This is a genomic window from Sphingobacteriales bacterium (assembly GCA_016706405.1).
Taxonomy (GTDB): domain Bacteria; phylum Bacteroidota; class Bacteroidia; order Chitinophagales; family UBA2359; genus BJ6.
Genome location: JADJJT010000003.1, coordinates 346,029 through 403,699, shown reverse-complemented (window position 1 = coordinate 403,699; position 57,671 = coordinate 346,029). Strand labels below are relative to the sequence as shown.

Below are 57,671 nucleotides of genomic sequence, written 5' to 3'. Positions count from 1 at the left end.
GGGATTAGCCTTTGAGATGATGAAATTATTGTCGGGCGATTTGAAAAAGGCTGAACAAATGATTACCACCTTGGCTCAAAAACCAGTTCGCGAACGAATGGCCGAAACTCTTTTATTTTTAAAGGAGACCTATGGATTTGAAGAAGACGGCATCACACTAAATGTAACCCTGACCCGCGAAGAACTGGCAAATTTGGTAGGTACGGCAACAGAAACCGGAATTAGGCTTTTGTCGGAGTTTAAAATTGAAAAAATAATTGAACTAGTTGGCAAACGCATTAAAATAATAAATATGCCAAATTTAATTAAAACAGCAAATTTAGAAGATTAAATGATATTACTTTTTTCGATAACTGATATTTGTCAGGTTTTGAATTGACGGAAATCATTGTTGAAATAAAAAAATAACCCAAATTTTGCACCAAATATATAAAGCCGTGCAAAACTTACGTCTTACCAATTTTAATGAAATTTCGCTTCATGAATTGCTTAGTATTTTGACCAATAATATATATCCACAAATAGAATTGCAGGCCAATCTCGTGTTTAGCAACCTCGAAAATATAGCTACAATAGACAAACCACATGACGAGTTGCCTTCATTTGAATTTTTAAATTCGCTGTTTGCTAAGGTTAATGAGGTAGTAAAACAAGTGCTAAAATATAAACAGCAATTAGTTTTGCCCTTCATTGAAACAAATTTATATGAAATAAAAACACCCGACAATATTAGCAAGGTAGAGGAGCAGTTTAAAAATATAATTTTGCACCTAAACGCTAAAAATAAATTAATACAGCAATTATTGCATAAATTACGCGCAGTAGCAAACAATTATAGTCCAATTGCGGGGCTAAATACTTATTACCAAGCATGTTATTGTGCCTTAAGCGATTATGAACAATTGATAAATGATTTGATTTATACCGAAGAATTAGTATTATTTCCTAAGTTTTTGCGTTATATAGGGGCTAATCAATAATCCCTGCAAATTTTCCGGATAAAGCAATACAAATCAAGTACCGCCTGTACCACAAAGAGATGTTTTACTCAAATATCTATTGCCAAAAAAAATCATATCACCGTAATTTTTAAAGCAAATGATTGCCAATAAGAAAATTGGCCTAAACTAATAGTAAATTTACTATTTGCCTTGTGTACACATGATTTTTTCGATCTATAAAACAAATATCGAGCAGAAAAAAGAAACTAATTGCTATCATTGCGGCGACAAATGCACTTCAAATAATATAATTTTTGATGATAAAAATTTTTGTTGTCAAGGTTGCAAAAGTGTGTACACTATTTTACAAAAAAACAACCTCTGCCAATATTACCAGTTTAGCGATACTCCGGGGGCATCACAGCAGAACAAAAAAATAACCCCTCAATACAGCCAATTTGCTTTTTTAGACGATAGCACGTTTGAAGCCTCTTTTATTCGGTTTAAAGGAGATGGACAGGCACATGCCGTTTTTTTTCTCCCACAGATGCACTGTAGTTCGTGTATTTGGTTGCTCGAAAATTTACCCCGGATTAACCATTCTATTATAAAAAGTATTATTAATTTTCCGGAAAAACAAATAAGTATAAGATACAAAACCGATGAAATAAGCTTACGGCAACTGGCTGAACTTTTAACCAATATAGGCTACGAACCTTATACAAGTTTTCAGCAATTTGAATCGAATAACGGAAATGAAACGATTTTACATCCGGAAGTAAACACTAAACAGCGAATTTACAATTTAGGTATTGCCGGATTTTGTTTTTCAAACATCATGATACTTAGTTTTCCTGAGTATTTAGGTTTAGGTGATGAGGTTACAGATAATTTGTTGATGCCGCTTTTTCGCTATATTTCACTCTTTTTGGCCTGTGTAGTTATGCTTTTTCCGGCGCGCACCTTTTTTAGTGCAGCCTGGGCAGGACTAAAGCAAAAATTTTTAAATATAGATGCGCCAATAGCCTTAGCCATTGCCATTACGTTTATACGAAGTGTTTACGAAATAAGTTTCGGCGTAGGGTCGGGCTACCTCGATGCCATGAGTGGAATTGTATTTTTTATGTTGATTGGGCGGTTCTTTCAAAATAAAACTTATCATTCCTTGTCGTTCAATAGCAACTACAAGTCCTATTTCCCGATGGCAATAACACTTGTTCAAAAAGATGCTGAAAAAATAGTGCCCCTCTCAGAAATAAAATATGGCGATTTGATGCGCGTTCACGACCAAGAAATTATACCCGTTGACGGTTTGTTAGTGGCCGGTAATGCCGCAATTGATTATAGTTTTGTAACAGGCGAAACACAGCAAATTGTTAAAAGTGTGGGCGAGCTTGTTTATGCCGGAGGCCGACAAATTGGCACCACCATAGAAGTGATGGCTGTAAAACCCTTAGATAGCAGCTATTTGACTGAACTTTGGAACAGAGAAGTGTTTAAGCACAAGAAGCCAGAAGGTAAATCGTTTGTCCATCAAATTTCAAAATATTTTACCGTTGTACTGTTTATTATTGCCTCACTTTCTGCCTTGTATTGGTATTTACATGACTCAAATAAAATTTGGCTTTCGGTAACCGCTGTTTTAATTGTAGCCTGCCCTTGCACTTTATTGCTGTCAAGCACTTTTACTTACGGAAATATGATGCGGTTGTTTGCTAAAAACGGCCTTTATTTGCGCCATGCCTCCGTTATTGAAGCCCTGTCGGCTATAAAGTATATTGTATTTGATAAAACTGGTACTTTAACCCAAAACACTGCAACGGTAATGTTCGAAGGTGCTGCGCTTCAAAATACCGAAATGCAATATATTGCTTTGTTGGCAAAACAATCTAAGCACGTTTTAAGTAAAAACATATATGATTATCTGAAAAAAAATATCACCGAATTAAACGACAATATTGAAAACTTTAAAACTTATACTGGATTAGGCATTGAAGGTGTTGTGCAGGGCAATTATATTAAAATAGGAAGCTATGAATTTGTTTGTAACGGCAAATATCCGGAGGATGGAAACTTGCTGACATCGGTAGCTCATATCAGTATTAATAATCAATACAAAGGCTATTTTGCCATCAAACAAAATTACCGGATTGGCATTAAAACAATGTTTGATGCATTACAAAAGCAGTTTAAAATTTCATTGCTTTCGGGCGACAATAACGCCGAAGAAGAAAACTTAAAAACGATTATGGGTAGTAATGCCGATTTGCATTTTTACCAGCAACCTGTTGATAAATTAGAATTTATTGCCAATAAAAGTTCGCTAACTTCTACCTTGATGCTCGGCGACGGGTTAAATGATGCCGGAGCACTAAAACAAGCACAGGTAGGTATAGCCGTAACCGATAATATAAATAGTTTTTCGCCCGCTTGCGATGCCTTGCTAAAAGGCAATTATTTAATAAAACTACCGCAAATTTTAAAATTTGCTCAAGGGGGTAAAAATATAATTTGGTGTAGTTTTATCGTTTCTATCTTATACAACGTTATTGGGTTGTATTATGCTGTTCAAGGGGTTTTAACCCCGCTCATTGCCGCAATTTTAATGCCTGCAAGCTCAATTACTATAATATTAATTACAACTGGAATTAGCAGTTTCTTGGGAAAACAATTGCGTTTAACTGCCGATAAATAATTGAGAAAATTTGCCCGACCTCCAAATTTTTAAGATATAGACACCTATCTATGCAGTAGGCTTTTATCCGGAGATTTAAACTTGCAGAGGCAACTTTCTGTATTTAATGGCATTTAGGTTTTGCAATCACCTGTCCATTTTCGGTTATCTTGGGACTTAAATATGGAATTCCCAAATTTAAGCCGCGGAATATTAAAATTATAGCCATTAGGCCCAAAGCAACCGGCATAAAACTGCGCAATTTAGCTTTAAAATTGCTTTTTAACGAACTGCCAATTAACGACAAACTTATTAAGGCGGGCATGGTGCCAAAACCAAAGGCAGCCATAAACAAAGCGCCGTTTAAAGCACTGCCGGCTACAATAGCTCCGGCAATACCAATATACACTAATCCACAAGGCAATAGGCCGTTTAAAAAACCCAAAATCGGCAAGGTTTGCCATCGTTTGGTTGCTAATAAATGGCTCATATTTGCAACAATTTTTGCACTTATGCCGTCAAAAAATTTTGGCATGTGCAAAGCATATTTAAATCGGGTAGCTATAAGTGTTGCCAACAATAGCACCCCAATTACAACCGATAGTATTTGCTGGTAACCTGCAATGGCTATTTGATGCCCCAGCAACCCAACGGCAGCCCCCATAAGTGCATAAGCCAACGTGCGCCCTGAATGATAAACTAATACGGCTAATATTCTTTGACTGTTTGAGGCAGGTAGCGGCAAATTAATAACCAAAGGGCCACACATACCCAAACAATGAAAACTACCCATAAAACCTAATAATAACGCCGAGCCAATAGCCGATAACATGATTAAATTAACTTAAAGGTAATAATAGTAGATTCTTTGCTTAGGTAGTTAGTTTTTAAACTGTTGTTCGTAGTAGTAAGGTACGTCATCGGCAACAAATTGCAATTTAATAATGCCGTTTCCTTTTGCAATTTGTTGCCTGTTAATAGAAATAGTATTATTTGAAAGTGCGGCTAAATCGAATTTTTTATCGAGTTTGGCATTTGTGGGGTAGTAAAACCATGCTTCGCCTTTTATATTTTTTCCGGTAAACTCGTTTGGTAATTGCAGTTCAAAGGCAGTTTCATTTTCAACTATTTTTACGGGAGTAGGTAAACTTGCCAAATTATTTTTGCCGTCTATTACGTTCTGAAATTTAAGTTCCTGAGCATAATAATCGGTTGATACTAAATCTATTTCCTGATTAAAAGCAACATAAATGGCAGTAAAAACTCCGGAAATAAACAGTATATAAACAAGTATTATTCGATAGCCCCAATTCATAAAATATTTTATTCTAAAATTATCATCTTATTTGTGAGCAATAAAAACGGGTATTTTGTGTTGCGATATGATATTGCTGGCTAAACTTTCTTTAAAAAGCTGCGATATCATACTGCGCGAAAACGAGCCCATCACTATAATGGGGTTTGTTATGGAAGCCACCCATTCTACAAGGGTTTTTTCAATGTTTTTGCCATGTAGTTGGTTAATGTTTAAGTTTGAAAAATGCTTAACAGCCCATTCGGTTAATCGGTCTTGCTCGGGTAAATTTGTATCGCTATTGCTGTTTGTAACATTTACCAAATGGGCGGGTAAATTGGTAAGCGCGGGCATCACATAGCTAAATTGTTTAATGGCGTAAACAGATGAAGGGTGATTTTGGTAAGTTAAAACGATATTGTCGAAAGGGGTCATTGTTTCCGGAACTACTAATACCGGACATTCGGCTCGTTCGAGGGTTGTTTTTAAAGCATCATTCAGTATGTCTTCAAAAAAATTAATATAAAAACGTTCGCTGCTAATTATAAGTAAATCGGCAAAACGGGTTTCTTCGATAAGCGATTGCAGCACATTATCTTGCAAATCGTTATGAATCCGGAAACTTACGCCTGCCTGTTCGCATATACTTGCAAACTGCTGTTCAATTTTTTGATGTTCGGCAGTAAATTCCTCATCTTCTTTAGCCCAAATGGGCACATCCGGAAACATAAGGCCGGGTTGGGGCAAATAGTATAATTCGTTCAAAAAAACACCAACAAGCACCGAGGGTTGTTTTTCGCTTAAATAAATAGCATATTGCAATGCCGTTTCTGAAAAATTTAGCCCATCAAAGGCAACAATAATTTTACGCATGACGATAGTTTTTATAATTGAAAAAAAAGTTGGTATGTTTTAAGCACTACTTATCGAAAGTGCTTATAAAGGTAGTGTTTATAGTTGATATTTCCTCGTTATTACTAAATGCTTTTATTGCTATATTTGTTTTATACCCCGACAGTTTATTTTTATCTATGGTTACAAAGAATGTACCCTGCGTTATACCTTCTTTTGGTATGGTTAAATTTTGATTGTTTACCCACTTAATTTCGCCTAATGGCTCGGTAAGCGAGAGAGAAAAAGGCAGTTCATTAAAAGTTTTATTGGCAATTTTTATATTGTAAAGGTTGCTTATTTTGTTGTTTTCTAACTCTTGGTAAGTGGTGCCGGGCGCACGTGTTACTCTTATGTCGAGGTCTGATCGGGTAGCCAATAAAACAGTTAAAATGCCTACTAAAATAGCCAAAGCGGCAGAGTAGGCAGCCATTCGATAGGTAAACTTTACTTTTTGCTTGTTTTTTATGTTGTTTTCGGAGGCATATTTTATCAGGTTTTTTGGGCGATTAACCTTGCTCATTATGCTGTTGCAAGCATCAATACAAGCAGTACAGTTAATACACTCTAATTGCGTTCCGTTGCGGATATCTATATTGGTAGGGCAAACTCTTACACAAAGCCCACAATCAACACAGTCGCCCATATTGTTTTCGGTGCTGGCTTCATTTTTTTTTATTTTACCGCGAGGTTCGCCTCTTATATAGTCGTAGGCTACCACTACCGAGTTTTTATCGAGCATTACACCTTGCAGCCTGCCGTAAGGGCAAATAACAATACAAACTATTTCGCGCACAAAGGCATATACAACGTAAAATATAATGGCAAAAGCTAACAATGATATAAATAAGGTGATATGGTTTTGCAGCGGTTCGGTGATAATTTTTTTAAGGCTGTCAACGCCCACAATATAGGCTAAAAAAATATTTGAGATGCCAAATGCCAAGGCAAAAAATACAACGTGTTTTAGTGTTTTCTTAAATATTTTTTTGCCCGTCCAAGGTTGTTTGTTTAATAATTTTTGCTCGTTGGCGTTGCCTTCTATAAGGTATTCAATTTTTCTGAAAACCATTTCCATAAAAATGGTCTGTGGGCAAACCCAGCCGCAAAAAACTCGCCCAAAAACTATGGTAAAAAGTATAACAATAAGCAAAAATACCAACATGCCTACCGCAAATACAAAAAAGTCTTGAGGCCAAAAAACTTTGCCAAAAAATATAAATTTACTCTCTAAAATATTAAATAAAAAAACAGGGCGGTCGTTGATTTTGATGAAAGGTAGGGCAATAAATACAGCCAAATAAACCCAGCTTAAAACAGTTCGGGCATTATATAGCTTGCCAAAAGGTTTGGTTGGATAGACCCAAACCCGGCCTCCTTGTTCGTTTACTGTCGAAATTTTATCGCGAAATTGCTTTGTCGCTTCCTTTGGTGGAACTGCCATAATTCTAAACTATATTTAGGTAAACTTGCAATTTAAAGCAATAAATTGAAACTGTATGTAGAGGTAAAAATCCGGATATAAAAAAAACAAATGATAAGATATTGCTTTCAGTCATCCGGATTTAATACTATTTCCTTATTAGATATATAAAATAAACACATTGATAGTGTTTATTTGGCAGTAGCAGTATCTTTCTTTGCCGGCGTGTTTACTGCCGCACTATCGGCGTTTTCTTTAAAAAGTTCGCCTTGTTTTTCTTTTGCATTAGATGGATTTGTTCCGTGCAAAGTTTTTACGAAGCTCGAAACCTGTTGCATTTGCGTACCGCTTAGGGTTGTTTGCCAAGGCACCATGCCTTTGTCAGGAACCCCATATTTAACTGTTTTAAATATATCTTTTAGGCTGCCCCCATGAATCCAATAATCATCAGTAAGGTTAGGCCCTACGCCGCCCTCGCCTTTTTGCCCGTGGCAGGCCGCACAAGTGTTTATGTAAAGCGTTTTTCCATTCTCAACACTTGGGTTATCTGTTAAAAGGGTTACGGTGTTTTCGTCAATGGCAGCTGTACCTTTTTGGGAGTGAAGTTTTGCAATTTCTGCTTCCGCAGCCTTATATTCTAATGCCAGTTCTTCTAATTGCAAAGGTGCTGTTTGTACTACATGATAGCGGTACAAATAAAAAATACCAAACAAAATAGTGAAATAGAACCCGTAGCGCATCCATGGCGGAACACTATTATCTAATTCTCTGATGCCGTCAAAATCATGGTCAAACATTATGTCCTTTTCTCGTTCCATGGGCTTTAAATCGCTAAACCAAACCCACCATTTTTGCCAAATAGAAGGTTCTTTTTGGCTTTCTTCTATATTTTGATTTGCTGCGGAGGGCACTTTTAAAAATTTATTTAAAAGTGTCAACAAATAAAATATAACGCCAAACTCTATGGCAAGAACAAGTATCGAGAGCCAAAAGACTCCACCCGGAAGATCTCCATAGTTTTGATTGAATAAACCAATGCCTTGATCTACGGCGGTAGTTGCAGCCGTGGTAGTTGTTTGTGCAAAGGCTGTATTTGCAAAGAAAACAGAAAATATAAACGGCAGCAACACCATCAATGTTTTTTGCCCTTTGTTTGTATTTTTACTAATGTCTGAATTTGCAATTTTAATTATCAAATCGCTAAGAACGTAAATTACTGCAGCCAAAAAAATCATTAAAAAACATAAAAAGATCAATAACAACTCTCCGGATGCTGTGTCTGTATTTGAAGCAGGGGTAGTGGTTTGTAAAGCCCAAGCCTGATTGCTGGTGAATAAGCTTAGCAATACTGAAAAAATAGTTGTAGGTAAATACAATTTTGTCATTTTATTTAAGTATGTCATTGCTTTGCGTTGTAGGTTTTTTAAGGTTCAGGTCTGTTTGGTCAAGAGGTAATTTGCTCATTTCAGCTAAATAATTTTTATCGGCAAACATTACCCATACAAGTACTGCTGAAAAAATTACAAAAAACATTAGTAGAGACATCAAAGGGAAAATACTGATGCCCGAAATCCCCTCTAAATAGTTTATGAATTTCATAATTGATATTTCATGTTATTAATTTCCGGATTTAGAAGTAGTTTCTTTTGCTTGCAGTTGTTTTTCATTTTCGGCTTTAATATCTTTACCCAAACGCTGCAAATAGGCAATTATGGCTACTATTTCGGTATTGGGCGCAATAGTAATATTGTCTTTCTTTAAACGAGCGGCAATTTCGTTGGCTTGTTTATTTAAATCTTCGTTGGCAACTGCATCGTAATCTTTAGGATATGGCACACCTAAACTTGCCATCGCCCTAATTTTTCCGGGCGTTGATGCTTCGTCTATTTGGCAGTCAAAAAGCCAAGGGTAGGGGGGCATAATTGAACCAGGTGTAAAATCTTGTGGGTTAAGCATGTGGTTAAAATGCCATGAGTCGGGGTATTTGCCGCCTATACGTGCCAAATCGGGCCCTGTGCGTTTGCTGCCCCATTGAAATGGGCGGTCGTAAATAAACTCGCCAGCCTTAGAGTATTCGCCATATCTTTCAATTTCTGACCTAAACGGGCGCACCATTTGAGTGTGGCAAGTGTAACATCCTTCGCGTACATAAATATCGCGCCCCTGAAGTTCAAGTGGGGTATATGGTTTTACAGCTGCAATATTAGGCACGTTCGATTTAATTAAAAAAGTAGGTACTAACTCAACTAAACCGCCAATGGCTACCACAATTAAACTGACTACCAACATGGTAACGGGGCGACTTTCTATCCATCTATGCCAATGTCCTCCCGAGTGGTGGTCTTCGCTAACTGCCAAGGGGTAGGCCGAGGCAGGCTCGTTTGCCAAAAAATTTCCGGAAGCTATGGTTTTGTACAGGTTGTATATCATAATAAATACCCCTACAATATATAACGAACCGCCAAAAGAGCGCAACGCATAAAACGGTTTCATATAAGTTACAGTTTCTAAAAACTGATATTGCAGTTGCCCTTCGGGGGTAAATTGTTTCCACATCATACTTTGCATAAAACCTGCCCAATACAGCGGAATGGCATAAAACAAAATACCAATAGTGCCTATTATAAAATGCCAGTTAGCTAATTTTTTAGAGTATAAATTGGTTTGAAATATTCGAGGAACCAACCAGTATAAAATTCCGAAGGTTAAGAACCCATTCCAAGCTAAAGCACCTATATGAACGTGCCCTATAATCCAGTCGGTAAAATGCGCTATGGCATTAAAGTTTTTAAGCGAAAGCATGGGGCCTTCAAACGTTGCCATTCCATATCCGGTAACAGCTACAACCATAAATTTTAAGATGGCATCTTCGCGCACTTTATCCCAGGCACCTCTTAACGTAAGCAGCCCGTTTAGCATACCGCCCCAAGAGGGTACAATAAGCATGAATGAGAAAACAACGCCTAAAGATTGCGCCCAGTCGGGCAGGGCAGTATAAAGCAGGTGGTGCGGGCCTGCCCAAATATATAAAAATATAAGCGTCCAAAAGTGCAGTATCGACAGGCGATACGAGTAAACGGGTCTTTCGGCGGCTTTGGGTAAAAAATAATACATCAAGCCCAAATAGGGCGTAGTTAAAAAGAACGCTACGGCATTATGCCCGTACCACCATTGAACGAGGGCATCTTGAACACCGGCAAAAAGCGAATAACTTTTAAACAGTGAAACTGGAATTGCCAAAGAGTTTACAATATGCAAAAGGGCAACGGTTACCCAGGTTGCAATATAAAACCAAATACCTACATAAATATGTTTTTCGCGGCGCTGTATTATAGTACCAAACAAGTTGATACCAAACAAAACCCATATCAGTGTTATTGCTATGTCTATGGGCCATTCTAATTCGGCGTATTCTTTGCTTGATGTAAAGCCTAAAAGTAAGGTAATTGCGCCTATAACAATAATGCTTTGCCACCCCCAAAAATGTATTTTGCTTAACAGGTCGCTATACATTCGCGCCTTGCAAAGACGTTGTAAGGAGTAGTAAACACCCATAAATATGGTATTCCCTACAAAGGCAAAAATAACAGCATTGGTATGAACGGGCCTAACCCTACCGAAGGTAGTATAAGGTAAGTCTAAGTTCATGGCCGGAAAAACGAGTGCTAATGCTATCCAAAGGCCTGCTAACATGCCTACCACACCCCAAAAAACGGTTGCTCCGGCAAAGAGCTTTACAATGGAGTTGTCGTAATTAAAATTTTCAATTTGTTGTGGATTTTTGTTTTGATTGGTATCCATAAATAGTACAATGCTTAAAAAATAGGTATTGTTCTTAGCGGTGTTATCGTATTAATTAAAAAAAATTAAATTGTATCCTCATCATTTAAAATTCGGACACTTGGCGAGTCTGTATCATCTAACTGCCCATTGCCAACTGCCCACAAAAAGGCTGCTAAAAAACCTCCGGCTAAACTCATGCTTGCTAAAAGCAAAATAACAAGAACGCTCATTTTTTTTTAAATAGACAGTATTAGTTACAAATATAAGTGCAAAGATGCTGTAATTAATGGGTGTGCAAAATGATGTTTCTCAGGGGGGATAATGATAAATGTCATGTTTTGGCCGGAACGATTAGACTTAAACATGGCAAGGAAACTTTCTTTTCTAATCACACACCAAGTCGCACGGCTTTAAGCTTATTTGCGCAAAGGTATATATTTTTTTGAAAGTAGAATGGCTCAAAAATTTGCCGCCTGTAAATAATTTTAAGCCCGTTCCTTGTCTTGTCTATTTTTGTAAAAAAACCAAAAAAATCATTTAAAAATAAATAAAAAGTGCTAATATTGCCATTTATTAATAATTATCATCAAACTTTAATTGCATGGAGCACTTAGATAAACTAATGGCGGCGTATAACTCTGCCCCTGCCGAATACCAAACTACAAGATACTGGGAGAAATACCACCAATTATTAGTAAATGAAATTAAAAAAGCAGACCTAACCCAATTTAGAAACGGCAGCTACCCACTTTTTGGCACTTTTGGCTTTACCGAAACAATATACCATTACCATCATTCTGTACCCAAATATAAAAAATGGCTTTTATCCTTAATAAGAAAACTATTTATCACAAACCGTTCAATTTTACCCTATTCGATTAATATAAATAATATTCGCGATATAGCATACCGAAATTGCTTGTTTTTAGGCGAACTTAACAACGCTGTTTCTATTGAAAACTTAGAAGTTTGCACTTACGGCAAGCCAAATGACTTGTTTACAATAAACGGCAAAGCTTATACCATGCAGTTTTTGGGATTTTATATACGGTATTGCTTTGCACAAAAGCATATCAAATTTTCCGGAAATGAAATATTGATTGAGTTGGGTTCCGGATCCGGACACCAAGTTGAAATATTAAAAAAAGCATACCCAAATTTAACTGTTCTTTGTTTTGATTTGCCTGCTCCCCTTTATCTCTGCGAGCATTATTTAACACAAGCACTCGGCGCAGCAAATATAGTATCATCAGAAAAAACCTTGGAAATGAAAAACCTCGATAATTTAGAAAAAGGTAAAGTTTATATGTTTAGTAGTTGGCAATTTCCTTTACTAAAAAACTTTAAAGCCGATGTTTTTTGGAACGCCGCAAGTTTTGGCGAAATGGAACCCGAAATTGTAAAAAATTATCTCAGTAGTGTATTAGGTAATGTAAACTGGATTTATTTGTTGCAAGCTCAAAAAGGAAAAGAAAGCCACAACACATCGGGTGTAGTAAAACCAACCACCTTTTACGACTATGACAATATGCTTAAAGGGTATACCTTAAAAGAAACCCACGATGCCTACCAAGCCCACAGGCGAATGGCAGAAACCGGTGGGTATTTTGAGGCAATATGGCAAAAGGAATAGCAATTGTTCATTAATAAAAATACCTCTATATGAAAAAATTATTTCTTATCTTACTATTGACTTTTAATGTTTTAACTATTACTAAAAGTCAAACCTTTGATTTAGGAGGCAGCCAAAATGATGCCGGAAGAGGACTTCTACTCCTTGGCTCAAACACTTATTTGCTAAATGCAAGTACAAAAAGTTTTGGCGAAGGCCAAGAAGATATATTACTTGTAAAAATGTTTTGGGGGAACACAATTTTTGCCAAAACCTATGGTACGGCTAACAAAAACGAATTCCTTCGCAACATAATAAAAACTGCAGACGGAGGCTACGCCGGAGTAGGCACTAGCGGATCCGGAAGCACCGAGGAGGATTTACTATTTGTTAAATGGAAACCCAATTTAGACCTTGATTTTGCCAAACTATACGGTACTAACACCACTCTTGAGAGAGGTTTTGACTTGCTCGAAAAACCCGACGGCAGTATTATTTTAGGTGGCTCAACAACGCATGGTATGGGCGCAAGGGATGTTTATTTATTAAATATAGATGCAACGGGTACAGTACTATGGAGTAATGTTTTTGGTACTACCCTCGATAATAGCTGTTTTGATATGGAATTTGCCGCCAACGGCAATATTATGATAACTGGAACTTATTATAACACTAAGCCCAAAAAGCCTGAGATATTATTTGCTGAAATAGATGCAACTAACGGTAATCTTATAACCGCAAAACTAATTGTCGGCAACGAGGAAGACCACGCCCGTACTCTGGTAAAAACACCAACTAATGAGTGGTATGTAGTAGGGCATACTACATCTTTCGGAGCGGGTGGGTTTGATGTATTTATTGCTAAGCTTAATAGTAGTGGCTATATTATTTGAGCAAGAGCTATTGGCGGTAATCATGACGATTTTGTTGAATCTATAACACTCGATAAAGAAAATAATTTATTGCTTAGTGGCAGAACTGCAACCTGTACCTCCGGAAGCTATTCAGACTTTTTTGATTTGTTCCTTCTTAGGGTAGCTTCTTATGGCACAATAATAAACAGTAGGCATTTGGGTAGTAATGGAGATGATAATTTGCCCTTTAGTTCAAAAAATAGCATTCTGGCCATAAGCTCAACAGGATTTATTTACACAGGTAGCTTGGGAAATGGGAATTTTGGGAACTCCGATATTTTATATGCGCACGAAAACTGGATATCGCCCTCGTGTATAAGTGCCCCTTGCGATTTCCTTGTTTCTGATGTAATAATACCAACTTCCAACATTAAGCCAACAACTACTACGCTTAATATCTCTTCTGATGTTTCTTTAATTGCAAATGACCTAGTTCTTCAAAAAAAGGATTTATGCGCGTTACCTATACCAGCAGAAAAAAATACCAATAAAACCTGGCACTTAACAAATCAAATAGTTAACAATGTTTTAGAAGTATCCGGAAAATATGATACACCTGCCATAAACTATACCATCATAAATGCCTATGGTGCCACAGTTCAGCAGGCGATTAATGCCAGCTTCAACATTAATATAACCCAATTGGCAAATGGCTATTATTGGATTGAATTACTCGATACAAATGGTAAAACCGTATTGCCATTCATAAAACAATAGAAAACTTGTTTGAAAATAAGCCTCGCTACAAGGCCATGCCAATAGCTTGCGCTACCCGTTGCCCATCCATTGCCGCCGATAAAATACCACCTGCATAACCCGCTCCTTCGCCGCAGGGGTAAAGCCCTGCAATTTGTGGGTGCTGCAAGGTTTGCGCCAGCCTTGGTAGGCGCACCGGCGAACTTGTGCGCGACTCGGGCGCCACAATTTGCCCCGCCTCGCTAAAATAACCGGGCATTTGTTTGCCAAAATGAACAAAAGCGGCTTGTAATCTTTTTACTATAAAATTAGGCATCAATTGATGTAATGGCGCTGCAAACACGTCTGGAATATACGAAGTATGGTTTAAAGTTGCCGATAAACGCCCCATAACAAAATCGGGGAGGCGTTGGCAAGGGGCTTGCTGGCTGCCGTTTCCAGAGGTAAACATTTTTTGCTCAACTGCCGCCTGAAAAGCTAAGGCCGCTAAGGCCCCGTGCTGCTGGTAATTTGCTAAATCGGCCAATTGTACCTCAACAGCAATACCCGAATTGGCATACGCCGAGTCGCGCCGCGACATGCTCATACCGTTCACTACTAATTCGCCGGGGGCAGTTGCGGCGGGCACTATTAAGCCTCCGGGGCACATACAAAACGAAAAAACACCTCGCCCCAAACTTTGACAGGTTAAATTATACGAGGCAGCGGGCAAATAATCGCCGCGCTGGGCTTGGTGGTACTGCAGCTCGTCAATTAATGCCTGCGGATGCTCTACGCGCACGCCCAAGGCAAAGGGTTTGGCTTCTAAGGCCACACTTAATGCCTGCAAGCGGTAAAACACATCTCGCGCCGAATGTCCGGTAGCTAAAATTACGGCATCGGCAAAAACCTCATCTTGGCCATTTACCACCACTCCTTTTATTTTGCCGTTTTGTATAATATAATCGTTCACCCAACTGTTAAAATGGACTTCGCCACCAAACACCTCAATAGTTGCCCGCATATTAGCTACAATTTTTGGCAATTTGTTTGAGCCGATATGAGGGTGCGCTTCTACCAAAATATCCGGATTTGCCCCATGCTCGACTAAAATTTTCAAACTTTTTTCAATACTGCCGCGCTTGGTCGAGCGGGTGTAAAGTTTCCCATCGCTGTAAGCACCTGCGCCGCCCTCGCCAAAACAATAATTTGAGTTTGGATTTACTATTGAAAACTGCTGAATAGCCCGTAAATCGCGGCGGCGCGCCTGAACATCTTTGCCGCGGTCAAAAATAATGGGCTTAAAACCCAGCGACAAAAGTTCGAGGGCAGCAAAATATCCGGCCGGGCCTGCGCCTACAATAATCACTTTTTTTGATTGCGCTGTTGCCATTTTGTAGGTGCTGCCAACAGCGGGCTGAATAACAAAAGGCTCGTTGATATAAACATCGGCCTGAAAAATATATTTTGCCCGATGCCTGCTGCGAGCGTCTAAACTTTTCCGGATAAAATGAACGTGCTTTACTTCCTCGTTTTTATATCCGGAGGCCTTAATGGCTAATTCTTTACATTCCATTTTATTGGCTGCCTGCGGGGGAGTAGCCTCAAAAATAACCCTTTTTATCATGGTTAATTTGCAAAAAGAGGTGCTAAAAATTGATATTGAACACCCAACTGCACATAGCGTTGAGGCATGGGTTTGGTGGCACTCAACTCGTAATATTGGTTTAACAGGTTATACAGTGCCAATTCGAAGGTAAAACTACGGTTTTTTACTGGCAACACATAACCGCTATACAAATGCAGTAAAAAAAACCGGCAAATGGTTGCTATGGTCGCTTGAAATATAACGTTTTGAGGTGTAGGGTACTTCAATTTGTATATACCAGTTTGGGGTTTGGTAGCGAATCCTTGCCTCTGTTTGAAAAACAGGCACGTAAATTTGTTGTTTGTACAACGAGGCATCGTTGGCAATACTACTTTTGGTCGTAAAGGTTTTTGTTGCCGAAAGGCTAAAAAATCCGGAAAAAACCCACCCTTTGCCCTGCTCGAAGCTGGATTCTAACCAAGCCATGCCCCCGTAATTGGCAACGCTTTTCACGTTTCGGGGCGACCATACGCCCTGTGGATTAGGTATCCATTGAATCCAATTATTAATTTGTCGGTAATAGGTTTTTGCCGAAACCTGCAAATGCAGTTTTGAGTTAATATTTAGCCTTTTATTTTGCCCTCTAAGTGCTAAACCCCAGCTTTTTTCGGGTTGCAACTGCGTGTTGCCGCCCGGTTGCCAGTATAAATCGTTAAAAGTGGGTCGTCTGTGGTTGGCATCGAACTGAAGATACAATTTGCCCAGCGTTGATAGTTTATACTAAAGGCAGGCAAAATTATTTGGTTTAGTTATATAAACCCCGCGCATAGCTACTCGGTTTCAGCTACACCACCCAATTGTCTTGTCAATTCAACAAATTACAATACTACTCAAAGGAAATTGATAATTTTCAATTTTTAATTCTTAATAAGTTACTAAAAAAGCCAAAACCTTCGTACCTTTGCCCACTATTTTAAACGCTTGCCATATTTTTAAATAAGTAGCATGGACCAATCGCCACCCTTCAATACAGATTTATACCCCCGCGAAACCTATTTGCGATGGTATGAGTCGATGTATTTGCAACGCGCCTTTGAAGACGTAACCCTTAAACTCTACAAAAACGAACAAAAAATCAGAGGATTTTGCCACGTTTATAATGGTCAAGAGGCTGTATCGAGTGGCATAATTTCGGCAACGCATAGCGACGACCCGATTATTACGGCCTATCGCGACCACGGATTAGCCTTGGCTAGGGGTGTTAGTGCTAAGTCTTGTATGGCCGAGTTGTTTGGCAAAACAACAGGCTGCGCCAAAGGGAAAGGTGGCTCAATGCACTTTTTTAGCAGTGAACACCATTTTTATGGCGGGCATGGCATTGTAGGTGCTCAAATTCCAATGGGTACAGGTTTAGGCTTTGCCCAAAAGTATAAAAATACAGGTAAAGTTTGCATCACTTTATTTGGAGACGGCGCTATACGACAAGGTGCTTTATACGAGTCGTGGAATATGGCCATGCTTTGGAAAATTCCGGTAGTATATGTTTGCGAAAATAATGGCTATGCTATGGGTACATCAGTGCAAAGGTCATCGAATGTTCGCGAACTATATACCATTGGTCAGGCCTTTGATATGCCCAGTTTTCAGGTAAACGGTATGCGCTGCGAAGATGTGCATGAAGCTATTTTAGAGGCTACCGAGCGCGCACGCGAAGGCCAAGGCCCTACTTTTTTAGAAATTAAAACTTACCGTTACCAAGGCCACTCGGTTAGCGACGCCGGAAAATACCGAACCCGCGAAGAGTTAGAAGCCTACCGCGAACTTGACCCCATTGAAACAACAGCTTCAACAATGTTGCAAAATAATTTAGCTACCGAAGACGAGTTGAAAGCCATCCGGAAAAAAATAAATGAGGAAATTGCAGCGGCGGTTGTCTTTGCCGAGGAATCACCATTCCCCAATCCGGAAGATATTTATGAAGACATGTACGAAGATAATTCGTATCCGTTTCTTAAAGACTAATCTTAACTAATCTGTCTTGTTCTTAATTCAAATATTAATAATTCAAAAATTACAAACAAAAAAACTTAATTAACCATAAGTATAAACATTAATTAAATTAATTATGGCTCGTACAATACCTAACAATAAATTAAAAAATAAAAATAACGATTCTACCCAAGAAGAATTGCAAAGCCAAAAACGGGAAAAAACTTTTTTAGACCAGGAATTCGATATTTCAACTCAATATTCGCGTGCAGAAAAGTTTTTTGAATTGTACAAAAAGCAAATCTTGATAGTTTTGGGCGTAGGTTTGACAATTTTAGCCTTGTATTTGGCGGTTAAAAACATTTACTTACCAAGCCAAGAACAGGCAGCAATGGAAGAGATGTACCCTGCACAGATTTATTTTGAAAAAGACAGTTTTAAACTTGCTTTGGAAGGCGACGGCGAAAATCCCGGATTTTTAGGTGTAATTGAGTCGAATAATGGTTGGACTAAAGCAGTCAATTTGGCCGAATATTATGCCGGAATTTGTTATCTCAATATGGGTCAATACGAAGATGCCATAAAATATTTAGGCAAGTTTAGCGGTAACGATGAAGTTGTTAGCTCAATGGCTTTGGGCGCTACCGGCGATGCTTATTTAGAGTTAGACAACCCCGCGAAAGCATTGCAATATTACAAAAGTGCAGCTAATAATAGCCGAAACGACTTCTCGACCCCCATGTATTTGCTAAAATCGGGCATTTTAATGGAGCGTCAAGGGGATAAATCGGGTGCTGCCTCTGCTTACAAACAAATTCGCGACCAATACCCCGACAGCCCCCAAGCCCGCGATGCCGATAAATACCTTTCGCGTGCCGAAGCTGGGCAATAATAATAAAAAAAATAAATAGGCAAATAGCTGCTCCTTTACAAAACGCAACAACTTCATTTGTTATGTTGTTGCGTTTTTTTATTGCCTGTTATTTTTCGTTTAAGGCTATGGGCACGCAATATAAATAACAACTTTGTTGCATTAAAAAATGCTTTTTTTAAACACAACCTATTAATTTTATAAGGTGCTACATCAACAAACAAATTACCTTTGTGTTTAGATAATATAATTTGCAAACAGTAATAAGATGGCAATAAATTTAACAACGCTTTAAGTGGGGCAAAATGACAGGTTCAAATAGTAAAATCTTCTCGCGTTGTTTTATTGATTTATATTGCCTTAAATCAAACCCAATACAAGCAATATGTTAAATGCACTCATAAGGTTTGCCCTTCAAAATAGGCTGTTGGTTTTAGCAATGGCTTGCTTGTTATTGGTGTATGGCGTGGTTACCATTATAAGCCTGCCCGTAGATGTATTACCCGACCTTAATCGTCCGCGTGTTACCATTTTTTTAGAAGCCAACGGCATGGCGCCCGAAGAGATTGAAACTCAAATAATAACGCCGGTTGAAGTAGCATTAAATGGCGCAACAGGCGTTGAAGATGTGCGCAGCAATGCTAGCATAGGTATAGGAATGGTATTTGTAGAATTTGACTGGGGAACCGATATTTACACCGCCCGACAATTAGTAAACGAAAAGCTGCAAACAGTACAACTGCCCTCCGGAATTACGCCTGTTATGGGGCCAATATCGTCTATCATGGGGCAAATAATGATGGTAGGCCTTTGGTCAGATACAATTAGCTCAACCGAGTTGCGCACTTTAGCCGATTTTACCATCCGGAGGAGACTTATGGCCATTAAAGGCGTATCGCAGGTTATACCTATTGGGGGCGAGCGTTTGCAATACCAGGTGCTCGTTTCGTCGGCAAGGCTTAAACAATTTAATATTACCGTTGATGATGTGGAAGCAGCCATCGGCTTAACCAACCAAAACACGACTGGTGGTTTTTACGATAGCTACGGCAGCGAGGTGCTAATACGCAATATTGCCCGCGCTACTAATATTGAAGATTTGCAAAATACCGTAGTTGCGAATAAAGATGGGCTTCCAGTACTATTGTCGCAAGTTGCCGATGTGGTTTTTGGTGGCGCAGTAAAACGCGGCGATGCCAGTATAAATACACATAAAGCAGTAATTTTAACTATCGAAAAACAGCCAAGTGCCAATACCGTTGAGCTTACCAACCAAATTGAAACCGCATTGGCCGAGTTAGAGCCCTCATTGCCGCAGGGGGTAAAACTTAACCCGTATATTTTTCAACAAAAATACTTCATTGAACACGCCATACACAATGTTGTCGAAGCCCTTCGCGATGGATTTATATTGGTAATTATTATTTTATTTTTATTTTTACTTAATCTTCGCACTACCGCTATTACGCTTACGGCCATTCCCTTGTCGTTAGTTATTACTGCTTTGGTTTTTAAATGGTTTAATATTTCAATCAATACCCTAACCTTGGGCGGTTTAGCCATTGCCATTGGCGAATTGGTTGACGATGCCATTGTTGACGTTGAAAATGTTTTCAGGCGATTGCGCGAAAATTACCAAGCGCCAAATCCCAAACCAGTATTGCAAGTGGTTTATCAGGCCAGTAGCGAGGTGCGCAACTCCATAGTTTACGCCACCATCATTGTAATATTAGTATTTATACCTTTATTTTATATGCAAGGCATCGAGGGGCGTATATTTATGCCTTTAGGTATTGCCTATATCACAGCTATTTTGGCCTCGTTAATAGTATCGTTAACAGTTACACCTGCTTTATGCTCGTATTTGTTGAACAAAAATATTATTAAAAGTCATACCTCTGATGGCTTTTTGGTAAGATGGCTTAAACGGCAAAATACTAAACTATTAAATTGGAGTTTAAACAGACCCAAGTTTATTTTAATTTTATCCGGATGTTTAATAGCGGCTGCCCTTGCAGTCATACCATTTTTTGGCTCCGAGTTTTTACCACCCTTCAACGAAGGCTCATTTACCATCAATGTAACTACACCATCGGGCACCTCTTTAGAAGAAAGCGACAAAATTGGCACTATGGCCGAAAAGCTAATGATGCGGGTTCCGGAAGTAGCCTTTGCAAGCCGCCGCACCGGACGAGCAGAGTTGGATGAACACGTTGAACCCGTTAGCAGCTCAGAAATAGATGTTAAACTCAACGATACTATTAACAACCGGAGTCGAGACGAAATCATAGCACATATTCGCAAAGAATTATCCGTTTTAAAAGGCATAACCATAAATGTAGGTCAGCCAATATCGCACCGTATTGACCATTTAATGTCGGGGGTGCGCGCGCAGGTAGCCATAAAATTGTTTGGCAACGACCTTACCGAACTTCGGCAAATAGCCAACCAAATAGCGCATACAATTACCCCCGTAACCGGCGTAACCGATGTGCAAGTTGAAAAACAGGTGTTAGTACCACAACTTTTAATTAAAGTAAACCGTGAAGCCCTAAAAAGATATGGCTTACAAGCCGGAAAAGTAGCTCAAGACCTCGAAATATTTTATAATGGCAAAGTGGTTGGGCAAATTTACGATGGGCAAAAACAGTTTGATGTACTGTTGCGCACCAACCAACAAGAGCGCACCAATATAGAAGCCGTCCGCAATACACTTATAGACGCACCATCCGGAAACCTAATTCCGTTACACCAAATTGCCGATATTGAATATACCAGCGCCATTAACAGTATCTCGCACGAAAACGCACAACGAAAAATTACAGTTAGTTGTAATGTGCAAGGTCGCGACTTAGGCAGCACAGTCGAGGACCTTAAAAGCCAGATAGCACAAAAGATTAATTTGCCACAAGGCTATTATTTACATTATGGCGGCCAATACGAACAGCAAAAAATGGCTTCAAAATTAATAATATGGATGGCTGTTTTTGCCGTAATTGGAATATTTATCGCACTTTATCATTATTTCAAATCGGTGCCCATCGTTTTGCAAATTATGTTTAATATTCCCTTGGCCTTGGTTGGAAGCGTGATAGCAGTAGTTTTAACAGGTGGCATTTTTTCAATAGCTACTTTGGTGGGTTTTATTACCTTAACCGGAATAGCCTCGCGCAATGGCATTATGAAGATATCGCACTATATTCACTTAATAGAAGAGGAGGGCGAAACCTTTGGCAAACAAATGATAATTAGGGGTTCGTTAGAGCGTTTGGTACCGGTTTTAATGACGGCGTTGGTGGCAGCTTTGGCTTTGGTGCCGCTGACTTTAGACCCCCATGCACCCGGAAAAGAAATATTATACCCCGTTGCAACCGTTATACTGGGGGGACTGTTATCGTCAACATTATTAGACATGTTTGTAACACCGGCAGTTTTTTACCTTTTTGGACAAAAAGGCTTAAACAGTTATTTTAAATCAAAATCAATGGCAAATGAAAAATAGCGTATCTTTGCCAACTGTTATTAAATAATTAGTTGCTGACCTTTTTACCATTCTATTAATTACCTTGCGTGAATATAAATTTTTAGCCGCTGTTCTGCTATCTGCTTTGATTGGGGTTGTAGTGGCCTGTTCAACAGGTGCTACCAACGGCAAAGATAAGCCAAGCAACAACCCGACAAACAATATTGTACCAGCCGAAAATCCGGAAAAACTGCTGTCGCGTAGCTTCTCCGGAAAATCTGTTTTGTTCGATATGCAAAAGGCTATCTCGTTTTCGAGCAAAACCAAGTCCGACCAATTTCATCTTAAAGTTCAAGGCGATAGTTTGGTAAATAGCTGGGCATGGGTAAGTATTGTCTCGTACAAAGGCGATACCCTATTTAAGCAAAGTTTTGAAACCATGCTGTTGGCTACCGTAGATACAAGTAAAAAACCTGAAAATCAAATGGAGGCCGAAACTCTGGTAAAAAAACAGTTAGAAATATTTTTTAATCCGGATAAATTTATAAAACCTGCAATTGCAACAACCGAAAAATATGCGCAAAATTATACGGCATATATAGATAAAAAATCGTGGAACGCCATTAAAAACAACCCCGAGGCAATAGGTTTTAAGTTTCAAACAGCAGCCAACCAAATAAAATACTTAGCTTACGAAAAAGATAGCAACAGGGCCTTGGTATATTATAGTGCCGATTAATTAAACTTTTCTATTTCAAACATGAAAAAATCATATTGCGCAGTTGGCCTAATGTCGGGAACTTCGTTAGATGGTGTAGATATGGTTTGCGCACAATTTACCTACCACAATACCGATAAAACATGGACCTACAAAATATTAAAAACCGGATATATTGCCTACCCAAAACAGTGGAAACGGCGCTTATCGTTATTAGTAAAAAAAAATGCTATTACCTACCATAAAACCCACACTTTTTACGGACATTACTTGGGCGAGCTAACTAATGAGTTTATAAAAAAAAATAATCTATCCGGAAAACTTGATTTTGTGGCACTACATGGCCACACCGTTTTTCATGACCCCCATGACTTAGTAACTTCTCAAATTGGCGATGGTGCGGCAGTGGCTTACCTTACCGGCGTGCCGGCAATATGCCAGTTTAGAACAAGCGATGTGGCTGCTCATGGGCAGGGCGCCCCCATTGTACCTATTACCGACCTGTATTTGTTTGCCCAGCATAGATTTTGCCTTAATTTGGGTGGAATTGCAAATATATCGGCAAAAACCGCCCCTCCTAAAGCCATTATTGGTTTTGATATTTGTGCAAACAATCTGGTACTAAATCATTTTGCGAATTATTTTGGCCAAGAATATGACAATGAAGGGCAAATTGCACAAGCGGGGCAAGTAAATTCCGGACTATTTGAAGAATTAAACCAACTGCCGTTTTATAAAAAAACTTATCCTAAATCGTTAGATGCCGGATGGGTTAAAACTGCGTTAATGCCAATTTTTGAACGCTACGCTCTTGAACCACAAGATGTATTGCGCACTTACGTTGAACATATAGCCTACCAAATTGGGCAAAGTATTAAAAACGTCAATAAAACCGAAGAAATAAAAGATAACACCAATAAAGCCATCACTATGTTGGTAACAGGTGGAGGTGCGCACAACTCTTTTTTAATGGAGCAAATTGCCAAACACAGCCCTGTTTCGGTTATTAAAGCCAGCAACGATATTATAAATTTTAAAGAGGCATTAGCAATAGCTTTTTGCGGAGTTTTGCGTGTTCGTGGTCAGGCCAACGCGCTGTCGGCTGTAACGGGGGCACACCGAGATACAGTAAATGGCTGTATTTACCATCCTTAGCGGTGGATGTTTTTGCAACTGAATAGGTTTTATCCGGATGTTTTGAGCTAACCGGGAACTCAACTCCTTAATCAATTATCGAATCGAATAAGGAGGCGTTGGTGTTTTGTATGGGAGGTATTTTGCCCACGTGTTTATAGGCTTTTTCGGTTGCTTCGCGGCCACGTGGTGTGCGTTTTAGGTAGCCTTCTTGCACTAAATAGGGTTCGTAAACCTCTTCGAGGGTGCCGGGCTCTTCGCCTACGGCCATTGCTACGGTGTTGATGCCTACTGGGCCGCCGCTAAATTTTTCGATGATGGTAAGTAAAATACGGTTATCCATTTCATCGAGGCCATTTTCGTCAACATGTAGTTGGTTAAGGGCAAAGCGGGCAATTTCAATATCAATACTGCCGTTTCCTTTAATTTGGGCAAAATCGCGCACACGCCTAAGCAGGGCATTGGCTATGCGCGGGGTACCGCGGCTGCGGCGGGCAATTTCGTAAGCCCCTTCGGGCGATATTGGTGTTTTTAAGATGGCCGCCGACCGCTCAATAATACCTTGCAATACACTGGCCGGATAATATTCGAGCCGGAAGGTAATGCCAAACCTCGACCGCATAGGCGATGACAATAACCCCGACCGAGTAGTAGCGCCAATTAACGTAAATGGGTTAAGGCTTAACTGAATACTGCGTGCCGAGGGACCGCTTTCAATCATAATGTCAATTTTAAAATCTTCCATAGCCGCATACAAGTACTCTTCTACGGTAATGCTCAAGCGATGAATTTCATCTATAAACAATACATCGTTTGGTTCGAGGTTGGTAAGCAAGCCTGCTAAATCGGCGGGCTTTTCTAAAACGGGGCCGCTGGTCAATTTTAAATTTACACCCAATTCGTTGGCTATAATATGCGAAAGGGTTGTTTTGCCTAATCCGGGGGGGCCATGCAACAAAACATGGTCAAGCGATTCGCTGCGCAAACTGGCCGCCTTAATAAACACTTCTAAATTTGTAAGTATATGGGGCTGGCCGGCAAAATCGTCTAATTGTTGTGGGCGTAAAGCTTTTTCTATTGTTTGCTCGGCCTCGCTTAAATGCAATTTGTCGGATTTTAGATTTGGGTTGCGCATTGTTAGTGAAATGTGAGATGTGAGATGTGAGATGTGGTTAGTATATTGGGTATTTTTATCCGGAAAAAACTGTAAAAATGGGAGGTCGTTCTTGCGTTTAAAATTTTAAAACTTGGCTAACATCCCTATTTTATCCATCCTGCTTTGCTTTGCTTAAACAATTTACGGAATATTGAAAGCTTTTTTGATTTCACTGAATTCCGGAAGGTGTTCGCCGTGATATTCGGCTATAATTACAGGCCCTTTCATTAGAACCACTCCCGGATTTGAGCGAATCCATGTTTTAATTGGGGTGGCATCTAACAAATAAAATGGGTATTGATTGTTTACCAATTTCTCGGCATCTTCAATTGGCGATGAAGTAATGCCGTTAACCGGAAGTCCGGCTTTTTGGGCATCGGCTAATATACGATTAACTTCTGGAAATCCCTTGTTGCTAATTTTATCAATATTATAAGTACAAACAAAAAAATGATATCCGGGCAATTGCAGTAAAGAGTCGGCTACATCTTCGCCATCTGTATTTTGCACTATAAAATCTTTAATTAAGGGTTGTTCTGGCTCGCGTATTACCTCTTGTCGTGTTTTTTCGTTTACCATAGTCCAGTTTTTGTCTTCCCATATTCTACTTTTTGTGTATTCGTTGCCTTCCATTTCTTTGGTTTCTCCGGTCGAAGCATTTTTAAGGGTATAATAAATTTTAACAAGGCCTTCATCTAAGCCTTCCATAGATTTGCCTTTCAGTAAATCGGTGCCAACTTTGTAAGCCCTAAAATCAATTATAGGTTCGTTGTAGTAGTTGCTCATGGTAAAAAAGTAGGTGCCAACGGTAAGCAGTAGCAACAAAAACAAGGCTGCTTTATTGTTAAATAATGGCTTAATATGGTTGGCAAAAAACAGCAAAGCTACCAGCATAATGGTTAGCACAACATCTTTTAAAAACGAAACATAAGGTTTAAGTTTTACAAAATCGCCAAAACATCCGCAATCAGTTACTTTGCCTGTTAAATGCGAAAATCCGGTTAAAAAGGTAAAGAAAACAATGATGGCTACATATAAAAAAAGAGTTATCCGGCGCAAGGTTCCAAATATAAGCGAAATGCCCAAGGCAATTTCTAATACAATCATAAACACCGAAATAGCCAAAGCATAATGGTTACACCAATTCCAAAGCCCAGATAAAAAGGGCATATAATCGGTAAAAATGGTAAAGTAGTCTTCCATTTTAATAGCCGTACCCACTGGGTCAATAGCTTTTACTGCCCCAGAAAAGATAAAAAACGTACCTAAAAAATTTCGCAAATAGGCAACTCCAATATTTTGTTTCCTGTTAATAAGTAACGTAATTATTGTTACCCCAATTGTAATTACTGCAATTAAACCAAAAAGTGTGTAAACATTCATGCTGTAGGTATAATATTAAGTATTGTTTTTATTTAATAAAATGAGGCCAAAAACGGCATAGTTTAAAATATCTAAATATCCGGATTCAACTCCTTCTGAAGCTATTGTTTGCCCGCTGTTGTCTTCAATTTGTTTAATCCGGTATAATTTCATTAAAATTAAATCGGTAAACGAGCTAATGCGCATACTTCGCCAAGCATCTCCATAGTCGTGATTTTTTGCTTCAAGTAGTTGAACTGCGTGGTTTACCTGTGCATCGTAAAGTTGTAGAGCTTGTGGCGTAGTTAGTTGAAGTGGTAAATCGGCAGGCGCATTTACCTGCACCAAAGCCATAATGCAGTAATTAACAATAGCGGTAAATTCTTGTTCAATACCCTCGTTAATTTTTGCGTTTCCTTTTTCTTGAATGGTTCTAATGCGTTGGGCTTTTATAAACAGTTGGTCGGTTAATGAAGAGGGGCGTAAAATGCGCCATGCCGAGCCGTAATCGGCAGATTTTTTGGTAAAAACATGCCGGCATTGGTCAATGGCGGCCTTAAATTCGGCAAGAGTATTGTGCATGGGTGTTGCGCGAAGGCAAAATTTGTATCTTTCCGCAAAGATACGATGATAAACTTGTTAAAACTAAATATTTAGTTGCAAAAAATGGTTAATATTCCGTTAATAAACTTTAATCCGAGTATAAATTGCCGAGGTCAATTTTTGGATTTGCAGCATCCGGTTGTGATGGGTATTTTAAACACTACGCCCGACTCGTTTTATCTGGCAAGTAGGGTACAACAAAAAGATGCCATCTTATATGCCGCCCAAAAAATGGTATCGCAAGGCGCACGTATTTTAGATATTGGCGGCATTTCTACAAGACCTGGTGCCAAAATAGTTAAGGAGGAGGAAGAATTGCGGCGCGTATTACCTGCTGTTGTGTTGGTACGTCAATATTTTCCGGATATTATTATTTCAGTTGATACTTTTCGAGCTAAAATAGCACAAGCAGTTTTGCAAGCAGGGGCACATATCATAAACGATATATCAGCCGGAAATCTTGACCCAGACCTGCTTCCACTAATAGCGCAATGGCCAAATGTTCCGTATATTTTAATGCATATGCAGGGAACACCACAAAATATGCAGCAAAACCCTTTTTATGATGATGTTGTAGCTGAGGTGGCTAGGTTTTTTTGTCAAAAAATTACCGAATTGCACCAATTAGGCGTTTACGACATTATTATTGACCCGGGATTTGGCTTTGGCAAAACCTTACAACACAATTATACTTTATTGAAACATTTACACAGTTTAATTCAAATAACACAAGGAAAACCCTTGCTGGCTGGTGTTTCGCGTAAAAGTATGGTAACACGTTTGCTAAAAATTTCACCTCAACAAGCCTTAAACGGAACTACCGCACTGCACATTTTAGCTCTGCAAGCGGGGGCTTCCATCTTGCGCGTACACGATGTTAAGCCCGCTATGCAGGCAATTGCCATTTTTGAAGCATGGCAACAAGGGTAAAACAAATTAATGAAGAAACCGCTGCAATAATCAAACTTAGTTCAACTATTTATCGGCAAAGTTCTTTTAAATCTTGGGCAGCGCGGGCTACGTTTAATTGCGAAGCTTTTTCAATATCATTGCAGCCTTTATAAGTTTGGTTCAGGCTGTAATAAGCCAAACCACGGTAATAATAAGCAAGGCCGTCATCGGGCTGAAGCTCTAAAATATAACTAAAATCGTTTACGGCTTCATCGTAGCGGTTTAGCATACATTTGGCTACACCGCGCCCTTTAATAGCGGGGGTAAAATAATTTTTAAGGTCAAGGGCGGCGTTATAATCCTCAATTGCCGACTCGTAGTCGTTGATATAAGTTTTGGCAGTAGCCCGGCCTTGGTAAGCATTAATATAGTCGGGTTTAAGTTGTACACTGTGCGAGTAGGCCATTATGGCATCTTTAAATTTAGCTAATTTTAAGTAGGTAACCCCCAAATTGTAGTAAACTACTGGGTCTTTTTGGTCAAATTTTACTATGGCTTTGTAATCTTTAATGGCTTTTTTGGTTTCGCCTACCTCTGCGTAGCAGTTGGCACGCAGTTGTAACAGTTCTTTATTGTGTTTATCGGCTTTTATACATTTGTTTAACAAATCAATTGCGGTTTTATAGTCCTTGGCGGCAACCTTTAAAATAGCCTGATTGTAAAAATACTTAATATCTTCTTTCATTTTAAAAGATAAATTAGCGTTTGGCGGAGCACCGGCATTGGCTTTGGCCGAGCCAGACTGGGTATCGTATAAACTGCTGAGGTCTAATTTTAGGGTTTCACCATTTTTTGAGGCCGAACTTTTGCGCACAATAGTATTGTTTTCCGGAAGTGGCGGATGCTCTAAATCGGTATTGCTCGTAATATTGTTAGATGAATTGGTTGGCTCAAGTATTGGAGTATTATCGTTTTCAGCTGAGTTTAGATTGCCGTTTGCATTGGTATTATTTCCGGAATTGTTCGTAGCCGGTGCGGTTTCTTCTTCGAACATTTCAAATCCGGATGGATTTTGCAAAACACCACTGTTTTCTTCTTCGTTAGTTTGTTTAATAATAATTTGCGTTGGGGTTTCTTCGGTGTCGTTTCTCGATTTTTTTTTCTTTTTGGCCGGTTTCAATCCGCCAATTTGTGCCTGGGCGGGCAGCACCAAACAGAAAATTAGTAAAAGAAAACAAATTTTTATGATGGCTCTCATAGTGTTAAATGAGTTATTTGCTGGTTATAATTTTATTAATCGTTAAACGTTACAATGTGCTGATTTATTATTACTTAACAGTTTAAAGTAAACTTTGTTGGCACTGTTTTCTTGTATTCGCGCCCTTGAATTGTTTTGCCCCATCGCTAACTATTGAAAAAAAACTTGTTATGTTGTTAATTTGCTGATTTTACAAGCTACTACTTTAAACTCGGGACACATTGTTTCGCTGTCGCTTATATTGCTGGTAATGCGGTTAAGCATAACTTCCGGAAAATGGAAAGTAGAGCTAAGTATTCCTGGCAATACTTCATCGGTAATTTTGGCCTTTACAATCACGTGTCCGCGCGGACTTTCTACGTACACTTTATCGCCCATCTCAATATTATAAGCTGCCGCATCAATTGGGTGTATCATTAGTACATCTTGGCCTAAAATTTCTACGTTTTTAGTGCGGCGTGTCATGGTTCCGGCGTTATAATGTTCTAATTCCCGGTTAGTGGTAATAATAAAGGGGTAGTCGTCGGCAAAATGTTGTAGTTCTTCGCTTTCGCGCCAATGCTGGTAATGAAAAACACCTTTGCCCAATTTAAATTCTTCGGTGTGGAGCACTTCGGTTTCAGTGCCATCGGGTTTAACAGGCCATTGAAGCCCTGCATTACCCAAACGTTCCCAGGTAACACCTGCAAAAAATGGCACTATTCTCGACACTTCTTCCAATACCATTTCGGGGTTGTAATCGGGTTGGTCAAATCCCATTCGGCGCATTACCTCTACAATTATTTGGCCGTCTGGTTTTGTGCCAGGTAATGGGTCAACTACGGCTTGCACCCGTTGGATTCGGCGTTCGCCATTGGTAAACGTCCCCGATTTTTCAAGAAACGAGGTTGCTGGCAATACAACCGTAGCCCATTTACAGGTTTCGGTCATAAAAATTTCCTGAATTACTAACAAGTCTAATTGCTCAAGGGCATTAATTACGTGGCAGGTGTTGGGGTCGGTTTGAGCAATATCTTCGCCCATTAACCACATGCCTTTTAATTTGCCCATGATAGATGCCATAAACATTTCCGGAATTTTTAAACCTTTGCCTAACGGCACTTTTGTGCCATAATGCAATTCGTATTTTTTATTTATTTCCGGATTATAAGCATCTAAATAGCCCGCTCCTTGATGCGGTTGGCAGCCCATATCGGCAGCGCCCTGTACGTTATTTTGTCCTCGCAAGGGGTTTACACCCACTCCTCGGCGACCAATATTGCCAGTTATCATGGCAAGGTCGGCAATTTGCATTACAGTAAAAGTACCTTGCGAGTGCTCGGTAACGCCTAACCCATGAAAACTCATTGCATTGGGGGCGGTGGCGTAGGCAATAGCGGCCTCGCGAACTAAATCTTTGTCAACTCCAGTAATATTGGCTAATTCGTTAATATCTAAGGTTAAAATTTGATTTTTCATTTCTTCATAGCCAACGGTTCGGTTTTTTATAAAGTTTTCATCTTCTAAGCCTTCGGCAACAATATAATAAAGCAACATATTTAGCAGCGCCACATTGGTGCCGGGTTTAAGTTGCAAATGGTAAGTGGCATATTTGGCAAGCTCGGTGCGGCGTGGGTCAATCACAATGGTAGTATTACCTTTCATGGCAAACTGTTTCATTTTGGCACCGGTAACGGGGTGGGCATCGGTGGGGTTGGCACCAACAACCATAATACAATTGGTGTATTGAAGGTCAATTATTGAGTTTGTGGCCGCCCCAGTTCCATAAGTTCGTTGCATACCCATAGCAGTGGGCGAGTGGCATACCCGCGCACAACAGTCAATATTGTTAGTGCCAATTACCGCCCTTGCCAATTTTTGCATGAGGTAATTTTCTTCGTTAGTGCCACGTGCCGATGAGATAAAGCCAATAGCATCAGCACCATGATTGGCAATAATTTCTTTTAATTTGAAGGCAATAAAATCTAAGGCTTCGTCCCACGAAGCGGGTTCTAAAACACCATTTTTCCGGATATAAGGCGTGCGCAGCCTTTCCGGATGATTGTAAAACGAGAAAGCGAATCGGCCTTTTAAGCAAGTGTGGCCGCTGTTTACAGGTGCATCATAAGGGGCTTGTATGCTTTTAACTTTGTTGTTTATTGTTGCTACCTCTAAATTGCAGCCTACTCCGCAATAAGTACAAACGGTGCGGGTTTTTTGTACACCCACTACCGATTTGCTTTCAAAAACATCGCTAATGGCCGAAGTTGGGCAAGCTTGTGCGCACGCACCACAGCTAACGCAATCGCTTTCAAAAAACGACACGTCCGAGCCTTTGATGATGCGGTTATCGAAACCGCGCCCGGCCATGCTTAAAACAAATTGCCCTTGCACTTCGTCGCAGGCGCGTACACATCGATAGCAACTGATACATTTGCTCATGTCAGAGGTCATGTAGGGGTGCGAGAGGTCTTTTTTGCGGTCTAAATGATTCTTTCCTTCCGGATACCTAACATCGCGGATGCCCACTTTGGCGGCTACGCTTTGTAATTCGCAATTATTATTTACTTCGCAGGTAAGGCAATCGAGCGGATGGTCGGTTAAAACCAATTCAATTATATTTTTGCGCAATTTTAACACGCTGTCGCTAGATGTATATATGTACGAGCCTGGTATAACAGGTGTATGGCATGAGGCCTGGGTTTTAACGGGGCCATTTGCAGTCAGTGCCACTTCAACACTACACACCCGGCAAGCACCAAATGGCTCAAGATTAGGTGCATCGCAAAGGGTGGGCACTAATTCGTTGCCCAAATTGCGGCGCACAAAAGATAGAATAGTTTCGCCCTCGTAGATTGGAAACAACCGACCATCAATATAAGCGTTTTTAGTGGCTGTTTCTTGGCTTTTGGTGTTGGTTTGTATGTTGTCGTTGGTTTTATCGCGTAAAATGTGTTTCATGTTTTTTTAAACAAGGGATTAATTTGTAGTGAGTAAATTTGCCAAGTTGAGTTTGACTTTTATATTTTGCACTTATAAAATACGTATCAGTTTGAAATTTTAATTATTCAAAAAATTCGGCTAATTCGTCTTTAAAATATTGCATTGCGTTTTTTATAGGCAATGGTAAACCACCACCCAAAGCACATAACGAGGCATTTTGCATGGTGTCAACTAGGTCGGTAAACAGCAATTTATCAATTTTGTAATTCGCATCATGTTGTGCTTTGTTTAGTAGTTCGGCACCGCGAACCGAGCCTATTCGGCAAGGAAAGCATTTGCCGCAACTTTCGTGGGCGGTAAACTCAAATAAATGTTCGAGGTATTGAATTAAAGGGTAATCTTCAGGAATACATACTATTGAAGCGTGGCCTAACAAAAATCCGACTTGTTGAAAACTTTCAAAGTCTATGCTTAAATCCGGAATTTTATGAACCGGTACCAAACCTCCCAAAGGTCCGCCTATATGCATGGCTTTGATGGCATGTTTAAATCCGCCCCCTAATTCGTTTACAACTGTAGTTAAAGGTGTACCCATATCAACCTCGTACAGGCCAGGGCGATTAAAATGACCATCTAAACAAACTAATTTGGTGCCCTTTGATTTTTCGGTGCCAATTTTGGCAAACGCTTGGCCACCATGTTCAATTATATAGGGCACACAAGCCAGCGTTTCGACGTTGTTTACTATTGTAGGCTTGTTAAATAGGCCTTGCTGAGCAGGGTAGGGGGGGCGCACTCTAACTTCGGGGCGTTGCCCTTCAATGGAAGATAGCAGTGCGGTTTCTTCGCCGCAAATATAAGCGCCTTGGGCTTTTATAAGTTTAAAATCGAATGAAAATTCCGATTGTAAAATATTTTCTCCGCATAACCCAACTTCATATAATTCAACGAGAGCATTTTCAATGGCTTCAATGGCTTCCGGATATTCGGCTCGGATATATACTACGCCCCAGTTTGCGCCAATCATGTAACCACTTAACAACATGCCCAGCAAAACGCTATGAGGTTGTTGTTCTAATAAATAACGGTCGCTGTATGCGCCGGGGTCGCCTTCATCGGCATTGCATACTACAAATTTAGTTGCTCCGGGAGCATTTTTACAGGCTTCCATTTTAAAGCCCATCGGGAAACCTGCACCACCGCGCCCTCTTACGTTGGCAGTTTTAACTTCGTTAAGCAACTGTTCGGCGGGTTTATGCAGCGCTTTTTTAAGGGTTTGGTAGTAATCGTTTATGCCTATAAATGGCTTGGTTAAAATACGTGTGCCATAATGCTGAACATGATAGGAATCTAATTTTTCTGAGGACTGGCTTTTAATTTGCTGAATTTCATTGATGGCATTTCCTGAATAATTGTGGCCGTTGTAGTGAAAAGCGTGGTTTTGATGGCAACGCCCCAAGCAGCACATTTCGCCAATTTCGGCATCGGTAAAATGTTGTTGCAGTACTTGTTTTACGGCAGGTTGAGTGCCGGCAGTTAGGCAGGCCGAGCCATTGCATACATATATTTTTTTGCCTTTATTTTGTGGGCGGGTAAAATCGTAAAAAGTGGCGCTGCCATATACGTTGGCTTTGCCAATTAAAAAGTTATCGGCTAATTTTTCAAGCTCGGCTACATCGGGCGAGCCACTGCCTTTGGCCATGGTGCCAAGTTTCTCAAAAAGGTTATCGGTTAGGCCTTTTCTGCCCGATAGTTCGCTTAAATTTTTAGACATTTTAGGAAAATTAGTTGGCTAAATTGGTTTAACGCAACAAAAGTACAGTAAACTACGCTTGTATGCAATTTTAGCTATTAAAGATAGCAAAAAATGTGCTTAACTTGCTACCTGTTTTATACTTAAATTCATTTTCGATGAAATTATTACAAAAAAAGCCCTATGTTTGAGGCCGATTTTATTTACAAAACGTATTATGTTTGGTTTATTGATAAGTTAATTAATTGTCCGGATTAAAAGAATGGGCCATTTATTTAATTAGCTATTTTTTATTTACTTTGTTTTTATGGACGGTGCTACTCATTTTGAAAATCGAATTAACTTAACCCCGCTTCACGAAGCTGCTAATGCCATTAAAGCCGAAATTGGCAAAGCCATTGTAGGCCAGCACGAGTTTATTGAATTGCTGCTGGTTGCCTTGTTTGCCAATGGCCACGTACTAATTGAAGGCGTACCCGGTATTGCTAAAACACTAACCGCAAAACTGTTGGCACGCACTGTAAACACGCAATTTTCGCGTATTCAGTTCACCCCCGACCTTATGCCAGCCGATGTAATTGGCACCTCGGTTTATAATTTTAAAACCTCGGATTTTGAATTTAAACGCGGCCCTATTTTTGCCAATTTAGTGTTAATTGACGAAATAAACCGTGCTCCCGCTAAAACACAGTCGGCTTTGTTTGAAGTAATGGAAGAGCGGCAAATTACTGCCGACGGCACCCGTTATGAACTTCCTCCGCCGTTTATGGTATTGGCTACTCAAAACCCCATTGAACAAGAGGGCACCTACCGCTTGCCCGAAGCGCAATTAGACCGGTTTTTATTTAAAATTGTGGTCAATTACCCTAATTTAGACCAAGAAATAGAAATATTACAAGGCGCACAAGCCGGAAAACAAACCCATTTTAACACGTTGATACAGCCTGTGTTGACTGTGGACAATTTGCTACAATACCGTAATTTAGTCCAACAAGTACACGTCGAGCCGCTGTTGATGCGCTATATAGCCAGCGTTGTGCAACAAACCCGAAAACACAAAGACATATTTTTAGGGGCATCGCCACGGGCATCTTTGGCTTTGTTAAATGCAGGCAAGGCCTTGGCAGCCCTTCGCAACCGCGATTTTGTAAAACCCGAAGATATTCAATATTTGGCTGCCCCGGTAATGAATCATCGTATTTTGCTAAGTCCCGAAAAAGAAATGGAAGGAGGTACTGCATCGCAGGTGATTAATTTATTAATGCAACAAACTGAAGTGCCGAGATAGCATAGCTTTCTAACCTGACCTGTTTATGCTTAAACCTACAATTAAGATAAATCCCCGAACAGTTAGTTCTATTCAAACATCCTTACAATTAGTGCCCCTATGCTTTCCATATTAGATTGGTTGTTAATTGCCCTGTACTTTGTTATTTCTTTGGTTATTGGCCTGCGCTACGCCAAATTTGCGGGCAAAGATCTTTCTCACTTCTTTTTAGGAGGCCGAAGTTTACCTTGGTATCTTGCCGGATTAAGCATGGTGGCCACCACTTTTGCCGCCGATACTCCTTTGGCTGTTACCGAGTTAGTGGCAAACAACGGCGTGTCGGGCAATTGGCTTTGGTGGAACATGCTGGCCAGCGGTATGCTTACTACCTTCTTTTTTGCCAACCTTTGGCGGAGGTCGGGCGTGCTTACCGAGGTAGAGCTGATAGAACTGCGCTACAGCGGCCCCGAAGCTAAATTTTTGCGTGGCTTTAAAGCCGTTTATTTGGGTTTGTTTTTAAATGCCATGATAATAGGCTGGGTAAATGTAGCCATGATTTCGATTTTAGAGGGCTTTTTTGGTATTAGCCCCCAACTGGCTTTAGCTATAACCGCCGGATTAATGCTGATTACAGCGGCCTATTCTTCTATATCCGGATTAATGGGTGTTGCTGTTACCGATGCTTTTCAGTTTATAATTGCCATGTTGGGCTGCATTGTTCTGGCGATTCTTGTTGTAAGCTCTGAAAAAATTGGCGGCATAACGGGTTTAACCCAAAAACTCCCCGACTGGTCGTTGCAGTTTTTTCCGAGCCTTTCTAATACTGGCGCGGCAGGCCAATCGTTGGCAATAGGTATGGGTACGTTTTTGGCTTTTGTTGGTGTACAATGGTGGGCAAGCTGGTATCCCGGGGCCGAGCCGGGCGGCGGCGGTTATGTAGCCCAGCGTTTTATGAGCACCAAAGACGAAAAAAATGCCGTTTTTGCCACCTTGTTTTTTCAATTTGCCCATTATTGCCTGCGTCCATGGCCTTGGATTTTGGTTGGCTTAGCTGCTATTGTGCTGTACCCAGATTTGACCAATAAAAAAATGGGCTATATTTATGCTATGCGCGACTACCTGCCTTCGGGGTGGCGCGGCCTAATGTTAGTAGCTTTTATTGCAGCCTATATGAGCACTATTGCCACACAGCTTAACTGGGGAGCCAGCTATTTGGTGAACGATTTGTACAAGCGATTTTTGTCGCCGCCGGCAAAACATCCGGATACAGCTACCGCCGAGCGCCACTATGTATTAGTGTCTAAATTTGTTACATTATTACTAATGCTTGTTGGTTTAATTGCCTCTACGTTTATCAATAGCATATCGGGGGTTTGGCAGTTTATAATGGAATGCGGCGCGGGTTTGGGCTTGGTGCTTATTTTGCGATGGTATTATTGGCGTATCAACGCATGGAGCGAAATAGTAGCTACAATTACCCCTTTTTTGATTTTTGCAATAACCAAAGCATCCGGAATAACTTACCCTACGAGTTTTTTTATGACGGTTGGTTTTACTACATTCGCCTGGATAGTTGCCACCTATTTAACACCTCCAACCGATGCCAATACCCTTATTTCTTTTTATCAAAAAGTGCAGCCCCAAGGGGTGTGGTGGCCAGTTCGCGACTTGTTAAATTTGCCCGTCAAAAATGATAATAACTTGCAAATTGCCTGGCTTTTTTTATGTTGGCTAAGTGGTATAGCAATGGTATATAGTGCTTTGTTTGCAACGGGTAAACTAATTTTTATGCAGTGGACAAGCGGTTTTGTTTGGACAGTTGCCTCCATAATTAGTTTGTTTATACTTAGATGGGCTATGCGCAAATCGGGGTGGTAAGCAAGGAAGTAAATAGTGTTTAATGCTAATTAGCCAACCCAAACGCGCAAATCGTGCCCCGTCATTTGGTTTGATGGCTTTAAACCCATAATGGCTAATATGGTGGGGGCTACATCGGCCAAAATGCCGTTGCGCAACCGCCATCCGGAAATATTGGGCTTGCTGCTAACCCAAAAAATAGGAACGGGGTTGGTAGTATGGGCGGTGTTGGGGCTACCGTCTTCGTTTATCATTACATCGGCGTTGCCGTGGTCGGCAATTATTATCAATTCGTAGCCATTGGCCAAGGCAACTGGTACAATTTGCGCCATACAAGCGCTGACAGTTTGTGCGGCAATTACGGCGGCACTAAAAACGCCGGTATGCCCAACCATATCGGTATTGGCAAAATTTAAACAAATAAAGTCAGATTGTTTTTGTGGCAACAGTGCTAAAAGCGCTTCGGTAAGTTGTGGGGCACTCATTTGAGGCTGTAAATCGTAGGTAGCTACTTTGGGCGAGGGTATTAATCGGCGATTTTCGTTAGGGAATTCGGCTTCGCGCCCTCCGGAAAAGAAAAAAGTTACATGCGGGTATTTTTCGGTTTCGGCCATACGGGTTTGCTTTAATCCGGCGTTTGAAATTAGTTCTCCAAGCGTTTCGGTTAAATTATCTTTAATAAAAACAACTTCAACATTTTTAAAATTGTCGTCGTAGCGCGTTATGGTAATGTATTGAAGCGGCTGCGGCTGCATATTTAACTCTGGAAACGCTTGTTGGGTAAGCACTTGTGTTATTTGCCGGCATCTGTCAGTTCGGAAATTAAAGCAAAAAACTATATCGTTAGGCTCAATGAGGGCAATAGGCTGGCCATCTGAATTAGTTATAATACTTGGCGGTATAAACTCGTCTGTAATACCTTGTTGGTAGGCGTGTTCAATGGCTTCGCTTGCCGATGTGAATGTGTTTCCGTACCCATTTACCAGTAAGTCGTAAGCTTTTTTTGTGCGCTCCCACCTTTTGTCGCGGTCCATGGCATAATAGCGACCACAAACCGTTGCAATACGTCCGGAGGTTGGCAATAATGCTTTTTCAATTTCGGCGATAAACTGTAATCCGCTTTTAGGGTCGGTGTCGCGCCCATCGGTGAAAACGTGAATATAAAAATTTGGCACCGCTGCCTGTTGTAATATGGCGATAATTCCTTTTAAATGTTCAATGTGCGAATGAACTCCGCCATCGCTCACTAATCCTAACAAATGGATGGGCTTTTTTTGATGTTTGGCGTTGTAAATAGCTTTCCGGATAATGGCATTTGTGGCTAATTCGCCTGTTTGGATGGCTTTGTTAATGCGCACTAAGTCTTGATAAACAATCCGTCCAGCGCCAATATTCAAATGTCCTACTTCGCTGTTGCCCATTTGTCCATCGGGTAAACCAACAGCTTCTCCATGCGTAGTTAGCTCGGCGTGCGGGTAGTGTATATATAATTCGTCTATAAATTGTGTATCGGCCTGGGCAATGGCACTGTGTGCCGGGTTTGGCCCGTGCCCCCATCCATCGAGTATCACCAAAAGGCAGGGTTGAATTTCGATTTGCTTTTCCATTGAATTAAACGCTCATGTAAATTTAGCATCAAAGTTACAACGCATAATGCTCAAAAGTAAAATAAATATTTTATTTTGCCGTTTAGTAAATTGATAGGCAAGCTTAATGACTATTTTCCGGTTAAACGTCAAAATTGTAAACAAATATAAAAACGCACCTTAAAAAATCCTTTTCTAATTTAGTTCTCTCCCCCTCCATCCCTCATGAAACACTTACTTAATATTTTCGTAATCGTTTTTATTAGCTTGCTGGCCTCTTTTTCAGTAACCGGGCAAGATTATGCCTCGGCCTGCGCACAGGTAATGCAACTGCCTTGACAAGTGCATTAGCATCAACGATTGATATTGCCCTGCCCAGTAGCGACGGAAGCTATACTACTGTACAAGCAACCCAAGTTTTACAACAATTTTTTAACCAAGTGCAACCAACCGGATTTAGCGTAAAACATTCGGTAAAAGCCCCTAATGGAAGTAATGCAGTAGTTGGGCAATTAAACACCAAAAAAGGAGTTTACAGGGTTAATTTGGTCCTTGCCAACGGTAAAATTGACGAAATTTCGTTTAAACAGTAAATAGCCGACTTTGCTTAACAAAAACCTTGCTTTGTATCATTAGCTAATTAAATATCCGGAAGAAATTGCCAGATGAATTTAGTTTAGTTTTTTCCGGAAGAAAACAATAATTGCTGCTAATAAAAAAAGTCTTAAATAACACCGAGTTCCTTGCCTGCTTGAGTGAAAGCTGCAATAGCTTTGTCTAAGTGGGCCTGCTCGTGTACGGCACTAACTTGCACCCTAATGCGTGCCTGCCCTTGTTTAACAACAGGGTAATAAAAACCTACCACATAAATACCCAATTGAAGCAGTTTTTCGGCAAACTGTTGTGCCAGTACCGAGTCGTACAACATAACGGGTACAATGGGGTGTGTGCCTTGTTTTATGTCAAATCCGGCGTTGGTCATGCCATTTCTGAAATATTGGGTATTCCATTCTAATTTATCGCGCAGGGCGGTAGTGCTGCTTAAAAGGTCAATTACCGCTATTGAAGCACCTACAATTGAAGGGGCAACCGTGTTTGAAAACAAATAAGGCCGCGAGCGTTGGCGCAGCATTTCAATTATTTCTTTGCGGCCACTGGTAAAACCGCCCGATGCCCCGCCGAGTGCTTTTCCGAGTGTGCCGGTAATAATATCAACTTTATTTATAACGTTGCAATGCTCGTGAACACCACGCCCTGTTTTGCCCATAAATCCGGTACTGTGGCACTCATCAGTCATTACCATTGCCTCGTATTTTTCGGCTAAGGCACAAATTTTGTCTAACTGAGCAATGGTGCCATCCATAGAAAAAACGCCATCTGTAACAATAATCCGGCGGCGGCAATGTGTTGTTTTTTGAAGTTGCGCCTCTAAATCATTCATATTATTATGGGCGTAACGGTAACGCTCGGCTTTGCTAAGGCGCACGCCGTCAATTATGCTGGCATGATTAAGCTCGTCGCTAATAATGGCATCTTGTTCGGCAAAAAGCGGCTCAAATACCCCCCCATTGGCATCGAAAGCGGCGGCATATAAAATGGTATCTTCGGTGCCCAAAAATTCCGAAATTTTTGCTTCTAAAATCTTATGGATGCTTTGAGTGCCACAAATAAACCGTACCGACGAAAGGCCATAACCCCAATCATCAATGGCTTGTTTGGCAGCGGCAATTACCTGCGGGTGCGCCGAAAGCCCTAAATAATTGTTGGCACAAAAATTTAAAACACTTCCTGTGGTTTGAGCGGTAGAAATTTCGGCTTGTTGAGGTGTAGTTATTATTCGTTCGGTTTTGTAAAGTCCCGAATGGCGTATTTGGTCAATTTCGGTTTGTAGCTGGTCTTTAATGGTGTACATAAAAATTGAAATTGGAGAATAGTTGGGTTGATTTTTTGTTTTTTCGGCGATTAAATGAGAACTTGGCTAAATTATATCCGGAAAAATTGTTGTACGTCTTATATACGCTAAATATAATCCGGAATAAAATAATTTAGACAACTGTTTCAAGCTACAAAAATAGGTATTTTCTTTGGCTTTAAATATACTCGGTTATTTGTATGCGTAGTAATTTTACTTAATTTTTGTTTTGTAAAATGGATGGGTCTGTAACTTTCCAAATTACTATTGTTTGAGGGTCTTCGTACAATTTCACTAAACTTGGAGGTGAGTTTTTAATATACTGCGGCAGTCGTTCCCAATTTAATCCGGATAAACTTTGGGTATGCCAGTTGTTTATCACATAAACACTGTCGGAGGGCGAAAACTGGGCTTTAGTGGCCTCGTCAAAACTTAGGTATTGATGTTGGTAGGCTTGGGTATTAAAACCATAGTAATAGTTGGCTAAATTGCGCTGTACTTTGTTGGTAACAACTGTAATTTTATACGGTTTATTTTTAAAGTAATTCCAAATAAACTGTTTTTGATGGGCATAACCGTTGTTGTTTGCATACAGCATATAACTTGCCGGATAAATAATTGTAGCAGCAAAAAATGCAATTGACAATAAAATTTGTTGGTTCGCAATTTTGCGTTTTGTTTCAAAAAGGATTAGTGTAAAAACAAATATTAAAAACAAGGGCAAGTACAAATATAAACTCGCCCATTTATTGGCCGATAAAAGACTGCTAACAAAGCAAACTGCTGCAAAAAGGGTTAAGTAAAGGGTGTATTTATTATGCTTAGCCCAAATAGCCAATACTTGACCAGCCGAAATGGCCGCTACGGGAATTAAAAACAGGTAGTGGCGGGGGTCGGTGCGCATAGGCATATAATTAGTAAATGAGGTGGTTGTAAAATATGCCGACATAAACAGCCCTACAAAGACTATTGCCCAAAAAGATTGCTGGGTGGGCATTTTAAGCATTAGATATAACTTGCACTGTGGCCAAACCAAGGGCAAAGCCAAACCCATACTTATAGCCATACCCTGCTGAATAAACAGCAAAATTAAGCCGTAGGTAATGCGCTGCATTAAAGGCTGTAAGTTTTCGGTATAGTTTGGGTTGTAGTACATGTTTTGTGCTATGGCATCAAAACGCATCAGCCAGTTGCCGGTTAATGAGCCAATAAGCAATAAATAGGTCAATAAAATAACGCTGCCAGCTAATATGCTGCCAAGCCAAAAATGCCGCATGTGTTTATTGCCGGCAAAGCCATCAACAACAAGTAAATACAATAAAAAAGGTGTAATTACAAAAACAGTTTCTTTGGCCAGAAAGGCAAAAAACAGCGCAAACGCAAAACCTAACTGATACCAAAGCAGATTAAGTTTGCGTTGAGGTTTATCCGGAGCGGGCGTTTTAGCATCCGGAGAATTGCTAAACCTGTATTGACAGTAAATAACAAATGCAGCCAAAATGCCAAACGCTTGAATAATGTCGGGCATAATTTTATCGGCATAAAACAAGGTCCAATGGTTAAGCGCCCAAACAATAGTTGTAAAAAACATGGCCAATTTGCCAAATTGCGAAGCAACATAAAGCAATAAACAACCCGTAGCCAGCGTAATGGCCAAAGGGTATATAGACGAGGCCGTGTCGTTAATGCCAAATAGGGCATAACTTATTGCGGTTGGTACTATAATTGCCCACCTATAGGCAAACATGTCGTTGTTAAGCAATACATTTCCGTTTGCCCATTGCGCAGCGTAGTAGGCATAATCCATGTCGTCAAAACCGTAATGACCAAAATAGCCGTAAACATGATAAACAACCAACCAAATTGCCAAACCGCCCAACAAAAAGACGGCAAATTTTTTGTTGGGCATAGCGTTTATCCGGTTCATAGGGATAGAATTAATTTAAGGGTTGCTGGCCTTGTTTTTATCTTTCTATTTTATCAAAGTTAAATTGCCTTTAAACACCATTTCTTCGTCAAAATAGGTTTTTACAAGTGCATACCATGCATAAACACCTGTTTCTTGTGGTTTTTGTTTAAACAAGCCATTCCACCCGCCTATGTCTTCAATTGTTTGCCCACTGCCTTGGTACACCATTTGCCCCCATCGGTTATACACTCTGAAATTAATTATTTCTTTTATTCCTCTTGTATGAACAAGCTGAAACACATCATTTACACCGTCATTATTGGGCGAGAATGCGTTGGGTGCAACCAAATCAATAATATTAGTAACCGTAATAGTTAAGGTATCGGTAGATTTACAGCCATTTGCATCGGTAGCGGTAAGTGTGTAAATAGTAGTGGTTAGTGGGGCGGCTACGGGGTTGGCAATGGAGGGGTTTGAAAGCCCGGTTGGAGGCTCCCAGTTTAATAAAACGGCAGTTGGTGCGTTGGCTAAAAGGGGTAAATTTTCTCCGGCGTTAATAATGCCTCCTAATCCAGCATCTACAACCGGGTTCTCTAAAACGGTAATATTAACCGAATCGGTGGCCGAGAAACATTCGTTAAATGCTGAGACTGTATAAATTGTACTTGAAGGAGGGTAAACCCAAGTGCTGGGCGATGTTGGGTTGCTTAAATATTCATCCGGAGACCATAAAAACGAAGTGGCATTGGCAGTAGCCGCAATTTCAACCGAGTCGTTTTGGCATAATACGGCATCGGGCGCAAATATTTCTACCGGTTGAATTACGGTTATTGTTATTTTGTCGGAATTGCTGCATTTATTTGTGTCGGTAACAGCGAGGGTATAAATATTTGTGCTGTCGGGCTGAACCACCCAGTTTAAATCGGTGGTATTTGTTTGGCCGTTGCCGCTCCATTTTATAGTTTTGTATTGAGGTGGCGTAACTAAACCTGTTAAAGTAATTTGTTGTCCTAAACAAATTGCGGTGTCGTTTCCGGCAAAAACGGTAGGAAGTGGATTTACAAATGCAAATAAATTGTCGTTCCATTTACAACCGTTTTCGTCTGTTACGTTCAAATTAAATTTTACGGTATCGGCGGTTGGTTTGCCGGTGGTGTTGGCTGCTTTACTGTCTGTAACTTGGTTTGCAGGTGTCCATTGGTATTTGTAAGCGGGCTTGGGTGCAGGGCTAAGCATTTTAAGGCTTACGGTTTGCCCTTCGCAAATTGTTTGGTCGGGGCCTACATTTATGATTAAATTTGGATGTATTTCTATGGTTTTTGTAGTTGTTGCCGGGCAATTGCTATTAGCATTAACTGTTAGGGTTACGGTATATTTTCCGGATGTTTTGTAAGTATGTTTTGGCAGTTTTTTTGTTGAGGTGTTGTTGGCACCCGAGGTGGGGTCGCCAAAATCCCAAAAATAGTCGCTGGCGGTTGTATCGGCAGGCGTAAAGCTAACAACTTGTGTGGCGCAAGGATTAACAAAAGTAAAATCGGGCGAGGTAGAAGGAAAAATTGTAATATTTTGAACAGACGTAACCTTACAGCCCAAAGCAGTTGTTACGGTAAGGCTAATTTGATAATTGCCCGGTTTTTTGTAGGTATAAACAGGATTTTGAACAAAACTGCTGTCGCCGTTGCCAAAACTCCACGCCCAACTGTCTATGGCACCAAAATCAGATACAGACAAGTCTTGAAGCCATACCGGACTATAGGCGCAAGTATCTTTTAGGGCAAACTTGCTTTCTAATTTTGGATAGAGGTTTAAAATAATAGTGGTACTGTCGGCGCAATTTAAGTTTTCAATACCGGCATCGGCCCAAAGTTTGATGGTGTAAGTGCCGGTATCGGGGTAGGTGTGCGAGGGGTTTACGAGATCCGAAAAATTTAAAACTCCGGATGCCGGATCGCCAAATTCCCATTTATAATATTTTGCACCTAAACTTTGGTTGGTAAATTGGATGGTATAATCGCCTTCGCAGTCGGTAATAACAAGGTTGCCTTCGGCGGTAATTTGGTCTGATTTTACCAAGGCATCAATAACAACACATTCGGTAACATTAAACTGAAAATCGCGGCGGATGGTATTTATAGGCACCCCATTGCGAAACTCGGTTACACAAATACCCACCACAAATTGGCCAATTGTATTAGGAAAACCAGTTAAAATACCTGTTTTGGCATCAATTGAAACTTTTGGTGTGCCGCCCAATGGGTTTGTAGCCATATAGCCTGCCTGCCAGGTTACTGTTTCGTAGGGTGGCGGCGGCGGAGGGTCGGCGCATTGCAGCGGGGTATAAGATCCGGGTTGAGGGCATATGTCGTTGCCTCCAATAAGGGGGTCGCAAAGTTCGTACACCAACGAGTCGCCGTCAATATCGGTAGCCGAGGCATTGACCCACAAGGGTTGGTTGGCACATATTACCGTAGGCGGAAAACTGTTAAAATTGGGCGAGTTATTGCAAAGAGCTATATTTTGCGGTGGTATATAGGTGCTATATGTTGAGCCAGTTTCGTTAGGCGTTACAATATTAATAATGGTACTGTTGCGGCTGTAGCGTTGATAAACCAACCAATATCCGGATGTTTCTGTGTTTAATTTAATATTTTTAGTATAAATACCGCGCTCTACACAAACGGGCGGCAAGGTTTCCAAACAAATATTATTAGGTGGTTGCACATAATCAATCGCGGGATTTAAGATAGAATCTTTTTTTAAAACTTGCCCATCGTCTTTGTAAATAAACAGGTAGGCGGGGTTGTCTAATTCGGCGCAGTTAGTACAATAACAGTCGCGGTAAATGGTTATTTTTATTTTGTAGTTGCCGTTATCGTCTAAACATTCGTAGGTAATTTCGCCCCCTACTATATGAAATGCCTGTGTTGTTTGGCTTAGCAGTAAGAAAGCAAACAAGCATATCGAAACAAAAAATAATTTAATATTGAGTAGAGGAAGCATAAAATTTAACTTTTTCATTAACAAATCTGTTTTAAGCGTAAAGTATCAACGCAAAATACGGCAATTGGTATTGTGTTTTTAATAAAAGGGCAAAAAAACGTTTAAAATTTAACAAAATTTTATTTTATAGCCTGTTAGGTAGGCATGGCAATGAATTGTCCTTGCAACTAATTTGCTGTTTAAAATGTCCTTGATAAAACTTGGATAGATTTGGTGAATCATGGGCAAAATTTTTAATAATATAGCTTAAACAAAAATTCAGCAATATCCAGAAAAAAGCCGTAACTTTGCATGTTCTATTAAGTATGAAGAAGCAATATTATATTTTATCGTTATTTATTTCCGGATGTCTGTTACTATGTACATCGAGTTGCGATAACTATCAGAAGATATTAAAAAGTACCAACCACGAGCTAAAATACAAAAAGGTTAAAGAATATTATAATGCAGGCCAGTGTACAAAGGCTATTCCGCTTTTTGAAGACTTAATGGGGGTGTACCGAGGCAGTAAAGAGGCCGAAAAACTGTATTATTTTTATGCCTACTGCCAATACTCGGATGCAAATTACCTGATGTCGGCCTATTATTTTCAAAACTTTACCGAAATTTACCCTAATAGCGCTTATACCGAAGATGCAATGTATATGGTGGGTTATAGCCATTATCAAATGTCGCCAAACATAAGTTTAGAGCAAACCGAAACCGAAAAAGCCATTGAAACCTTACAAACATTTATAAATACTTACCCACAAAGCGACAAAGTAGCCAGCTGTAATATTTTAATTGACGAACTAAGGCTTAAATTAGAAGAAAAAGCTTTTATGAGTGCAAATTTATATCATAAAATTGGCAATTATCAGGCGGCAATTACTTCGTTTAAAAATGTACTGCGCGATTTTCCGGATACAAAACGAAAAGAACAAATTAGTTTTAATATTTTAGAATCTGAATATGATTTGGCAAAAAAGAGCGTCGAAACAAAACAAGCCGACAGATATAGTCAAGTAATAAAAACTTATACAAATTTTATTGAGCGTTTTCCGCAAAGCACTTACATTAAAGATGCCGAGCGTATTTTTTCGTTGGCCACGAATGCCTTAAAAAAAATTACTGCCAATTAGTTTATTCATTTTTGCACCATTCATTCAAAATATAATTAACAAATTAACCAATCAACGAATTTACATTTATAATACCATGAGTAATTTACCTAAAAAGAAACAACAGAACAACCAAAATGCTACGCATATTAGCAATTATGGCAAAAAGAAGAAATTTATTATTGCCCCTAACATTGAACCACGCGACCTAAACAGCCTGCACGAAATTACCGGAAACACCTATCAAACCATTGCTATTGTTGGCAAGCGTGCCAATCAAATAGCGGCAACTTTAAAAGAAGAGTTGCACGAAAAGATTGAAGATTTTGTCTCGGCAACTGACACGTTAGAAGAGGTTCATGAAAACAAAGAGCAAATTGAAATATCGCGCGTTTACGAAAAAATGCCTCATGCCACTTTATTGGCACTAGAAGAGTTAATGGAAGATAAAATTTATTTTAGAATGGAAGAGCCGGTTATTGAAAAAACTGAACAATAAATCCGGAAACACAAAGATAATATTTAGTTTTAATAAAAAAAGAGGGATAACGTTATCCCTCTTTTCTTTTTCTAATAATTAATTGGCTTATTTTGCCAATCCTCCTGCCGCAATCTTTAATTCGCTGCGCATATTATCGAGGGCATTATTAGGCTTTAATAATGTCTTAACATCTTCGTAGCTCATAAAAATTGTAATAATGCCCATAGCATAAGGGCCAATTTCGTAAGGATTATATACAAACCCAATACCGCCGGGCGCTAAATAGAAATTGGGTGTTATGTAAAAATCGCTGTCGGTTACAAGCAAAACATCCTGTAACGGCTGACTTGGTTTTAATTTATATTTTTTCCGCAATTTTTGCAGCAATACTTTGCGCAGTTGGGTGGTGTCTGTAAAAAGTTCTTTTGCTGTAATGAAACTGCCATTTTTCATATTATAATTATAATACATTGTGCTGTTCATGCCATGTGCGCCTCCGGTATAACTGTAGGCATCTTCAGACATTACAACTACTGGTGCTGTATTGGTTAAAATTTTACTGCGGCGAGTAAGTGACCAATAGAGGGCATACGAGCCAAATGAGGCCGTGTCGGGCAGCATTTCGTCAACCATATTTTGGTAGGTTTTATCTAAGATATTAAAGGCCTCATCAAGCGATACATTGGCTGTGTCGCTTGTGTTTTCGCCAAATGCCAACATAAAACCTTTGGCTTGTTGCAATTCATTTGTATTAATGGCTTCTTTTGCCGGCGAATGAATATTTTTTCCGGATTCAAAATACGATAAAACCACCTCTAAGCAAGGTGGGTTGGGGCAACTGCCTTTTTGAAGCGTTCGGTTTAACAAATTGAATTGCCAAGCCCCCTCATTATATGCTTCAGTTAATTTTATGGGCAGTGATATTTTGCCTCCAGCATCTTTCCAAGTTCCGGAAAAAGTTTGCAATTTATCGTCATAATTACCTAAAAATGAGCCAGTTTCTTCGCCCTCAATGGTCGTTTCTTTCAGTTGCCACTCGTTGTTATTAGCCTTAACGCCATCAATATCAATAAACTCGCCGCGTTTTACGTAGTAATAATTGCCGGCTAAACTTGTATCAAATAACGATAAATTTACAACCACCTGCAAATTGCCAATAGTTCCTTCAAATCGTTTATACCACTCATTTGTGCTCGACAAATTATTATCCGGCTCATTTACCGAATTAGTCGCGGTATCATTAACTTCTACTTTATTTTTTGCTGTACTGCCTTGCGAATTACATCCTAAAACACAAAATCCGCATAAAAGCCAGATAAAACAAAATAAAGACAGTATTGTATTCTTACTATACATATTATAAAAAATCACCAGAATGGCAGTTAAGAGGGAGAGATTTTAATTTACAAAATAAAGCACAAAAACAAGTTTGTAAATTTAACGTTATTTAGCCGTAATTACCTCGATGCACAAAGTTAATTCACTATTGTTAAATATACAAACCTTTGAGCTACGACCCAATAAAATTAATTTTTTATCCGGATAAACAGGAATAACTATGTTGCCAAACATTATTTCGATATACATTTTTGTGCTTATAAACCTTGCAAGTTTTTCAGGTGCAATTTCCTATAATTTTTTTCACAGCTACTCACGCGGGGCTAACACAGAAATAATTTTACTAAAAAACGATCTCGTGTGCCATCATTCCGAACGAGTGTTAGAAACTCAAAAACTATGGGACTTAAACGACCCCTTGGTTTGGGATGATTTTAAAGGCGAACCAACCAACGACAAACGTATTGCTGCCCTTACTTATTCGGCCATAATATATAGTTATTTTTGCGATTCGACCAAATATTTGAATTGTACGGTTAAAGCTACTTTTAAGCCCGATTTGTCGTGGGTGCGCAACGAGGCAAAAACAAAGGATGTTTTGGCACACGAACAATTACATTTTGATATTACCGAATATTTTGCCCGTAAACTGCGCCTTCATTTGCTAAACAAACAATTTGCTTGTAACGACACATTACAATTAGTTGCCGAAGCGAACCTAATCTTAGACCAATGGCGCGCTTACGATAAAGAATACGACCACCAAACCCATTTTAGCCATCATAAAGAAATGCAAAACATATGGGCATCAAAAGTGGCAAAAAATTTAGCCGACCTGAAAATAATGGCTACCGAAACGCTTGATTAAAACCCAACACAAATATAAAATGCCTTTCTAAAACAAAAAAACCTTCTAATGCAAATATTTTGCGCTGCATTAAAAGGTGAAGATTGGGCGGAAAGAGGGGGATTCGAACCCCCGGTACCCGGTTTAGGGGTACACTTGATTTCGAGTCAAGCCCATTCAACCGCTCTGGCATCTTTCCGGGGGCAAAGATACAGTATGTTCTGGAAATAACAGAAAAATAAACACCTTACTCATAAATTAATTCGGGTTTGATTAGAAGTAATATCCGGATAAAGCACAATGTAGGTAAAGCAACAGGTTTTGTTAAATTTATACTTTAAAAATGATAAAATAACCTACCTTTACCGCCCATGTTAAGTCCGCAAAATTTACCTTCGCAGTTGATTTCAATAGTGCAAGCCCCCCAATTTGACGATATTTGGGACCTGCACTTACATAATTTGCCTCTAATTGCTCAAAACTGCCACCAATTAGAGTGCCATATAGTAGTTTGCCCTTACCACCGGGCCATCCAAGCTGCCGATTTTCATTTTATGCCCTTCGAAGAATATATTAACGACCTTGCATCGAAGCATACATCTACCTATCGGACAATTAATGACCGCGCCCATAAATACTTTGGTTTGAGTTTGGGAGCTATCTTGAGTGCTTTTATTGGTTATTACAATCCCAAAGATTTATTGACTGTCGAGGGATTAATTGGAATATTTGGTGCTTATCTTTTGGGCAAAGATTTATGGGGCGATTTGGCGCGCTTTTTAGAATTACAAACTCAAAACTGGCGTTTGCGCTTTACCGAGCAGTACTATGCTTACGAACTGCACACCAGCACAACCATTGCTACTTACAACAAATTAGCCAAGCAACGGCGTTACGGCAGGGCACAAATAACACCGCAAAAAATTGATTTTATTGAGCATAGTAACTCGCAAACATTGCGTTTATGCTTTAGTAGTGCCGAGTTAAAGGCGCAGTTAGATGAAACCTACCATTTATTGTCCATCCATGTGAATAAAGATAAACAAACTAATTTTAGCCCCGATAATTTGCTTTTGGGCTTAAAACTTAGTTTTAACACTAAAAAATGGTTTGGCTGGCGGTGTTTTGAGGTGTTTCAATCTTTAGATGGCAATAAGCCGGGCTGCATTACAACAGATAATACCTGGATTGATGAGGGTGTTTTTTACCGGATTACCCGGCGATGGAAAAGGCTTAAGTACTTTAAGAGTTTAGGTGTTTTAAATGGTATCCGGATGTTTAAGTGAACTTTATACTAGGCCAAATAAAATAAAACGGCTGTGAAACATTAATTACTGTTTCTTGTTCAGTTTAATCGGGTTCGTTGGTTCGCTGTATCATGCGCCACAAAACCAACCCAAACATTAGGGCCAAACCTATGGCCACAAGACTAAAATAGGGTAAGCCATTATCGGCGTAATACCATGCCGGAAACTGCGCGTTAAACATAATAGCCGCAGCAATTAACAAAGAACATATAATTAACGATAATACAACTCTGTTAACAGCCCGGTTTGCCGAGTTTAAAATAGGATGATAATTAACCGGCTCGTGTTGAAAGCGCAGTTTACCTTTCCGGGTTTGGACTAAAATATCCCTGACCTCAACCGGAAAACTGGTTAAGAAATCGCCTAACTGGGTAAAGCGTTCCAATAAATCATCGGTTAAACTGTCTTTCGAAAGTTTTTCGCGGATTAATTTAGCGCCAAATGGCTTGATAAACTCATAAGTTTGGAAATTAGGGTGAATGGCCTTGCCAATACCTTCTAAAATTGCCAATGCCCTAAAAATAATAAAAACGCTTCCCGGTATCCGGAGCCGGTAATTATAGGTAATTTTTTGCAAGCGGCTGCTCATTTCGGCTATATTTGACTCGCTTACGTCTAACAAGGCAAAATCTTCAATTAACTCGTTTAGGTCGTACTCAAGGGCGCGCATATCGGTAATTTCGGCTTCGAGGGCTAATTTGCGCAGGTTTTCGGCCATAAATCGGGCATTTTGTTGTGCCATGCCTACAAATACGCCGGCAAGTGCATATTTGTCTTTGCGCATAAGGGTGCCTATCATGCCAAAATCAATTAAGCAAATGGTACCTTCGTTAGTTATAATAATATTGCCTGGGTGGGGGTCGGCATGAAAAAATCCGTGCTCAAAAATTTGTGTCAAGTAAATATCCATGCCCATTTCGGCCAAAAGTGGCGGGTCAAGCCCCCACGCTGCAAGTTGTACTACGTCGGTAATTTTACAGCCATCAACAAACTCCATGACTAACACTTTGCTGGTGCTAAATTCTTTATAAACAGAAGGCACGTAAAATTTTTTGTAGTTTCTGTAGGCGTGTTTAAAGGTTGAGATATTGCGGGCTTCGTTGGTATAATCTAATTCTTTTTGAATACTTCGCTCAAAAGCATCAACGGCATCTATGGCGTTTACAATTCCGTTTCGCTCTAAAATGTGTTCGGCTCGGTTTACTAAGTCGCGAATAATCAACAAATCAGTTCGCACTCGTTTTGCCACGCCCGGCCTTCGCACTTTTACCACTACTTGCCGTCCGTCTGCTAAAATGGCTTTATGAACCTGCCCTATTGATGCTGAGCCTACGGGCTTTTCGTCGAATTGGCTAAATATGTCGGCAAGGGGTAATTTGAGTTCTTCTTCGATGATGCTTTTAACTTGATTGAAAGGGAAGGGCGGCACTTCGCTTTGCAATTTTTGTAGTTCAATAATAAAATCATCCGGAAGTAAGTCGGGTCTGTTACTCAATACCTGACCGAACTTTATAAAAGTAGGGCCTAAATCTTCGCAGGCCAACCTAATACGTTCCCAACGGGTATAATCTAAAATGGGCTTATCATCTCTAAGCCATTTTAATTTGCGGTTTTTAGTAATGAGGTTTTGCAGCGAGGTGTTAGAAACCAAATCTTCGAGGCCATATTTTAACAACACCCCTAAAATTTCGCGGGTACGTTTAAGGTTTTGAATAGTTTTTCCAAAAATCATAAAAATTTGTGCGGCATTGCTTGTAGTGGCACTTTGGGCAAAGATACAGTATTTTGTGTTAGTATAGACAGCATCTAATTAAAATGCAAAAATGCCGCTTTGCAGTAATCTGAAAAGCGGCATTAAAATTATTGAAAAAGTTTTTAATGGGTCAATTATTTAGTTAAGGTATAATCAATATTGTATAAAGTAGTTAAACCTTTTACGGCCAAACTAATTGCTTGATTATTGCTGCTGATTTGATAAACGCGCAATACTTGGTTGGCGGTTGTATTAGTTATTGAATTGTAAGTAATTGCAATATTACTGCTGTCAGATTTTGCCTTGAAATTAATGCTGATATTGCTGCCCGAGGCTTGCCAGGTAAAATTGGTGCCGGCAATATCGTCAAACAAAACGCCGGGCAAAAGGGTGGTGTTGGTGTTGCCGGTTCCATTGCTGTTAAAAGTTATATTCCCTAAATTGCTTACACTCGAGTCGGGTAATAATTCGCTGGAGAAGGAAAGTTTTGATACTGCCCAAGTGCCGCCAGTTAAATTAGGCCCAACCTCGCCCGAATCAATGGGTTCTCGGGTGCAGGCAAAAAAAACAACTGATATTGAAAACAAACCAAGGAAGTAAAATAAAATGCGGGTCGTCATGTTTTTATTTTGAAAAAATTATGTAAAATAAGGTAATATGTTTTTTACCTCACATTAATTCGACCAGATTTGCCTAAAAAAGTTAAATCCGGAAATAAAAAACGCAGCCGCAAAATTCTTTCTTGCCTTTCTTGAATTTTAATAATTCGTATATTGTGTCTGTTTATCTAGAAAAATAAGAATACCTTTTAGTTTGGCGTTATCATGCCGGACATAATTGTTTAGCCCATGTTTTGCTCAAGGGCAGTTCCCAATTTTGGTCAAGTTCGCTTTTTGTAGTAATTATATTATTAAATATTAAGGCATCATCAGTTATTACCCCTTTTTTATACATATCGGGCAAGTTTGAGGTGGATGTAATGGCAATTTGCCCTCCATTCTCATTGGTTCGGTAGGCAATATTTGTGCGCTGAAAAAGGTTAATACCCAACTGTTTTTGCAAACTGTGAAGGCAAATAATTGACTCGTCAATACTGCAGCCCGAAGCCGGATAGTAAGTCTCATCAACAGCCAAAATAATAAACCAGGCATGGTGTACCCCTGCGTAGGCTTTTAAACCTGCGCCATGGGCAACCCAAGTATAGACAAAATTTTGCAGCACGCGGTTAGCTTGCTCAATTTGTGCTTCAGTGAGCATTTTATCGCTTTGGTAAACCCAAACACGGGCAGACGGCGGCATATTTTCTATATTTTCGAACATAAGTCAATTTATATATAAATATTATTTACTTCGTGTTAATTACTCGTTGTTTTCGAGCAGCAATTCGCCTAACCTATTTTTATTGATGGTAACTGACTTAAACAATTCTGTGTTTTCAATGTTCACGTTTGGGGTTTTGTTTTTTAGTAAATTAAGGGCTAATTCATACCGGTTATAGGCATCTTTATTTCTTTTGAGCTTTTCTAAAATTTGAGCCTGAACATATATATTTTCAAAAATTGGCTTTTCTTTGGCTATGGGTTCAATCCATACAATAGCTATATTCCATTCATTTTTTTGCCCTTTGTCGGCAAAAACTTGGCATATATTAGTTATGATAGCCGCATCAACACGGCCATAATTATTTTTATTAGTTAAAAATTCTTTTGTGTATTCAAAAAATTGGCTCAAATCATCTAATCCTTTATAATATTGCTGTGTAATTATAAAAAGTACAATTTCTTCGTTGGGCAGTTTAGCTTGGTGCAGCAGGTTTAAAGTTTGTTGAAATAAGTTTTGGTCGCGGCGGTATGCGCAGGTATCAGCCGAGGCAAGCAAAGCATCGGTTACCTTTTGGGTGTACATATCGCGCGCTATACTTTCTTGCAAGTCTCTATTGTTTATTAGTAAGGTCAATGCCTCTGACAAAATATTAGTTGAAAATCGTAAAATGGCAGTATTATACATATTTATATTACACAACCCTGTTTCGTTTTTGCAAATTTGGCAGTATAAATTGGCTATGTCGTTAAAATTTCGGCTATTTTCCTGCAATTTACAAGCGTAATAAAATAAAAACTCGGGCTCGCGGTTTTGCTCTGCGTACAAGCCATCCATTTCGGGCAAGCTTAATTTTTTATAATCGCGCGTCAGCAAAGGGGTTAAGGTAGGTACTGAAATATGAGCTAAATTTAGTGTTTCTAATAACAAGTCGGTAAATTTTCTTATATGTTGTTGTCCGTATGCTTCATGTACTAAAACTCTATCACTCGATACAAATAAAAATGAAGGCAAGGGTGCATTATAGGCTTCCTCAAAGTCTAATTCATGCTCTAAGTCTTGCTTGTGAATTTGTTTACAAAGGAAATATTTGTTTAATAAATATTGTGCCTTTTTGTTTTGATTAATTTCTTCTAATAATCTTTCGTAGTAATTGTTTTCCGGATTAGTTACATAAATAAACACAATTTTTTTGGCGGTATCAGCAGTTTGCGCGCCAGCTTGTTCAAGCAAACGAGCTATCCTTTCTGTGTTTCTAAAGTAGGAATTAGCATTTTGCCCACTTTGTGCAAGTACTCGAAAAGGTGCAAATGCACTAATGATGAAAGCAACCAGCAAAAAAATAAAAAATTGGCGCTTCTGCTGATAGAACCTAAATTTTCCTTTCATAAAAAATGTTTTAAAGCCTACTTGAGCGCGTATTAAAAAGCTAATCTTTGGCAAATTTACTTAGTTTTAATAAAAATGCCAAAGTCAAAATATTCCGGATATAATATAGTTACATCAAATTATAAGCCAACTTTGCATTTAACACCAATGTTTCCTTTAAAAAAACAATACCTTTGCCTTATATTTCTAACTATTTGAGTTAAATATAAACTTGATAACAAAAATATGGTTTTCTGCGATACACACAGTCATTTATACTTCGAGCATTTTTTTAAAGATATAGACGAAGTTATTCAAAGATGTATTACTGAAAATGTAAAATATATATTTTTGCCAAATGTTGACGTAGAAACAATAGCGCTACTAAAAAACTTAAAAGCAAAACAGCCAAATTTATTTTATCCAATGATGGGGCTGCATCCTTGCTCGGTCGATGAAAATTACCTAAACACCCTCAACCTCATAAAGCACGAGCTATATACAAACCGCCATTTTTATTGCGGAGTTGGCGAAATTGGCCTCGATTTTTATTGGGACAAAACTTTTACCCAAGCGCAATACGAAGCATTGAACCTACAAATTGACTGGGCACTCGAACTAAACCTGCCCATTGTGTTACATTGCCGCGAGTCTTTTGACGAAACATTTGAAATTGTCCAAAAAAAACACAACGGCAGTTTGCGGGGTATTTTTCATTGCTTTTCAGGAAGTATGGCAGATGCAGAGAAAGTACTGAGTTTGCCCGGATTTTTCCTTGGTATTGGCGGAGTGGCAACCTACAAAAAAAGCAATCTTCCGGATATTATATCAAAAATTCCACTTCAACGCATCTTGCTCGAAACCGATTCGCCATATTTAGCGCCCGAACCTTATCGCTCCTCAAAAAATAAAAACGAAAAACGCAACGAAAGCAGTTATATTCCAATCATTGCCCAAACTGTGGCACAAGCCCAAAATTGCAGCCTCCAGCAAGTAGCCCAAATTACTACGGCAAATGCCCTCAATTTGTTTGCTGTAAATTAAATATTTACCATATTATTAAGGAAAACAATAATGGCTATGCTTAATTTTTTTAAAAACATATTTTTTCTGCCCCGCTTTTATGTACTCATTGCGGCAACAGTAAGTTTGTTTTGTTTAAGTTTTGCATGGCCAATATTATTTGTTTGGGCGCAAATTGCCCTTTTTACAACTTGTTTTTTTGTTTTGCTAGATGTTTTGCTGCTGTTTAGCCGCCCGGCAATTAACGGCAACCGCTTATTGCCCGACAAACTCTCGAACGGCGATTTTAACACCATTCGTATTCAGCTAAACAATAAATACCCTTTTGCGGTAAACGTTAAAATTATTGACGAGTTACCCATTCAGTTTCAGTCGCGGCATTTTTTGCAAACAGCCCAAATTGAATCAGGTAAACTGCACACCTTAAATTATCAGCTTAAACCAGTCGAAAGAGGCGAGTATCGGTTTGGTGCTTTGCATACTTATATTGCCAGCCCAGTTGGTTTGGTTCAGCGTCGCTACACTTTTGGCAGTGAGGTTATGGTGCCAACATACCCCTCGTTTTTACAAATGCGGCAATACGAGTTGTTGGCATTTTCGAGGCGGCTAAGCGAGGCCGGCCTCAAAAAAATTCGCCGTATTGGCCACAGCCTCGAATTTGAACAAATTAAAGAATACGTGTCTGGAGATGATTACCGTACCGTAAACTGGAAAGCCAGTGCAAGGCATAACCAATTAATGGTGAACCAATTTGACGATGAAAAATCGCAGCCTGTTTACTGCCTTATCAATATGGGGCGCGTTATGCAAATGCCTTTTGAGGGCTTAAGTTTGCTCGACTATGCCATTAATGCCAGTTTAGTGATGTCAAATATTGCCATACGCAAAGGCGACAAAGCCGGGCTTTTAACTTTTTCTCACCAAATAGGGTCTTTTGCGCCGGCTAAAAAACAGGGCAACCAAATGTATTTATTACAAGAGTTGTTATATGCCCAAAAAACCAATTTTTTAGAAGCCGATTACGAAAAACTGTATTTAAACATCAGGAGGCGGCTTAGCCAGCGCAGTTTATTGCTTTTGTTTACCAATTTTGAAACCACAACCAGCCTGAACCGGCAATTACCTTACCTTCAAAAATTGGCAAAACAACATTTATTGGTGGTTATTTTTTTTGAAAATACCGAGCTGCGGCAACTGCTAGCTTTAAAAACTAACGATATTGAAGACATCTATATTAAAACCATAGCCGAAAAATTTAATTTCGAAAAACGCCTTATCGTCAAACAGCTTCAAGCACACGGCATACAAACCATTTTAACCCAACCTAAATCATTAACTGTAAATACCATTAACAAATATTTAGAGTTAAAAGCGCGCAACCTCTTTTAAATATCCGGAATATTTAAGGCCGCTTGCGAATAGATATAAAATAGAAATTAACTTGTCCTTATCCGGCTATAAAATTGAACCATTCTAAGCTTTTACTGCCCCTTGAAATTCAGCTTTCCGGAAAGTGAAAATGATGATCTTGCGAAAAAATGTATTAAATTTGCCTGCCTAAAAATTAGCCCAATTTATGCCTATCTTTTTAATCCGGATATTTTTGTTTGCCTTACTTACTTTTACTTTTGCTCAAACTACAGTTATAGCGCAAGATAAGAGCAAATTTAAACAACTACAAGAAGAAT

Annotated in this window: 47 protein-coding genes and 1 tRNA gene (2 of these 48 cut by a window edge); 22 read left to right on the top strand and 26 right to left on the bottom strand. The window is 39.5% G+C overall.

Going from position 1 to position 57,671, the window contains the following annotated elements; translation table 11 throughout:
* The 3 genes from IPI59_13585 to IPI59_13575 all read left to right on the top strand — a co-directional run.
* A protein-coding gene (locus tag IPI59_13585; protein MBK7528549.1) for a Crp/Fnr family transcriptional regulator crosses the window boundary here: on the top strand, positions 1-331 show its 3' portion. Its footprint begins 377 nt before the window's first position; 331 of the gene's 708 nt are visible here — the last part of the coding sequence; its start codon lies off the left edge, out of view; it ends in the stop codon at positions 329-331.
* Between the two features lie 106 nt (positions 332-437).
* Complete coding sequence (locus IPI59_13580) at positions 438-980, top strand: hypothetical protein (GenBank protein MBK7528548.1); 543 nt, start codon at positions 438-440, stop codon at positions 978-980.
* A gap of 181 nt (positions 981-1,161) precedes the next feature.
* Entirely contained in the window at positions 1,162-3,636 is a 2,475-nt protein-coding gene (locus IPI59_13575) for a heavy metal translocating P-type ATPase metal-binding domain-containing protein (GenBank protein ID MBK7528547.1), read from the top strand.
* Positions 3,637-3,739: 103 nt separating this feature from the next.
* Here the strand turns inward: IPI59_13575 and IPI59_13570 are convergent, their stop codons facing one another.
* From IPI59_13570 to ccoS, 8 genes are all read right to left on the bottom strand, one after another.
* Positions 3,740-4,447 carry a sulfite exporter TauE/SafE family protein gene (locus IPI59_13570; GenBank protein ID MBK7528546.1) on the bottom strand — a complete coding sequence of 236 codons (708 nt, stop codon included), beginning with the start codon at positions 4,445-4,447 and terminating at the stop codon, positions 3,740-3,742.
* Positions 4,448-4,495: 48 nt separating this feature from the next.
* The gene (locus tag IPI59_13565; GenBank protein MBK7528545.1) at positions 4,496-4,930 is read right to left on the bottom strand and encodes a FixH family protein; all 435 of its coding nucleotides are present in this window, start codon (positions 4,928-4,930) and stop codon (positions 4,496-4,498) included.
* 27 nt (positions 4,931-4,957) lie between these two features.
* The gene (locus IPI59_13560) at positions 4,958-5,782 is read right to left on the bottom strand and encodes a universal stress protein (protein ID MBK7528544.1); all 825 of its coding nucleotides are present in this window, start codon (positions 5,780-5,782) and stop codon (positions 4,958-4,960) included.
* A 46-nt stretch (positions 5,783-5,828) separates the two neighbouring features.
* Positions 5,829-7,244 carry a cytochrome c oxidase accessory protein CcoG gene (gene ccoG / locus IPI59_13555; GenBank protein MBK7528543.1) on the bottom strand — a complete coding sequence of 472 codons (1,416 nt, stop codon included), beginning with the start codon at positions 7,242-7,244 and terminating at the stop codon, positions 5,829-5,831.
* Positions 7,245-7,414: 170 nt separating this feature from the next.
* Complete coding sequence (locus IPI59_13550; GenBank protein ID MBK7528542.1) at positions 7,415-8,608, bottom strand: c-type cytochrome; 1,194 nt, start codon at positions 8,606-8,608, stop codon at positions 7,415-7,417.
* 1 nt (position 8,609) lies between these two features.
* Positions 8,610-8,825, bottom strand: coding sequence for a CcoQ/FixQ family Cbb3-type cytochrome c oxidase assembly chaperone (locus IPI59_13545; protein ID MBK7528541.1), 216 nt, complete (start codon positions 8,823-8,825; stop codon positions 8,610-8,612).
* Positions 8,826-8,840: 15 nt separating this feature from the next.
* Entirely contained in the window at positions 8,841-11,024 is a 2,184-nt protein-coding gene (gene ccoN, locus IPI59_13540) for a cytochrome-c oxidase, cbb3-type subunit I (GenBank protein ID MBK7528540.1), read from the bottom strand.
* A 65-nt stretch (positions 11,025-11,089) separates the two neighbouring features.
* Entirely contained in the window at positions 11,090-11,236 is a 147-nt protein-coding gene (gene ccoS, locus IPI59_13535) for a cbb3-type cytochrome oxidase assembly protein CcoS (protein ID MBK7528539.1), read from the bottom strand.
* A gap of 371 nt (positions 11,237-11,607) precedes the next feature.
* Here ccoS and IPI59_13530 point away from each other — a divergent pair, with 371 nt between their 5' ends.
* From IPI59_13530 to IPI59_13520, 3 genes are all read left to right on the top strand, one after another.
* Positions 11,608-12,639 carry a putative sugar O-methyltransferase gene (locus IPI59_13530; GenBank protein MBK7528538.1) on the top strand — a complete coding sequence of 344 codons (1,032 nt, stop codon included), beginning with the start codon at positions 11,608-11,610 and terminating at the stop codon, positions 12,637-12,639.
* Positions 12,640-12,668: 29 nt separating this feature from the next.
* Positions 12,669-13,511, top strand: coding sequence for a hypothetical protein (locus IPI59_13525; protein ID MBK7528537.1), 843 nt, complete (start codon positions 12,669-12,671; stop codon positions 13,509-13,511).
* A gap of 69 nt (positions 13,512-13,580) precedes the next feature.
* Entirely contained in the window at positions 13,581-14,249 is a 669-nt protein-coding gene (locus IPI59_13520) for a hypothetical protein (protein ID MBK7528536.1), read from the top strand.
* Between the two features lie 25 nt (positions 14,250-14,274).
* Here IPI59_13520 and IPI59_13515 read toward each other — a convergent pair whose 3' ends face one another.
* Positions 14,275-15,834 (bottom strand): FAD-binding protein, encoded by a 1,560-nt coding sequence (locus tag IPI59_13515; GenBank protein MBK7528535.1) that lies wholly within the window; start codon positions 15,832-15,834, stop codon positions 14,275-14,277.
* A 165-nt stretch (positions 15,835-15,999) separates the two neighbouring features.
* Positions 16,000-16,551 (bottom strand): hypothetical protein, encoded by a 552-nt coding sequence (locus IPI59_13510; GenBank protein MBK7528534.1) that lies wholly within the window; start codon positions 16,549-16,551, stop codon positions 16,000-16,002.
* Positions 16,552-16,800: 249 nt separating this feature from the next.
* Between IPI59_13510 and pdhA the strand changes: the two genes are divergently transcribed.
* The 5 genes from pdhA (at position 16,801) to IPI59_13485 (ending at position 23,991) form a co-directional block, all read left to right on the top strand.
* A complete protein-coding gene (gene pdhA / locus IPI59_13505) occupies positions 16,801-17,817 on the top strand; it encodes a pyruvate dehydrogenase (acetyl-transferring) E1 component subunit alpha (GenBank protein ID MBK7528533.1) in 1,017 nt (338 codons plus the stop codon).
* 103 nt (positions 17,818-17,920) lie between these two features.
* On the top strand, positions 17,921-18,676 hold the full coding sequence (locus IPI59_13500) for a tetratricopeptide repeat protein (protein MBK7528532.1): 756 nt from the start codon (positions 17,921-17,923) through the stop codon (positions 18,674-18,676).
* Positions 18,677-19,040: 364 nt separating this feature from the next.
* Positions 19,041-22,157: an efflux RND transporter permease subunit gene (locus tag IPI59_13495; protein ID MBK7528531.1), complete on the top strand. Its 3,117-nt coding sequence runs from the start codon at positions 19,041-19,043 to the stop codon at positions 22,155-22,157.
* Positions 22,158-22,221: 64 nt separating this feature from the next.
* Positions 22,222-22,857, top strand: coding sequence for a hypothetical protein (locus tag IPI59_13490; protein MBK7528530.1), 636 nt, complete (start codon positions 22,222-22,224; stop codon positions 22,855-22,857).
* A gap of 21 nt (positions 22,858-22,878) precedes the next feature.
* A complete protein-coding gene (locus IPI59_13485; protein MBK7528529.1) occupies positions 22,879-23,991 on the top strand; it encodes an anhydro-N-acetylmuramic acid kinase in 1,113 nt (370 codons plus the stop codon).
* A gap of 67 nt (positions 23,992-24,058) precedes the next feature.
* On the opposite strand, the gene ruvB is transcribed toward IPI59_13485, so the two are convergent.
* The 3 genes from ruvB to IPI59_13470 form a co-directional block, all read right to left on the bottom strand.
* Entirely contained in the window at positions 24,059-25,105 is a 1,047-nt protein-coding gene (gene ruvB / locus IPI59_13480; protein ID MBK7528528.1) for a Holliday junction branch migration DNA helicase RuvB, read from the bottom strand.
* Between the two features lie 162 nt (positions 25,106-25,267).
* A complete protein-coding gene (locus tag IPI59_13475; protein MBK7528527.1) occupies positions 25,268-26,509 on the bottom strand; it encodes a hypothetical protein in 1,242 nt (413 codons plus the stop codon).
* A gap of 15 nt (positions 26,510-26,524) precedes the next feature.
* Complete coding sequence (locus IPI59_13470) at positions 26,525-27,070, bottom strand: DUF1599 domain-containing protein (GenBank protein ID MBK7528526.1); 546 nt, start codon at positions 27,068-27,070, stop codon at positions 26,525-26,527.
* A gap of 84 nt (positions 27,071-27,154) precedes the next feature.
* Here IPI59_13470 and folP point away from each other — a divergent pair, with 84 nt between their 5' ends.
* On the top strand, positions 27,155-28,021 hold the full coding sequence (folP, locus tag IPI59_13465; GenBank protein ID MBK7528525.1) for a dihydropteroate synthase: 867 nt from the start codon (positions 27,155-27,157) through the stop codon (positions 28,019-28,021).
* A 49-nt stretch (positions 28,022-28,070) separates the two neighbouring features.
* On the opposite strand, the gene IPI59_13460 is transcribed toward folP, so the two are convergent.
* The 3 genes from IPI59_13460 to IPI59_13450 all read right to left on the bottom strand — a co-directional run bounded on the left by IPI59_13460 (position 28,071) and on the right by IPI59_13450 (position 33,936).
* Complete coding sequence (locus IPI59_13460) at positions 28,071-29,240, bottom strand: tetratricopeptide repeat protein (GenBank protein MBK7528524.1); 1,170 nt, start codon at positions 29,238-29,240, stop codon at positions 28,071-28,073.
* A 168-nt stretch (positions 29,241-29,408) separates the two neighbouring features.
* Positions 29,409-32,180, bottom strand: a complete 2,772-nt coding sequence (fdhF, locus tag IPI59_13455; GenBank protein ID MBK7528523.1) for a formate dehydrogenase subunit alpha — start codon at positions 32,178-32,180, stop codon at positions 29,409-29,411.
* A 103-nt stretch (positions 32,181-32,283) separates the two neighbouring features.
* The gene (locus IPI59_13450; GenBank protein MBK7528522.1) at positions 32,284-33,936 is read right to left on the bottom strand and encodes an NAD(P)H-dependent oxidoreductase subunit E; all 1,653 of its coding nucleotides are present in this window, start codon (positions 33,934-33,936) and stop codon (positions 32,284-32,286) included.
* 286 nt (positions 33,937-34,222) lie between these two features.
* On the opposite strand from IPI59_13450, the gene IPI59_13445 reads away from it, so the two are divergent.
* Both IPI59_13445 and IPI59_13440 read left to right on the top strand, forming a co-directional pair.
* Positions 34,223-35,203: a MoxR family ATPase gene (locus tag IPI59_13445; GenBank protein MBK7528521.1), complete on the top strand. Its 981-nt coding sequence runs from the start codon at positions 34,223-34,225 to the stop codon at positions 35,201-35,203.
* Positions 35,204-35,302: 99 nt separating this feature from the next.
* The gene (locus IPI59_13440) at positions 35,303-37,060 is read left to right on the top strand and encodes a Na+:solute symporter (GenBank protein ID MBK7528520.1); all 1,758 of its coding nucleotides are present in this window, start codon (positions 35,303-35,305) and stop codon (positions 37,058-37,060) included.
* A 29-nt stretch (positions 37,061-37,089) separates the two neighbouring features.
* Here IPI59_13440 and IPI59_13435 read toward each other — a convergent pair whose 3' ends face one another.
* Positions 37,090-38,646: a 2,3-bisphosphoglycerate-independent phosphoglycerate mutase gene (locus IPI59_13435; protein MBK7528519.1), complete on the bottom strand. Its 1,557-nt coding sequence runs from the start codon at positions 38,644-38,646 to the stop codon at positions 37,090-37,092.
* Positions 38,647-38,960: 314 nt separating this feature from the next.
* On the opposite strand from IPI59_13435, the gene IPI59_13430 reads away from it, so the two are divergent.
* Positions 38,961-39,218 (top strand): DUF4783 domain-containing protein, encoded by a 258-nt coding sequence (locus tag IPI59_13430; GenBank protein ID MBK7528518.1) that lies wholly within the window; start codon positions 38,961-38,963, stop codon positions 39,216-39,218.
* Positions 39,219-39,349: 131 nt separating this feature from the next.
* Here IPI59_13430 and kbl read toward each other — a convergent pair whose 3' ends face one another.
* The 3 genes from kbl to IPI59_13415 form a co-directional block, all read right to left on the bottom strand.
* Positions 39,350-40,537, bottom strand: coding sequence for a glycine C-acetyltransferase (kbl, locus tag IPI59_13425; protein MBK7528517.1), 1,188 nt, complete (start codon positions 40,535-40,537; stop codon positions 39,350-39,352).
* A gap of 217 nt (positions 40,538-40,754) precedes the next feature.
* On the bottom strand, positions 40,755-42,464 hold the full coding sequence (locus IPI59_13420; GenBank protein ID MBK7528516.1) for a hypothetical protein: 1,710 nt from the start codon (positions 42,462-42,464) through the stop codon (positions 40,755-40,757).
* 45 nt (positions 42,465-42,509) lie between these two features.
* Positions 42,510-45,464, bottom strand: a complete 2,955-nt coding sequence (locus tag IPI59_13415) for a PKD domain-containing protein (protein ID MBK7528515.1) — start codon at positions 45,462-45,464, stop codon at positions 42,510-42,512.
* A 287-nt stretch (positions 45,465-45,751) separates the two neighbouring features.
* Between IPI59_13415 and bamD the strand changes: the two genes are divergently transcribed.
* Both bamD and IPI59_13405 read left to right on the top strand, forming a co-directional pair.
* Positions 45,752-46,567, top strand: a complete 816-nt coding sequence (gene bamD / locus IPI59_13410) for an outer membrane protein assembly factor BamD (protein MBK7528514.1) — start codon at positions 45,752-45,754, stop codon at positions 46,565-46,567.
* Positions 46,568-46,643: 76 nt separating this feature from the next.
* Entirely contained in the window at positions 46,644-47,045 is a 402-nt protein-coding gene (locus tag IPI59_13405) for a DNA-directed RNA polymerase subunit omega (protein MBK7528513.1), read from the top strand.
* 87 nt (positions 47,046-47,132) lie between these two features.
* On the opposite strand, the gene IPI59_13400 is transcribed toward IPI59_13405, so the two are convergent.
* The gene (locus IPI59_13400; protein MBK7528512.1) at positions 47,133-48,227 is read right to left on the bottom strand and encodes a DUF3298 domain-containing protein; all 1,095 of its coding nucleotides are present in this window, start codon (positions 48,225-48,227) and stop codon (positions 47,133-47,135) included.
* A gap of 496 nt (positions 48,228-48,723) precedes the next feature.
* On the opposite strand from IPI59_13400, the gene IPI59_13395 reads away from it, so the two are divergent.
* Positions 48,724-49,233, top strand: coding sequence for a DUF922 domain-containing protein (locus tag IPI59_13395; protein MBK7528511.1), 510 nt, complete (start codon positions 48,724-48,726; stop codon positions 49,231-49,233).
* An 88-nt stretch (positions 49,234-49,321) separates the two neighbouring features.
* Here IPI59_13395 and IPI59_13390 read toward each other — a convergent pair.
* A tRNA-Ser gene (locus IPI59_13390) sits at positions 49,322-49,411 on the bottom strand.
* A 172-nt stretch (positions 49,412-49,583) separates the two neighbouring features.
* On the opposite strand from IPI59_13390, the gene IPI59_13385 reads away from it, so the two are divergent.
* Positions 49,584-50,498 (top strand): hypothetical protein, encoded by a 915-nt coding sequence (locus tag IPI59_13385; GenBank protein MBK7528510.1) that lies wholly within the window; start codon positions 49,584-49,586, stop codon positions 50,496-50,498.
* Between the two features lie 64 nt (positions 50,499-50,562).
* On the opposite strand, the gene IPI59_13380 is transcribed toward IPI59_13385, so the two are convergent.
* From IPI59_13380 to IPI59_13365, 4 genes are all read right to left on the bottom strand, one after another.
* Complete coding sequence (locus IPI59_13380) at positions 50,563-52,248, bottom strand: AarF/ABC1/UbiB kinase family protein (GenBank protein MBK7528509.1); 1,686 nt, start codon at positions 52,246-52,248, stop codon at positions 50,563-50,565.
* A 158-nt stretch (positions 52,249-52,406) separates the two neighbouring features.
* Positions 52,407-52,892 (bottom strand): hypothetical protein, encoded by a 486-nt coding sequence (locus tag IPI59_13375; GenBank protein ID MBK7528508.1) that lies wholly within the window; start codon positions 52,890-52,892, stop codon positions 52,407-52,409.
* A 202-nt stretch (positions 52,893-53,094) separates the two neighbouring features.
* Entirely contained in the window at positions 53,095-53,592 is a 498-nt protein-coding gene (locus IPI59_13370; protein ID MBK7528507.1) for a hypothetical protein, read from the bottom strand.
* 39 nt (positions 53,593-53,631) lie between these two features.
* Positions 53,632-54,930: a hypothetical protein gene (locus IPI59_13365; protein MBK7528506.1), complete on the bottom strand. Its 1,299-nt coding sequence runs from the start codon at positions 54,928-54,930 to the stop codon at positions 53,632-53,634.
* A gap of 276 nt (positions 54,931-55,206) precedes the next feature.
* Here IPI59_13365 and IPI59_13360 point away from each other — a divergent pair, with 276 nt between their 5' ends.
* The 3 genes from IPI59_13360 to IPI59_13350 all read left to right on the top strand — a co-directional run.
* Positions 55,207-56,004: a TatD family hydrolase gene (locus IPI59_13360; protein MBK7528505.1), complete on the top strand. Its 798-nt coding sequence runs from the start codon at positions 55,207-55,209 to the stop codon at positions 56,002-56,004.
* 36 nt (positions 56,005-56,040) lie between these two features.
* Positions 56,041-57,372 (top strand): DUF58 domain-containing protein, encoded by a 1,332-nt coding sequence (locus tag IPI59_13355; protein MBK7528504.1) that lies wholly within the window; start codon positions 56,041-56,043, stop codon positions 57,370-57,372.
* A gap of 187 nt (positions 57,373-57,559) precedes the next feature.
* Positions 57,560-57,671 carry the beginning of a M1 family metallopeptidase gene (locus tag IPI59_13350; GenBank protein MBK7528503.1) on the top strand. It continues 2,162 nt past the right edge of the window, so only the first 112 of its 2,274 coding nucleotides appear in the window; its start codon is at positions 57,560-57,562; its stop codon lies beyond the right edge, outside the window.

Bases quoted from the DNA above. Each gene is read 5' to 3' on its own strand.
- IPI59_13575 (MBK7528547.1), top strand. From the start codon at position 1,162: ATGATTTTTTCGATCTATAAAACAAATATCGAGCAGAAAAAAGAAACT.
- IPI59_13570 (MBK7528546.1), bottom strand. From the start codon at position 4,447: ATGTTATCGGCTATTGGCTCGGCGTTATTATTAGGTTTTATGGGTAGT.
- IPI59_13565 (MBK7528545.1), bottom strand. From the start codon at position 4,930: ATGAATTGGGGCTATCGAATAATACTTGTTTATATACTGTTTATTTCC.
- IPI59_13560 (MBK7528544.1), bottom strand. From the start codon at position 5,782: ATGCGTAAAATTATTGTTGCCTTTGATGGGCTAAATTTTTCAGAAACG.
- ccoG (MBK7528543.1), bottom strand. From the start codon at position 7,244: ATGGCAGTTCCACCAAAGGAAGCGACAAAGCAATTTCGCGATAAAATT.
- IPI59_13550 (MBK7528542.1), bottom strand. From the start codon at position 8,608: ATGACAAAATTGTATTTACCTACAACTATTTTTTCAGTATTGCTAAGC.
- ccoN (MBK7528540.1), bottom strand. From the start codon at position 11,024: ATGGATACCAATCAAAACAAAAATCCACAACAAATTGAAAATTTTAAT.
- ccoS (MBK7528539.1), bottom strand. From the start codon at position 11,236: ATGAGCGTTCTTGTTATTTTGCTTTTAGCAAGCATGAGTTTAGCCGGA.
- IPI59_13530 (MBK7528538.1), top strand. From the start codon at position 11,608: ATGGAGCACTTAGATAAACTAATGGCGGCGTATAACTCTGCCCCTGCC.
- IPI59_13525 (MBK7528537.1), top strand. From the start codon at position 12,669: ATGAAAAAATTATTTCTTATCTTACTATTGACTTTTAATGTTTTAACT.
- IPI59_13515 (MBK7528535.1), bottom strand. From the start codon at position 15,834: ATGATAAAAAGGGTTATTTTTGAGGCTACTCCCCCGCAGGCAGCCAAT.
- pdhA (MBK7528533.1), top strand. From the start codon at position 16,801: ATGGACCAATCGCCACCCTTCAATACAGATTTATACCCCCGCGAAACC.
- IPI59_13500 (MBK7528532.1), top strand. From the start codon at position 17,921: ATGGCTCGTACAATACCTAACAATAAATTAAAAAATAAAAATAACGAT.
- IPI59_13495 (MBK7528531.1), top strand. From the start codon at position 19,041: ATGTTAAATGCACTCATAAGGTTTGCCCTTCAAAATAGGCTGTTGGTT.
- IPI59_13485 (MBK7528529.1), top strand. From the start codon at position 22,879: ATGAAAAAATCATATTGCGCAGTTGGCCTAATGTCGGGAACTTCGTTA.
- ruvB (MBK7528528.1), bottom strand. From the start codon at position 25,105: ATGCGCAACCCAAATCTAAAATCCGACAAATTGCATTTAAGCGAGGCC.
- IPI59_13475 (MBK7528527.1), bottom strand. From the start codon at position 26,509: ATGAATGTTTACACACTTTTTGGTTTAATTGCAGTAATTACAATTGGG.
- IPI59_13470 (MBK7528526.1), bottom strand. From the start codon at position 27,070: ATGCACAATACTCTTGCCGAATTTAAGGCCGCCATTGACCAATGCCGG.
- folP (MBK7528525.1), top strand. From the start codon at position 27,155: ATGGTTAATATTCCGTTAATAAACTTTAATCCGAGTATAAATTGCCGA.
- IPI59_13460 (MBK7528524.1), bottom strand. From the start codon at position 29,240: ATGAGAGCCATCATAAAAATTTGTTTTCTTTTACTAATTTTCTGTTTG.
- fdhF (MBK7528523.1), bottom strand. From the start codon at position 32,180: ATGAAACACATTTTACGCGATAAAACCAACGACAACATACAAACCAAC.
- IPI59_13450 (MBK7528522.1), bottom strand. From the start codon at position 33,936: ATGTCTAAAAATTTAAGCGAACTATCGGGCAGAAAAGGCCTAACCGAT.
- IPI59_13445 (MBK7528521.1), top strand. From the start codon at position 34,223: ATGGACGGTGCTACTCATTTTGAAAATCGAATTAACTTAACCCCGCTT.
- IPI59_13440 (MBK7528520.1), top strand. From the start codon at position 35,303: ATGCTTTCCATATTAGATTGGTTGTTAATTGCCCTGTACTTTGTTATT.
- IPI59_13435 (MBK7528519.1), bottom strand. From the start codon at position 38,646: ATGGAAAAGCAAATCGAAATTCAACCCTGCCTTTTGGTGATACTCGAT.
- kbl (MBK7528517.1), bottom strand. From the start codon at position 40,537: ATGTACACCATTAAAGACCAGCTACAAACCGAAATTGACCAAATACGC.
- IPI59_13420 (MBK7528516.1), bottom strand. From the start codon at position 42,464: ATGAACCGGATAAACGCTATGCCCAACAAAAAATTTGCCGTCTTTTTG.
- IPI59_13415 (MBK7528515.1), bottom strand. From the start codon at position 45,464: ATGAAAAAGTTAAATTTTATGCTTCCTCTACTCAATATTAAATTATTT.
- bamD (MBK7528514.1), top strand. From the start codon at position 45,752: ATGAAGAAGCAATATTATATTTTATCGTTATTTATTTCCGGATGTCTG.
- IPI59_13405 (MBK7528513.1), top strand. From the start codon at position 46,644: ATGAGTAATTTACCTAAAAAGAAACAACAGAACAACCAAAATGCTACG.
- IPI59_13385 (MBK7528510.1), top strand. From the start codon at position 49,584: ATGTTAAGTCCGCAAAATTTACCTTCGCAGTTGATTTCAATAGTGCAA.
- IPI59_13375 (MBK7528508.1), bottom strand. From the start codon at position 52,892: ATGACGACCCGCATTTTATTTTACTTCCTTGGTTTGTTTTCAATATCA.
- IPI59_13370 (MBK7528507.1), bottom strand. From the start codon at position 53,592: ATGTTCGAAAATATAGAAAATATGCCGCCGTCTGCCCGTGTTTGGGTT.
- IPI59_13360 (MBK7528505.1), top strand. From the start codon at position 55,207: ATGGTTTTCTGCGATACACACAGTCATTTATACTTCGAGCATTTTTTT.
- IPI59_13355 (MBK7528504.1), top strand. From the start codon at position 56,041: ATGCTTAATTTTTTTAAAAACATATTTTTTCTGCCCCGCTTTTATGTA.